The organism is Paraburkholderia solisilvae, from assembly GCF_902859875.1.
Classification (GTDB): domain Bacteria; phylum Pseudomonadota; class Gammaproteobacteria; order Burkholderiales; family Burkholderiaceae; genus Paraburkholderia; species Paraburkholderia solisilvae.
Window position 1 is genome coordinate 115,344 of record NZ_CADIKF010000008.1, and the last position, 47,071, is coordinate 162,414.

Below are 47,071 nucleotides of genomic sequence, written 5' to 3' on the forward strand. Positions count from 1 at the left end.
GTGTACTGCCACGTGAGCGTCGTCGTGAACTTGCGGTAGTCCCAGGTCAGGCTCGTATTGCCCTTCCAGCGCGGATTGCTCGCGCCGAACGGCTGCAGGAACGCGAAGTTGTTGCCGGCGAAGTCCTGGGTCGGCTGGCCCGGCGAATTCAGCTTGAAGTGCCACACGTACGCCCAATCGCCGGAGAGCGTGAAGGTGCCGAAGTTCGTGCCGACCGATTTGCGGAAGTTGAAGTCGAAACCATCGGTATCCAGCGAACCGAGATTCACATATTGCATGTTGATAAAGCGGATCGACCCGTCCGCATTGCGGACCACCACTGACGGATCGTTCGCCTGCAGCAGCGCGTTCGGATCCTGCGTGCCGATCACGCCGTCGATGTGAATCTTGTAGAACGCCGCACCGATATCGGTCGACCGGTCAGGCGACAGTTCGAAGCCGATGTTGTAGTTCTTCGTGTGCTCCGGCTGCAGATCCGGATTGCCGTTGGTCTTCTCGGTCGTAAAGTGCGTCGTCGGTGTGCCGCTCGGGTCGTTCGGATCGCTCAGGTTCTGGTGCCCCAGATAGGCCGCCTGCGAGTTCTCCACCAGCGTCGGCGCACGGAAACCGCGGCTATACGATGCATACGTGGTGATCGCCTGGACCGGCTGGAAGCGCAGCGCGAAGTTCGGCGAGAAGGCGCCGCCGAAGTCGCTGTAGTGGTCGTAGCGGCCCGACTGCGTAAACGTCAGGTTGTGCACGATCGGAATATCGACCTGGTAATAGACCGCCGCGACGTTGCGCGAACCGTCGACGGTCTGCACCTGCGCCGGCGTCACGATACCTTGCGACGACAGCGTGCGCGGGTTGATCACCGAGCTCTCGTGGCGGAACTCAGAGCCGAGGCCGAGGCCGACGTTGCCGCCCGGCAACGTGAACAGATTGCCCGTCGACATCTTCGCGGTGACGTCGTCGATCTTCGAGATCGCCTGCTGGTCGTCCTGCGAGAAGAGGCCCGCGGTGCCGTTCGGCGTCGACGCAGGGTTCGCGAAGTTGAACACGCCGTTCGCGAGAATGTTCTGCACACCCGCTACGTTCAGCTCATTCGCATAGCTCGTATCGACCGTGCTTTGCGAATGCCCATAGTCGACCTGCCAATCCCAGTCGCCGACCTTCGGCGTCGTAAACGAACCCTTTACGCCGGTCGACGCCTTCCAGAACGTCGAAACCGTATCGGCAACAATCGTATGCCCCGGGAACGTATAGTTGATCGCCGTCGGCACGCCGAACGGATTGAACGGATTGCTTGCCGACACGGTTCGATCGAGCGGCGACACCGAGCCGGTCGCCGGATCGAACACATTCGACAGACTGCTGAGCGCGGCAGGTCCCTGCAGCTGCACGGTCTCATCGCGGCTCAGCCACAAATCCGCATAGGCCTGCGTGTTGTCGTCCACCTTGTATGTGCCATGCACTTTCGCGTTCCAGCGCGTAGTCGCGGGAATCAGCGAAGTCTGCGACGCGGGGTTATGCACGCACACCTGACCGTTCGAGTTCGTGCTGGGCGGACACGGGTTGATCGGCGCGGTGCTGCCATCGGGAAGCTCCCAGTTCGACTGCTGGTTCGGACCGAGCGGCCCCGCATGGCCACCGGGGAACTGCGAGAAGTCCTGGTTCGCGGTCATCGAGCGATCGCCGAGCGTCGAACCGGAATCGCGATACCAGCTCGCGGCCGCGGTGATGTTGTAGCGATCCGTGTTCAGATCGCCAAAACCGCCGAGCACGCTGAACTGGCCCTGGCCGTCGCCCGGATGCTGCGTCTTGCCCGCCTGCCCGCTAATCTCCAGGCCCTGGAAATTCTTCTTCGTGATGATGTTGACCACACCCGCAATCGCGTCCGAGCCGTATTCCGACACCGCGCCGGTCTTCACCACTTCGATGTGGTCGACGATGTTAAGCGGAATCGAGTTGACGTCGAAGAACGTGTCGGTGAAGTTGACCGGCACCGCGTAGTTCGCGACACGCTGACCGTCGACCAGCACCAGCGTGTACTTCTCGCTCAGGCCGCGCAGTGCGATGCCGGCGCCGCCGGGCGCGGTGCTGTTCATCGTCGATTGCGACCAGCTGCTCGCGGAGTTCGCGGCCATGCCGCGCAGGAAGTCGGCCACTGTCGTGTAGCCGCTTTGCTCGATTTCCTTCGGGGTGATGGTTTGGACTTCGATGTTGCCGGTCTTATCCGACGTACGGATCAGCGAGCCGGTCACTTCCACCTTCTCCAGCTTGCTGACCGGCGCGGATGCGGCCGGGGCGCTGCTTGCCGCTGCTGCGGGGGCGGCCGTGCTGTCCGGCGTGCTTTGCGCATACGCGACTGGTATGCACGCGGCCGTCAACACGAGCTCGGCGCCTATGATTCTCGTCATGGCCGAGACCAATTTCTTCTTTTTCACTTGCTCTCCTGCTTGTTGTAGAGGCCACCTTCATTGAACGATCTGCGCGGCGCGCGAGTCGCGCGTGCACAGCCGTGCGAAGTCCGATGTGATCGGCGAGTTCGTCGCCGCCGGTACCTATCCCTGGTCTCGCACGTCCCGTCCAGAACGCCTTGCCGATCGTGTCGGGCGCGTACTGGTTCTAAAGCGACCGCAGCGGAAGCAGGACGCATGCCAAGTGAAAGTCGTTGCAAGCGCAACGACCTGGGCCAGCCTCTATTGGTATTGACGCAAGTGATTGATTAGCCTCACTTAGCGTATAGATTCACCGCCCCGCGCGATAGGCAAACGTGCTCTCTTCCGCGATTAACGCGTAACCGGCTAAAGGGTTATCGGTAAATAGGTATTAGCGGTTTTATTCCCGCCATGGTGCATGGTGCGCACCCACCGAAGGCGCGTCTTTCCGAACAAGTGCATGCGTTTTTCATCACGCAAATTGCATTGATTCACTGAAATCGGGCAGATATCGAATGAAAGAAATGTTTGTAATTTATTTGTTATGTCGCCTTGTTTAGCCCTGCCACAAAGGACTTTCGAATTTTGGTCCATTATTTTAGCGATCTTTCACAGTTAAATAATTGTAAGAAACTTGTCTATCGCGAGCAGCCGATTTGCACCATCGGACAGCGCTTTTTTAAATTAGCACCAAGCCAATACACGGGAAATGCTGAATCCCGCTTTGCAATCCACTAAAACTTCTTTGCGTTCGTTCGCGCTCGACGATTTAATCCACCATTCACACTTGGGAGGTCGCGCGTTTTGCGACGCTTATCGCAATTCGATCTCCCGGGAAAGCCAGTGTTTTCAGTGGTTTCGTGCGCCCGACAGGCCGCCGCGCATGGTTTGCGCAGCGTCTGTTCACGCATGTTCGCGCCCGCCTGGTACGCCACTTGCATTGCTCGCGGCGCCTTCAAGCCGGCCACCCACGAGGGAACCGACAACGAAAAACCCTGCCGTTATGCAACGGCCGTTTTGAGCTAACAGGAGTCCGCAGTGCTGAACACGCTTATCACCTACTCGATCCAGTCGATGGGTCTCATCCCGCTGCTTGCCTTTATCTTTTTGATCGGCATTGCGATCATCATCGAACGCTTCATGTTCTTTTCGCGAGCGGTGCGCGCAGGCCACACGCTCGAGCACGACCTGAAACTGGTCAATACCAGCAACCTCGACGACGCGGCGAAGGTTGCCGACCACTACAGTCAGACCGTGCAAGCCGAACTCGTCAGAACCGCCCTGAAGGCGAAGGGCAAGAGCGAGGCGGTGGTCGAACGGGAGATCGAAGAGACGATCATGTTCCAGCTGCCGCGCCTCGACCGCAACCTGTGGGTTCTTGACACGGCTGTCACGCTTGGACCGCTGCTCGGTCTGCTGGGCACGATCATCGGCATGGTCGAATCGTTCAATGTGCTCGGCACGAGCGGCACGGCCAATCCGAACGGTGTGACGGGCGGCATCGGGCATGCGCTCACCGCGACCGCGTGCGGCCTGACGATTGCCATTATTTGCGTGATCTTCCTCAACTACTTCAACAAGCGGATCCGCATGACGGTCAACCAGTTCGACCTGATCAAGTCGCTGCTCGTGTCGCGCTTCGCCGCATAACGCACGAGAGGAGGAAAGAATCATGCGCAACCATCGCAGTCACTATCTCGGCGGAGAAGAGAAAGCCCGCATCGAGATCATTCCGATGATCGACATCATGATGTTCCTGCTGGTGTTCTTCATGCTTGCCACGCTGAAGATGATCCAGGGCGCGGGCATCAAGCTCGATCTGCCGCAATCGAGCACCGCCGAGCAGTTGCAGCAGACGGTGAAGGTATCGATCGGCGTCACGAAATCCGACCAGCTCTATCTGGACGCGAAGGAAATCACGCCGGAAGCGCTCACCGCGCATCTGCAAGGGCTGGTGCACGACTCGAAGAAAGTCGACGTCGCGATCGCCGGCGATGAAGGCACGAGCTACAAAAATATCGTCAAGGTGATGGACCTGGTGCGTGCGGCGGGCATCAGTTCGGTTGCACTGGCAACGAATCCGACGACATGAACTCGCCCGCGATCGATATGAACGGCACGCAACGACCTTTGACCGGCGCACTCTGGGCATCGTCCACGCCGACGCGTCACGGCGGTCTTTCGATGAAGACCGCGGTCGGCGTCGCCTTGCTGGTTGAAGTGCTGCTGGTTGCGGGCCTGTCGCAGGTCAGGTTCGAGCCGCCCCCGCCGCCGCCGAAGGAGATGCGTGTTCAGCTTGCGCCACCGCCGCCGCCCGAGGTGAAGAAGCTGGAGCCGCCGCCCGCGCCACCTGAGCCACAGAAGCCTGTGCCGAAGACCGTGCAGCCCAAGCCATTGCCGACACCGAAGCCGCCGCCCGCGAAACCCGCGCCGGCGCCCAAGGAAGCGGTGATTCCCGCGGCGGCCAATCCCACGGCGAATGCACCGGCTCTCGCAACCGCGCCCGCGACATCAGCGCCATCGACGCCGACCGCCGCCGCCGCACCCACCACGCCGGCCCCGCCGCCGGCACTGCATGGTGTGGTCGACGGACGCGGACATTGCCAGTCAGTGCAACCGCAGATTCCGCAGCGCGCGCTTCAGGAGGGCATTTCCGCGAATGTGATCGCGCATCTGTCGATCGGCACGGACGGCAACGTGAGCGACGTGAAAATCGTGCGCGTGACGCCGCCGACTTCCGTATTCAACCAGGCGGTGATCGCCGCGGGACGCGCTTATAAGTGCGAGAAAAACGCGGAGCCCTATGTGGGCGAAGTGGAGTTTTCGTTCAAGACCACTGCATCCGACGACGAGTAGCGCGACCGTGCGATTCGTGGCGTGAGGGTGGGTACCCGCTGCTCTGCGCTGATTCGGATCTTCGCGCGCCGGTTATGAGCCGGCGCGCGAATTCCTAGCGGTGCGCCGCCCCGCCCAATTCAAAAATCGCCACCGCCGCATTCAACCGGTGCGCCTGTTCTTCAAGCGCCCCCGCTGCAGCCGCGGCTTCTTCCACCAGCGCCGCATTCTGCTGCGTGACCTGATCCATCTGCGCGATCGCGATATTGATCTGCCCGATGCCGGCGCTCTGCTCGGACGACGCCGTTTCGATCTCGTTCATGATCGCGCTCACACGCGTGATCGATTCGAGAATCTCGCGCATCGTGTCGCCCGAGCGCGTGACGAGCGCCGCGCCCGATTCGATGCGTCCAGTCGACTCGCCGATCAGATCCTTGATCTCTTTCGCCGCCGACGCACTGCGCTGCGCAAGCGAGCGCACTTCGCTCGCGACGACCGCAAAACCGCGGCCGTTCTCGCCCGCCCGCGCCGCTTCGACCGCCGCGTTGAGCGCCAGAATATTCGTCTGGAACGCGATGCCTTCGATCACCCCGACGATATCGCCAATCTTGTGCGAATCGGTCACGATGTGATCCATCGCGCCGACCACATTGCGCGTCAGCTCGCCGCCCTGGCTCGCCAGCGACGATGCGCCCGTCGCCAGCGAACTCGCGACCTTCGCATTGTCCGCCGTCTGCTTGAGCGTCGCGCCGAGCTGCTCGATGCTCGCGACAGTCTCTTCGAGCGACGCCGCCTGCTGTTCGGTGCGCTGCGACAGGTTCGAATTGCCCGCCGCGATCTCGCTGACGCCGGTGTGAATCGACTGTACGCCGCCGCGCACGTTGCCGACGGTCGCGATCAACGATTCCTGCATCCGCTTGAGCGCCGCCGTCAGCACGCCCATTTCGTTGCTGCTCTCCACCACGATATTGCCGCTGAGATCGCCCGCCGAAATGCGCTCGAAATGCGCGATCGCCGCATCGGCCGGTTTAACGATTGCGCGCAACAGCACGAAGCGCATCAGCCATGACAGCGCGAATGCCGCCGCGAGCCCGACCGCCACCAGCGTCATCACCAGACGGAACTCGTCCTGCGCCTTGCGGTAACGATCCTCGCCCTGGTCCATTTGCACCTTCTCGACCGCGAGCATCGCCTTCTCGAATGCGCTGTAGAGCTTCGGCAGTTTGTACGCCTGAATCTGCAGGAACGTGTCCCGGTCGCCCGCGCGCAATGCGGCAAGTCCGGGCTCGATGCCGTCCTTGAGCAGCGTGTCGCGCGCGGCCTGCATCAGTTGAATCTGATTGCGCGCTGCGTCGCTGTCGACCGCGGCGCCGAGATACTTCGCGAGCTTGTCGTTCGAAATCTCGAGATAAGTGTCCGAGCGCTTAAGTACCGCGTCCGCGCCCTTCGCATCGTGCAGGTCGCTCAGCGACGCGTAGGTTGCGAGGGCAAGGCGCAGCCGCAAGAGTTGCCCCGCGCTGTTCTCCAGATTCGCGACCGCTGGGGTATCGACGGTATAGGTTTGTTGCAGCGCCTGGTTTTCCGAGCGCAGCGCGATCAGGCCAATAGCTGCGCCCACAGCCAAAGTGATTGCAAATGCAACGACCATCAAGGTCAGGCAAGCTCGTATCGACAGATTTTTTTTCATAATTGTTCGGCGTGGTCAAACGGACGCCGCGATATTCTGGTCTCTTTCGCGGCCCTCGCTACGGTCATCGGCACGCGGCTTACAAAACTTTAGTTCTCCATGCGGATGGGAGTCCGATGGTGTATCAACGCCACTTGAATTCGGCAAAATGTCCAGCGCGCCCGCCGCGTCAGGCGCGCCGCACGGGGCTGCGTGCGGCGCGCGAGCGCTGGGGCGCCGGTATCAAACGAATTTGCGCGCTTCGGCCGAGGGTTCTTCTACACCGTCGGCGCCGAGCGCGCGGTCCGGCCGCATCGTGAACGAGAGCAGAATGCCGAGCGCCATCAGCACCATCGACACGGTGAACGGCAGATTCCAGTTGCCGGTCAGATCGATCAGCCAGCCGCCGACCACCGGGCTGATGATGGCGGCCAACGCCGACCCGGTGTTCATGATGCCGCTCGCGGTGCCCGCATGCTTCGGCGCAATATCCATCGGCACGGCCCACATCGGCCCGATCGTCATCTCGTTGAAGAAGAAGCCCCCGGACAGACACACCGCGGCGAGCGTGATCGAGATGTTCGACACGAACATGATCGGCGCGAGCGACAGCAGCGTCAGGAACATGCAGACGCCCACCATCACATTGCGCGCAAGACGCACGTTGCCGCGCGAACGCAAAATGCGGTCGGTCAACGAGCCGCCAAGCCAGTCGCCGAGCACGCCGGCAAAGAACACGCCGGAGGCGAACAGCGCCGACTTGCCGAGCTGCATGTGATAGTTGTGCAGGAAGTACTGCGGAATCCAGCCGAGGAACAGCCACAACACCCAGCCATAGCAGAAGTACACCGCGGTGACGGGCGCCATGCGGCCGAGCAATGCGCGCCACGGCACCGGCGTGCGCTGCTTCGCGCCGCTATACGACGACAGCGTCGCACATTCGGTCTCCGTAATACGCGGATGCTCGCGCGGGTTGTCGCGGAAGTACCAGATCCACATCAGCGCCCACAGGAAGCTCACGATGCCGGTGATGATGAACGCGCCGCGCCAGCTGGTCGACACCATCAGCCAGACGATCAGCGGCGGCGCGACCGCATTGCCGATCCGCGAGGCCGCGTGCGTGATGCCCTGCGCCATGCCGCGCTGGTCCGCGCGCATCCAGTTCGACATCGCGCGCGTCGCGGTCGGGAACGTCGCGCCTTCGCCGAGGCCGAGCAGCACGCGCGCAAAAATCATCGATGCGAAGCCGCCGGCAAGTCCGGTCAAGATGGTTGCGCCCGCCCAGATTACCGCGCAGATGCCGAGCGTGCGGCGCGGACCGAAACGGTCGCCGACCCAGCCGCCGATAATCTGGAAGATCAGGTACGGATACGCGAACGCGGAAAACACAAAACCGACTTGCGTATGATTCAGGCCCAGTTCCGCGCCGAACTGGCTGGCGGCGGTGCTGACGTTGACCCGGTCGATATACGTAATGAAATACATCGCGCAGAGCAGCAATAGAACGCGCGTCGTGGCTCGACGGAACATCATCCTCTCCTATAGTTGTGTGCGAGATCCTGCGGCGTGCTCGCGCACACTGAAGGCATCGCAATACAAACGTCGAAAGCGTGGTGGCAGCGGATGCCGGCCGTTACTGCGTTCGGCCCGGCATGCCGCCAGGATGGATATGGCGAGGTCGTGTCATGGCTTTGTCTCCAGGGTACTGATGCTGTATTGCCGCTCCGGGGTGTTCCCCGCTATTCGTTCGATTACTCCCCGTCCTTGCGTTTCGCTTGTTCGTTCAGTGATCCTCTACTCCAGCGCCGCCGCCAGCACGCGTGCGACATGCAGCGCCTCGGTCTGCGCTCCGTCCGCGATCTGATGGCGGCAACTCGTACCGTCCGCGACGATCAACGCGTCGCCGGCTTTTCTGACGGCAGGCAGGAGCGACAGCTCCGCCATCGCCTTCGATGCGTCGTAGTGCTCGGCTTCGTAGCCGAAACTGCCCGCCATCCCGCAGCACGACGACTCGATCGCCTCGACCTTCAACTCCGGAATCCAGCCGAGCACCGTCTGCACCGGCCGCACCGCATCGAATGCTTTCTGATGGCAATGGCCGTGCAGCAGCGCCTTGCCGGTATGCAGCCGCTTGAGCGGCAACTTCAGGCGCCCGGCGTCATGCTCCCGCACGAGAAATTCCTCGAACAGGAACGACGACTTCGCGAGACGCTCGGCCGCGTCGCCGTATCCGTAACCGAGAAACTCGTCGCGCAACGACAGCAGGCACGACGGCTCGAGTCCGACAATCGATACGCCGCGCTCCACATACGGCAACAACGCATCCAGCGCGCGGCGCGCTTCCGCCTTCGCCTCGTCGACGAGACCCGCGGACAGAAACGTTCTGCCGCAACACAGCGGCCGTTCGCCATCCTTCACGTTGAAATGCACGGTGTAGCCCGCCGCTTCGAGCACACGCTGCGCGGCCCGCGCGTTATCCGGCTCCATGTAGTTATTGAAGGTATCGACAAATAACAGCACTTCTTTAGCGCCTGCTTCAATCTTCACGCGCGGCTGCGTCGCCGGCAGGAAGGGCTTCGCAAACTGTGGGAAAGAGCGCTGTGCTGCGAGACCGAGCCGCGCCTTCATCCAGCGTGCGAACGGCATCCGTTCGAGCGAACCGGCGAGCGCGGGCATGCGGCTCGCGTATTGCGCATAGCGCGGCAGATACGCAATCAGCCGCTCGCGCAGCGTCGTGCCGTGACGCGCATGCCACGCGGCGCGTGCTTCGATCTTCAGCCGCGCCATATCGACACCGGTCGGACAGTCGCGCTTGCAGCCCTTGCACGACACGCATAGATCGAGCACTTCCTTGACATCGCTGCTAGCGAGACCCTCGTCGCCGAGTTGGCCTGAGATTGCGAGACGCAGCGTATTCGCGCGCCCGCGCGTGACGTGCTGTTCGTCCTTGGTGATCCGGTAGCTCGGGCACATCGTGCCCGCGTCGAACTTGCGGCAATGGCCGTTGTTGTTGCACATCTCGACCGCTTTCGCGAGTCCGTTCGCGCGATCGCCGCCGGAGCCGCGCGTGCCTTCGTCGCCGGTCAACGGGTCGCGCGTGACATTCCATGCGGACCAGTCGAGCACCGGCTTCCATTCGCGTTCGCGATACGACGGCGGAAAGCGGAAATTGCTGGCGTCGTCCATCTTCGGCGGATTGACGATGCGATCCGGGCTCAGCCGGTTCTCCGGATCGAACAGCGCCTTGATATCGCGGAATGCCTGGTTGATGCGCGGGCCATACTGCCACGCGACCCATTCGCCGCGGCACAGACCGTCGCCGTGCTCGCCCGAATACGCGCCCTTGTATTCGCGCACCATCGCGGCGGCTTCTTCAGCAATGGCGCGCATTTTCTGCGCGCCGTCGCGGCGCATATCGAGAATCGGCCGCACGTGCAGCGTACCGACGCTCGCATGCGCGTACCACGTGCCTTCGGTGCCGTGCTTGTGAAACACGTCGGTCAGGCGGCTCGTGTAGTTCGCGAGATGTTCGAGCGGCACCGCGCAGTCTTCGATAAACGATATAGGCTTGCCATCGCCCTTCATGCTCATCATGATGTTCAGGCCGGCCTTGCGCACGTCCCACAGCGCTTTCTGCGCGGCGGCGTCCGGCATTTCGACCACCGAGCCCGGCAGGCCGAGATCGCCCATCAGTTCGACGAGCTGGGCCAGCTTCGCGGTCTGCGTATCTTTGTCAGAACCGGCAAACTCGACCAGCAGCACGGCCTGCGGCTCGCCGACCAGCGCTTTTTCGACGACCGGGCGGAACGCCGGGTTCGACATCGCGAGATCGATCATCGTACGATCGACCAGCTCGACCGCGACCGGGCCGAGCTTCACGATGTGCTGCGTCATGTCCATCGCCGCATAGAACGTCGGGAAGTTCACGATGCCGAGCGTCTTGTGCGCAGGCAACGGCGAAAGCTTCAAGGTCAGCGTGCGGCTGAACGCGAGCGTGCCTTCGGAGCCGACCAGCAGATGCGCGAGGTTCGGTTCGCCATCCGCGGAAAACGCCAACGGGCTCTGGCATTCGAACAGATCGAGGTTGTACCCGGCCACCCGCCGCAGCACTTTCGGAATCTGTTCGCGCATCTCGTCGCGTTCACGCTGCGCGATCTTGCGTACGTCCTCGACCAGCGCGCGCGTGCGCCCATCGGCGGTCATCTTCGACAGCCGGGTAAAACATGCCTCGTGGCCGTCGGCGAGCACCGCGTCGATCGCCTCGACGTTGTGCACCATGATCCCGTATTCCATCGAGCGCGAGCCGCACGAGTTGTTGCCCGCCATGCCGCCGATCGTGCACTGCGCGCTAGTCGACACATCCACCGGGAACCACAGCCCGTGCGGCTTCAACCATGCATTCAGATGATCGAGCACGACGCCGGGTTCGACCGTGATGGTGCGTGCGTCAGGATCGAAGTGCACGATCTGGTTGAGCCACTTGCTGGTATCGATCACCAGCGCTTCGCCGATCGTCTGCCCGCACTGGCTGGTGCCCGCGCCGCGTGCGAGCACCGGCACCTTGCTGTCGCGCGCGATGTCGAGCGCGAGCGTAAGGTCCGCCTGGTCTTTCGGCACGACCACACCGAGCGGCATGATCTGGTAGATCGACGCATCGGTCGCATAGCGGCCGCGCGCCGCGCGCTCGAACAGCACGTCGCCTTTGAGTTCGGCCGCCAGACGCGCGGCGAGCGGCGTGAGCTTCGCACGCGCGGCGGCGGGCATCAGATGAATCGGTTGCACCAGGGCTTGAGGGCGGGAATTCAGCATCGGCATCGCAACGTGTTCAATAGGTGGGCGTTCGCTCGGGCTGCCGGAGCAGGTGACGTTCGTCAGCCCAGCGTGAATTGCACCGGCGGCAAGCCGTCGATCACACCGCGCGCGGCGCCCGGCTCTTCCGGAAACGCCATGCCGGTGTACGAGCCGGCGGTCAGCACCATACCCGGCTCGAACGTGAGCCCGTGCGACACGCCATGATTGATCAGCCAGCCCAGCAGCCGGCGCGGGTCGCCGCACGGGTTCGCGGGTGCGCCGTCGAACAGCGGCGCACCGTCGAAGGTGAAACGCGCGGCCGGCGTCACGAACGGGAAGCGGCTGTCGTACGGCACGCCTTCGCCGACAATCAACGCGCCGTGGTTCTGCAGATCGGCGAGTTGCCACAGTTTGTCGACGTTGGGCCAGCCCGCGTAACGGCTCGTCACCACCTCGATCGCCGCATGCATCGACTCGATCGCGCCGAGCACCTGCTCGTCCGTATAAGGACCGCCCGCCGGGTCGAAGCGGCGCCCGAGCCTGAACGCGACTTCGAGTTCGAGACCGGCCTGGTTGAATGCGCTGCGCGGCAGTTCGACGCCGCTGCGATGCACGCAGGCAGCCGGCAGCGGCGAGCCCTGAATCGGCCCGCCGGTCGGCGACTTCGCGCCGACCTTCCATCCGCCGATCGACTCGCGCATCGCGTCGAGCGTCGCGAACTGCACGGCGTAGGCATCGTCCGCGTTTGCCGGCTGCAGATCTTCCGCGAGCGTATCGAGCGGTTTGCGATGTTCGCGCGCGTCGACCAGCACGCGCGCGAGCGCCGTCACCGCATCAGCCGCGGCAGCGGCATGCATCTGCGGCTCGCGCGCCGTCATGCGGCCGCCTTCAGCGAAGGCTTTGCAACGTGGCTCGTCAAATAGTCCATCGCCGCCGCCACGCCGCCCGCCTTGAACGGCACGCCGGCGAGCTTGAGGCCCATTTCACAGCCGGAGAGCGTCGCCATCAACGTGAGGTCGTTGCATTCGCCGAGGTGGCCGATGCGGAACATGCGCCCCTTCACCTTGCCGAGGCCCGTGCCGAGCGACATGTCGAAGTGTTCGTAGATCAGCTTGCGCACCGCATCCGCGTCGACGCCTTCGGGCATGATCACGCCCGTGAGCACGGGCGAATACACTGCCGGATCCGCGCATTGAATCTCGAGACCCCAGGCGCTGACCGCCGCACGGCACGCAGCCGCGAGCCGCTGATGACGCGCAAACACATTGTCGAGCCCTTCGCCGAGAATCATCTCGAGCGCTTCGGAGAGCCCGTAAAGCAGGTTCGTGCTCGGCGTGTACGGCCAGTAGCCCTGCTTGTTCATCTCGACAATCTCGGCCCAGTCCCAGAACGCGCGCGGCAGCTTTGCGCTCGCATGCGCCTTCAGCGCCTTCGGCGATATCGCGTTGAAGCTGATGCCCGGCGGCAACATCAGGCCCTTCTGCGAGCCCGACACCGTGACGTCGACACCCCATTCGTCATGCCGGTAATCGGCCGACGCGAGTCCCGAAATCGTATCGACCATCAGCAGCGCCGGATGGCCCGCCGCATCGATCGCGCGGCGCACCGCGGCGATATCCGACGTGACGCCCGTCGAGGTCTCGTTGTGCACGACGCACACCGCCTTGATCACGTGATTCGCATCCGCGCGCAGACGCGTTTCGATCATGTCCGCCTGCACGCCGCGGCGCCAGCCTTCGACGCCCGGCAAGCCCAGAAACTCGGGCTTGAGGCCGAGGTTCTCGGCCATCTTCTTCCATAGCGTCGCGAAGTGGCCGGTCTCGTACATCAGCACCGTATCGCCCGGGCTCAGCGTATTGCACAACGCCGCTTCCCATGCACCCGTACCCGACGCCGGATAGATCACGACCGGCTGCGCCGTCTTGAAGATCTTCCTGATGCCGTCCAGCACCTTCAGCCCCAGCGCACCGAACTCCGGCCCGCGATGGTCGATGGTCGGATAGCTCATCGCCCGCAGGATGCGGTCGGGCACCGGGCTCGGCCCGGGAATCTGCAAGAAGTGACGACCGGCCGGATGAAAGTCGAGTTTCAGCATGTGCGCGTCCTTGTTTATTTGCTTGCAATTGAATTTTGCATGCAAAATACTCTAGCTCACGGATCCCGTCACGGGAAGCGAAATTCGCGTGAATCAGCCAGGTAGAAACCCGCAGTCAGTGTTGCCGCCGGACCTGGGATAAAATTGCCGGCAAGCCCAAATAATGAGGTCATTGCATGCAAAATGCTGACATGCCGGAGGCCATGCTGCCGCCGTCATTGCCGAAGGTCGAACGGCAGCGTCTGCACGACACCGTGGTCGACCATTTGCGCAACTTCATCGTCGAAGGGCTGCTCGCGCCCGGCGTGAAACTCAACGAGCGCAAGCTGTGCGAGACGCTCGGCATTTCACGCACGCCTTTGCGCGAAGCGTTGAAGGTGCTGGCCGCCGAAGGCCTGATCGATATTTCGCCGAACAAGGGTGCGACGGTTTCGCAGATGAGCGAAGCGGAAATTCGCGAGACATTCGAACTGATGAGCGGGCTCGAAGCATTTTCAGGCGAACTCGCCTGCGAGCGCATCACGGCGGTCGAACTCGCGGAAATCAAGGCGCTGCATTACGCGATGCTCGCGTGCCGCGCGCAGAACGACCTGTCCGGCTACTACAGCCGCAATCAGAAAATTCACGACAAGATCAACGAAGCGGCGCGCAACTCGGCGCTGCGGCAAACGTACCTCGCGATCAACCGCCGCTTGCAGGCGCTGCGGTTTCGCTCGAATTTCCAGACGCAGAAGTGGGACAGCGCGATTCGCGATCACGAGGGGATGATCGAAGCACTCGAATCGCGCGACGGCAAGAAGATGGGCGCCATTCTGCGCGCGCATCTTTTGTCCAAACGCGACGCGGTGCTCGCGGAGCGGACCATGTCGACCATCAAGCCCGCGCCGCGCGACGGCGCGACGGCGGATGACTGAGACAAACGGCCGCTAGTGCTCATCGGCGCCGGCATCCGGTGCGGGGTCCACGTCCGCGTTCCGGTTCGCTTCGGGGTCTGTGTCCGCGCCGGTTCCCGCTCGGGCATCAGGTTCGAGGTCCGTACGGTTGCCGCCGTGCACGTCGTGCGCTCCCGCCTCGGGCACGTCCGGCGAATCGGGCGCGTCGTCCTCTTCATCGACCCACGTGCATCGCAAACCCACGCCTTCTATATGCTCCCACCGCGCGTGCAGCCGCGGCCCATGCTTGTCCGCACACCTGTCGTCGCCTGATGAGCCAGGCCGGCCCTGCCCGCCCTTGCCTCGCGGATCGTTGGCGGCAATCCAGTCGGCCTCGGGGATACCCCGGATATCCTTGAACAACGTGCCCGTTTGCTGAGGCAAGCGAAGCGTGTTGCGATCGAAGGACTCCGGCACCTGATCCTTTTTTTCCGCATCCGATTCCTTTTTGACCGCCAGCATCATTTGAAGCGTGTCGTATGTATCGCTTATTCCATACATGCGGCTGTTTTGCATTTCTTTTCTCCGCGAGAAAAATTTTTCTGTCACCCCTGTGACTGAAATTACAGCGCGACTGCTGATTTCAGCGCGCTGCCACGTGGTCTTTTTCATTTTTCGTTTCACCAAAACAGGTGGTACAAAACGCTTATTCCATTGTGCAATCTGCCTGACACATCGCTAAGGCATCGGTTGGGGAAATGGCTAAAAAATACTGAAGAAGGGGAATACTGACGGATTGCCGAACGACAGCAACGCCGTGCAACGAATTGCATTCAGGCAAACAGTCATTTGCCTGATTCGCAGAACGAGTGGTGGCGACAGCCATGCCTGGAGTTTCATTAAAAAATGATGGCCGGGGGTCATTGACCTGCGGCAGCGAACGCCACGCCGCAGCACGATGCGCCGCGCCTGCTTACAGCATTGGGCACATGGCTTGCACTATTGAAAGCACAGGCGCGGCGCAGCGTCGGTATTTATTGGGAGGCGACTATGAAAAGGATCACCGCGGCACTGGGTGCGCTCGCGCTGCTGGGCAGCGTGCACGTACTGGCCCAGACGAATTCCGGCAGTGGCAACGTCACCGGAGCCGGTTCAGCGCAGAACGCGACGCCACGCTCCACACAAGGCGTCGACCCCGGCAAGGCGGCAGAAGGCATGAATCAGCTGGGCAGCCCGCAAAGCGGCGCGTCGTCGCCGCCGGGCACGCTGATGCAAAAGCGTGAACAGGGCATGTCGCAGCAAGGAGAAGGGACGAAGGGGACGAGCGGTTCAGTCAAGCAGTAGATTCAGCCGCGCGCACGCGCACAGATCACGCGTGCACCACTCGCGTGGCGATGTGCGCGCGGCATCGACGCTCGATAAATACGCCGCTCAGTGCGCGGCGGCAGGCTTCACGAAGCGCAGCGTCATCCGGTCGGATTCGCCGATCGCCGCATAACGCGCGCGGTCGTTATCGCCATCCGCGTAGGAAGGCGGCAGCGCCCACACACCCTTTGGGTAGTCCTTGGTATCGCGCGGATTGCTGTTTATCTCGCTGCGGCCAGCCAGTTCGAAGCCGGCCGCGCGTGCGTGTTCGATCACGAAGTCTTCCGTCACGTAGCCGGTCTCGATGGTCTGCTGCAGCGTCGTGCCGGGATTGGCCCGATGCTCCTCGACGCCGAGCACGCCGCCTGGCTTCAGCGCCGTATAGAACGCCTTCAGGTTGGCGTCCAGATCGCCGTCCTTGATCCAGTTATGGATGTTGCGGAAGGTCAGCACCATGTCCGCGCTGCCCGGCACACCCACCCCGTCGAAGCGGCCCGCATACAGCGCGCCGACCGTCACGCCGCCATAGTTCGCGGGATCCTGCGCGAGTTTCTGCCTGAAGCGGTCGATCATCGGCGCGAGCCGTGGAGCGAGCGCCTTGTCCGGCGTGATGTACGGCGCTTCATATAACTTGCCGTGGACGCGCAGATACGGCGCGAGAATCTCGGTGTACCAGCCCGCGCCCGGCGCGATTTCGATCACCGTCTGATGGTCGGTCAATCCGAAGAAGCGCAGCGTCTGTTCCGGATGACGGTAGACGTCGCGAGCGCGATCGGCATCGCTGCGCTGCGGGCCGGCAACCGCCGCTGCGAGCGATACCGGTTCTTGTGCGTAAGCCAACGGGAAAGCAGACGGCAGAACCGTCAGGGATGCGCTCGCCGCGAGGGCGAGCGCGATACGTCGAACGGCAAAACGTCGGGAATGAACGGTCATGGGTGAACGCAATGAGATGTGGGTGATCTGCATTATCGCCGCAGACTTCGATGGCGGCTCTGCACATCGCATCCAGCGACCGCTGCGCAGCAGCCCCCCACAACGAACGTTCAACCGCCGTACATTATTCCCTTTGCGCAAGCGCCACCCATCGGGGCTTACTTCATTTCCCCGCCGAACACGGTCTGCGTGATGATCGGCAGTTGCTGGTCGAGATTGTCTTTCGACACGACCACGACCGGCACGACGATGCTCTTCGGCGGCTCCTTGCCCGCGAGATGATCGAGCATTGCGCCCGCCGCCTTCTGACCCATCAGATACGGCTGCTGCATGCCCGATGCGGTCAGCGTGCCATCCTTGATCATGTCGACAAACTGCGGAATACCATCGAACGCAACGAGCGCGATATCCCCCTGCTTATGCGCGACCTGAATCGCGCGCGCGGCGCCGAGCGTCGGAGCGTCCGTCTGCACGAACACGCCATGCATGTCGGGATGCGCGGTCATCATGTCCTGCACGAAGCGAAAGGTCTCGTCCGCGGTATAGCGCTGCATCTGGTTCAACGCGACTTCGGGAATGCCCGCCTCCTTCATCGCACGGCGGAAGCCTTCCGTGCGCAGCTTGCCGTTCTGGCGCGCCAGCGAAATCGACGAAATGCCGTAACCGCCCTTGTCCCAACCCTTCTGCTTCATCACCTCCGCGAGCTTCTTGCCGGTCTCATACGCACCTTTCTCGTTCTCCGAACTGATGAACGACACATAGTCGCCCGAGTTCGTGCCGATATCGGCGATGACCACCGGCACCTTCGCGCGCGCGGCAATCTGCAGCACGCTGGGCGCGGTCGACGAATCGGTCGGTGAAATCACGATGCCGGCCACGCCCTGCGCGACCGCGTCCTGTGCGTTCTTCAGTTGCGTGGCCGCGTCGTTGTGCGAGTCGTAGATCGTCACCGTGCCGCCCTGCGCCTTGACGGTATCGGTCACGCCCTTGCCGACGATGCGCCAGAACGGCAGGTCGAGACCCGGCGTCAGATACGCAAAGCGCTTGCCGGCCGCGCCCTGCTGCGCGTAGGCGCCGCTCGCGAACGACGCGCTCAACGCGGCGCCGAGCACCAGAGCGCCGAGCGTTTTCGCTGTGCGCGAGAGAAACGCCCGCTTGTGCATGGGGTTCATACCGATGTCTCCTTTGATGAATTGTTGGACTACGATACGTACGTCATTGACCGCGCCGGCTGATGCGCGTGGTCACGATGCGTTCGGCGAGCACGGCGATGATGATGATCGCGCCGATCGCACTGCCCTGCCAGTAAGGTCCGACGTTGAGCAGGTTCAGACCGTTGCGGATCAGCCCCATGATCAGCACGCCAAAGAACGTGCCGATCATCGAACCGCGTCCGCCGAAGAGACTCGCGCCGCCGATCACCACGGCCGCGATCGAATCGAGTTCGAGCCCGTTGCCGGCAATCGGATCGATCGACAGCAGCCGCGAGGCGAGCATCACGGCGGCGAGCGCCGACAGCGCGCCGGACAGCACATACGCGAGCGTCGTGTAGTACGTCACCTTGAGGCCCGACGCGCGTGCGGCCTCGATGTTCGAACCGATCGCATAGATCGTGCGCCCGCCTTTCGTGAAGGTCAGGTAGTACCACGCGAGCGCGAATAGCAGCACGACGAACAGGAAGTTCGCGGGTATGCCGAACACGTCGGCCGAGCCGATATAAGAGAGCCCCTGCGGCAGCGACGAGATCGAATTGCCGTCGCTGATCACATAGGCAAGCGAGCGTGCGACCGACATCATGCCGAGCGTGACGATAAACGGCGCGATACGCCCGAACGTGACGAGCACCCCGTTGACGAGCCCCATCAGGCCGCCGAACACGATCGCCGCGGCAATCGCGACAGGCACCGGCAAACCCGCCGAGGTCAGCGCGAGGCCGAGCACGATGCCGGCCACGCCCGTCAATGCGCCGACCGACAGATCGATGCCGGCCACGAGAATCACGAAGGTCTGCCCGATCGCCGCAATGCCGGTGACGACCGACTGATCCATCAGGTTGAACAGATTGCCGAGCGAGAAGAAGTGCGAGGAGATGGTCGACAGCGCGATCGACAACACGATCAGCACGATCAGCATGCGGATCTCGAGCTGGAACCGGTGCAGGAACCCCGCGTGACGGCGACGCGCGGCGGGCGCCGATGCGCCGCCGTTGGCGCCGCCGCCGCTGCGGTCGCTCTCCGTATTGCCTGCCGCCTTCACGTGGTCACTGCTCATACCGCCGTCTCCTCGCCTTGTGCCGCGACGACAAGCTGCCCCACGCCGTGACGGGTCATGTTTTGGGTCATCTGGTTGCGCACCGTTTGCGGATCGAGCGCCGCCGTCGACGGCACGCTCACGCCGACATAACCGAACGAATGGCCGCTCTGGTTCAGCAGCCGGAACAGCACCGAGCGCAACGCGCCGTCTTCGATCACGGCGCCGGCCTGTTGCGCAGCCAGCGCGGCCGGAATGGCCGTTTCGCCGACCAGCGGAAAACGCTCCGCGGCGATGCCGACCGGCGCATTCGCATGCGGCACGACATCGAAACAGAACACGCGGCCGCGCTCGACCTGCAGCCAATAGCTGGTCGCACCGAACTGCGTGGACAGGTCGGCGAGCGCGTCATGCACGCCTTGCGCGGACGAGCGCGGCGCCGCATAGGTCGCGAGAATTTCCGCATCGAGCAGATCGCTCGTTGCCTGCGCAACCGACACGCCGTCGCTGAGCACGACGACGCGGTCCGATAATCCGAGCACTTCGTCGAAATCCGACGATACGACCACGACGCCGATGCCGCGCGCCGCGATCTTGCGGATGATCTGATAGATCGTGTTGCGCGTGCCGATATCGACACCGCGCGTCGGTTCGTCGAGCAGCAGCACCGACGGGTTCAGCAGCAGCCAGCGGGCGAAAATCACTTTTTGCTGCTGACCGCCGCTCAGGCCGAGCATCGGCGCCGTCAGGATATGCTCCGGCATATCGAGCTCGGTCATCAGCCGGTCGATCTCGGCGAAGTGCCGGTCGTAGTTGCGATGGATGCGCGGGTCGCGGCCAAGATGCGCGAGCAACAGGTTTTCGGTGACGGAGAAATCCGGCACGATGCCCTGCCGGCGGCGATCCTCGCCAATCAGGCCGATGCCGCGCGCAATCGCGTCGCGCGGCGACGCGGCAACAAACGGCGCGCCGTTCAGCCGCACCGTGCCGGCGTCACGCTTGCGCAAGCCGAAGATCGTTTCGATCGTCTCCGAGCGACCTGCGCCGACAAGACCCGCGAGCCCCAGAATCTCGCCGGCGTGCAGCGTGAACGACACGTCGCGCACCATCGAGCCCGACGCGAGACGGCTGACTTCGAGCAACGGCGCATCGGCCACCCGCGCCTGCGCGGGCGGGGCGCTGCCGCGCTCATACAGATTCTCGATCGTGCGGCCGACCATCAGCTGGATCAGCGCCGCGGGCGTCAGTTCGCGCGTCGCGAGATCGGCGGCGACGGTGCGGCCGTCGCGCATCACGGTCACGCAATCGGTAATCTCGAAGATCTCTTCGAGCCGGTGCGACACGAACGCAAGCGCCTTGCCGCGCGCGCGCAGCAAACGCATCACCTCGAACAGGCTCGCCACTTCGGTCGGCGAAAACGACGCAGTCGGCTCGTCGAAGATGATGAGGTCCGAGTCCTGCTGCAACGCGCGGCCGATTTCGATGATCTGCCGCTGCGCCATCGAGAGGTCTCCGGCGCGCTTATGCAGCGGCAGGTGCTCGGCCTGGTGCAGTTCTTCGAGCACTGCTTCCGCCTTGCGCCTGAGCGCTTTCCAGTCCAGCCGCTCGCGCCGGCCGAAGTGGGTCAGACACAGGTTCTCCATCACGGAGAGATCCGGCGCGATGCTGGTCTCCTGCAGCACGAGTGAAATACCCGCGCGCATCGCATCGCGCGGCATCGTGAAATCGACATCCTGCCCTTTGTAGCGCAGCACTCCTTCCGAGCGGCGCAAATGACCGCTGACGATCCGCGACAACGTCGACTTGCCCGCTCCGTTGACGCCGACGAGCGCGTGCACCTCGCCGGCGCGCAGCGTGAGCGAGCCGTCCTTCAGCGCGCGCACCGGGCCGAACAGTTTGGTCACGTGTTCCGCGCGCAGAATCTCGTGAGGCGCCGCGCCGGCCGGTACGCCGGCTGCTGCGGTTTCGGTGTTCATCGTGAAGGCGCTGATGCGTTCAGGCGAATCACAGCCGTTTCATACGGGCCGAGGGACAGCACGCCGGACGGCAAGGGCGCCGGCGCCGGCGCATGCGTGAAGTCGGCGCCAGGCAGCCAGCGCGCGAGGCTCGCATGCGCGCCGTCCGTCGCGCCGAAGTCCAGTTCGATGCGATTCTGTTGCGCGGAAAGATTGGCAACCCATAACGTCGTCGACGCCGGCTGCTTTGCCGCGAAAGCGGCGAACGGCACGCGGCCCCGCTCGATCGTCAGGTGCGCCGTTTGCGCGTCCCGCGCGGCCGCAAGCGAAGCGAGCAATTGATACAGCGGCGTCGGCGTCGGCTTCGTCTCGTCGAAGAGTCCGCGCGGGCCGGTGAGTTCGGCAAGCGCGATATGCGTGGCGCCGCCCGCGGCAAACGCCGCGAAATAGCCGAGATTCCACGCGGCGCCGTATAGCGCGCGCTGGCGAGGGTCGTTATCGGTCAGGCAGATCCGCCTGGCGCGGCGACCCGGCTCGTTCGGGAGCGTCGCCGCGCCGTATGGATTGTCGCGCGAGGCTATCGTGCTCGGCCCGACCCGGTACGGTGTGGCGCCCGCCAGCGCGGTGACGCTGCCCGCGATAAACGGCAGCGTCGCGAGTGTTTCCATCACGGAACGGTCGTCGGCCGCGTGCACGATCGGACAGGTTGTGAATGTCGCGTAGTCGAGCTTGGCAAACGGCGGCCGCTTGCGGTTCAACTCGGTGAAGTACGCGAATGTGCCGCCGCCCAAAGGGGTATCCGGAAATGCCGCGCGGGCGGCAGCGTAGACGTCGTCGAACGATGGACAGGGCGGCCACGGGCTGCCCGGCAGCACAGCTTTCAGGTCCGGCGCGGGCGACACCTGCAGCGCGAGCGGCGCGCTGTGCCCGCGCACCGCGGCGGCGACGCGGCGCATTTCATCCGCCGGATCGCCGTCGCCGGTCAGCACGACTTCAAGTACGTAGGGCACGCGCGCCGTATCGCTCAATTGCGCAAAGCGCTGCAGCGCGGAGTTCGGGTCGTCGTGCCGCAGGTCCAGGTGCGCGACGAAATAAGCGGGATTCAATGCATGCAGCGAGCCGGCGCGCGGCAACGCGGTATCGAGATTTTCCGCGCGTACGCCGATACCGAGTTGCGGCACCGTGCGCGCAGCATCGGCATCGCCATCGATGCGAATGCGCGCGGGCGCGGACGCCGACGCATCATCGGGCGCCATGGCATCGGCGGCAGCCGTCTGCACCGCGTGGACCGTCACCTTGACCGACTGCGCAAACGCCGAACCGCGAGCGAGCGTATAGGGCCATGGCAACGCAAGCGGCCGCACATACGTCTTGAACGACGCGTCCGACCAGTTGCGCTGATCTTCCATCTCGAACGTATCGCCTTCCATCCGCACCTCGACGCTCAACGCGTCGCTATGCTGCGTCGTCAGCGCGCGGATATCGCGAAACGGCTGAAACGGATCGATCTGTTCCGGAAAACGCATCGCATTGCGCTGTCCGTCAACCGTTTCCACGACGACCGGTTTACCGGACACCTCGAGCGGGTGGAGCACGACAAAGCCCGTTCGATTGGTCAGCATGTCGCCGGCGAGCGTGGCGTGCGCGTTGAATTCGAGCTGGCCGTCCGCATGGCCGACGATCGACGCGGCCAGTTGCAATTCCTTGCCGCTCGGCCCGCATGTGCCGCGAAACAGCACTTCGAACGCGTCGGCCCGCTGCTCGATCTGCACATCGTCGAGCTTCAGCGGGTGCGTTCCCCAGTTCTCGTCGCGCGCGAGGAACGCAATCGCGCGGATCACCTCCTCGCCCTCGTAGCAAAGATAACGCAGGCCGCCGCCGTCGAATTCGACGCACAGCGGCCCGGCTTCCAGACGTACCGGCTCGGCTTCGCTTTGCGTCGTACCCGTGAGTGCAACTGCCCGTGCTTCGACTGTCTGCATTGCGGCCTCCTCGGCGCCGGACGTCTAGCGATTGACCACCTTGGCCGGCACGATGAACGTCAACAGTGTGCCGACGAAGAGCGCCCCTGCCATCGCGTACAAACCCAGGTTCGCGCTATGCGTGGTGTCCTTGATAAATCCGATCAGATACGGGCTCACGAAGCCCGCCAGATTGCCGCACGAATTGATCAGCGCAATGCCCGCGGCCGCCGCCGAACCGCCGAGAAACGCGGTCGGCAGGCTCCAGAACATCGGCAGCGTGGAGAGACCGCCCATTGCCGCGAGCGTGAGGCCGATCATCGCGAGTACCGGCTGCGAGCCGAACGCCGCCGACATGATCAAACCGATGCCGCCGAGCACCGCGGTGAATGCGAGGTGCCAGCGCCGCTCGCGGCGCCGGTCGGCGCTGCGCGACACGAGCATCATCGTCACCGCGGCCGCGCCGTAGGGAATGGCCGTCAGCAGGCCGATTTGCAACGGGTCTTTCACGCCGGTCGATGAAATCAGCGTGGGCAGCCAGAAGCCGACCGTATAGAAGCCGCAGATCAGGCAGAAATAAATAGCGGTGAGCAGCCACACACGGCCGTTCGCGAACACCTCGAGCACCGAGTGCTGCGCTTTGTGCGCGGAATCTTCGCGAATGTTCATGTCGAGCAGCGTGCGCTCTTCGGCCGTGAGCCACTTCGCTTTCATGATGCCGTCGGTCAGCACGAAGATCGCCGCGATGCCGGCCACGATGGACGGCAGCCCTTCGACAAAGAACAGCCACTGCCAGCCCGCAAGGTTCATCACGCCGGTCAGCGCGTGCAGCAGATAGCCGGACAGCGGCCCGCCGATCAGGCCGGACAGCGGCACGGCCGCGGCAAATGCCGCGAACATCTTGCCGCGCCGATGCGACGGGTACCAGTACGACAGGTAGAGAATCACGCCCGGATAGAAACCCGCTTCCGCGAGGCCGAGCAGGAAGCGCATCACATAGAACGCGGTCGGCGTGGTGACGAACGCCATGCCCGACGAAATCACACCCCACGTGATCATGATGCGCGCCATCCACAGACGCGCGCCGACCCGATGCAGGATGATGTTGCTCGGAATTTCGACGAGAAAGTACGCGATAAAGAAGATGCCGGCGCCGAGGCCGTAGACCGTGTCCGAGAAATGCAGATCGGACGACATTTGCAGCTTCGCAAAACCGACGTTCACGCGATCCAGGTAGGCCACCAGGTAGCAGAACATCAGGAACGGCACGATGCGCCACGTGACTTTTGCGTACGTGCGCGCTTCGAACGTCTGCGCGTTGACGTGTGAAACGACTTCTACCGATTCGGTTTGCACCGGTTTGTCTCCTGTCCGGGCCATGCGAGAGGCCGCTCTGTTATGTGACCAACTTGTATGATAACCATACGTGTTACATATGCGTTTCCGATCATAGGTAGAAAGTGGTACCGTGTCAACGCATCGTCTATAACGACCTGTAACGACACCCAACGCCTCGCGTCCTCGATAACGATATGGCCACCTCCACCACCACGCCCCGTTCTTCCTCGACGTTCGACGCGCCCGTCATCACCCATGTCGGCACACTCGCCGATCGCGTCACGGCGGTGCTGCTCGAAAAGATCAAAGGCGGCGAATTCCCGACCGGCACGCGCTTGCCGACCGAGCAGGTCATCTCGGAGCGCTTCGGCGTGAGCCGCACCGTCGTGCGCGAAGCCATCTCGCGGCTGAAGTCCGACGGTCTCGTCGAAGTGCGCCAGGGCAGCGGCACCGTGGTGCGCGAGGCGAACCGCACCACCGCATTCCGGCTCGATATCGATCCGAAAAGTTCGGTCGACGCGGTGCTGCGGGTGACCGAGCTGCGCCGCGGCGTCGAAGCGGAAGCGGCCGCGCTCGCCGCGCAGCGCCGCACGCGCACACAGCTTGCCGAAATCAGACGCGCCCTCGCCGCAATCGATGCGGCCGCGAAACAAAACCGCGACGGCGTCGACGAAGACCTCGCGTTCCATATGGCCATTTCGCGCGCGACCGGCAATCCGCTTTACCCGTCGCTGCTCGAATTCATCAGTCAGTTCATCCTTGCGGCGATTCGCGTCACGCGCACCAATGAAGCGCGCCGCGACGATTTTTCGACGCAGGTGCGCAACGAGCACCGCGCGCTGTTCGACGCGATTTCCGCGCAAGATCCGGACGCCGCGCGCCAGGCGGCGATTACCCACATCGATAACGCGGGGGCGCGCATTCAGGAGGCCGATTCGTCGTTCTGGGAAGACGTCGGCCGCGCCGCCGCGCGGCCGCTGATCAACGAAGAAAAGAAAGCGGCTAAACGTGGTTCGGGTGGTTCGGGTGGCTCGGGTGGTTCGCGCAGCTGAAAACCGCGCGCCAACGCACCGCTTGGCAAGACACCCGATATGCCGCGCAGTTCGCCACGCCAGTTTGCCACGCCCGCCGACCTAAGATAACATCATCATACAACTTTGGCGGCGACTGCTCGCCGTGCGCAATATCGCGCATCCTGTGTGGAGATGGAGACACCTATGAAAGTGCTGGTAACGGGTGCGGCGGGTTTTCTCGGCCGTCGTCTGATTCGCGCGCTGCTCGCGCGCGGTGAACTGACCGGCCCTGCCGGCAAGCCGGTCGCGATCGAACGGATCGATGCGTTCGACGTGGTGCCGCTCGAAGGCATGAACGACTCACGCGTGCGCCCGGTGACCGGCGACATCGCGGACCCCGCGCAAATCGAAAAACTGATCGACGCCGATACGCTTGCGGTGTTCCACCTCGCCGCCATCGTCTCCGGCCAGGCGGAACAGGAATTCGAACTCGGCATGCGGATCAACTTCGACGCGACGCGCATGCTGTTCGAACGCATCCGCGCGCTCGGCACGCAGGCGCGCTTCGTCATGACGAGCTCGGTGGCGGTGTTCGGCGGCGCGATGCCCGCCACCGTGCCGGACACGCAGGTCTGGTCGCCGCAAAGCTCGTACGGCACGCAAAAAGCGCTCTCGGACCTGATGCTCGCCGACTACAGCCGGCGCGGCTATATCGACGGCCGCAGCCTGCGCATGCCGACCGTGGTCGTGCGCCCGGGCAAGCCGAACCGCGCGGCATCGAGCTTCGCGAGCGGCATCATCCGCGAGCCGATCAACGGCGTCGACGCGGTGTGCCCGGTCGCGCCGGACACGATTCTCTGGTTGATGTCGCCGGACCGTGCCATCGACAACCTGCTGCACGGCTTCGAGTTGCCGAAGGAAAAGCTGACGCAAGGGCGCGTGATCAATATGCCGGGCCTGTCGGTATCCGTGCAGGACATGCTGGCGTCGCTGCGCCGCATCGCCGGTGATGAAGTGGCGAGGCGCGTGAAGATGGAACGCGATCCGGCAATCGAGCGCATCGTGAACTCGTGGCCCGGCAACTTCTCGGCCGACTACGCGCGCTCGCTCGGTTTCGTTTTCGACGCCGACTTCGACAGCGTGGTGCACGCGTTTATCCGGGACAACGCCGCACCGGCCGCTTAAGCCCTTCAAGCGGCTTGAGCGGCTGAAGCGGTTTGCTCACAGACTCAGGGGCTCGCTCGCAACGCACCGGCCTGTACGCGGCGGCAGCCTCGCCCCGACCTTGGAACGCCAACATGACCTCATCGCCTGCCCTGCTCGGCTGCATCGCCGACGACTTCACGGGCGCAACCGACCTCGCGAACATGCTGGTGCGCGGCGGCATGCGCACCGTTCAAACGATCGGCGTGCCGACCGGCCCGCTCGATACGCCTGCCGAAGCGATCGTGGTCGCGCTGAAATCGCGCACCGCGCCGCGTGAACAGGCGGTTGCCGAATCGCTCGCCGCGCTCGAATGGCTGCGGAAGCTCGGCTGCAAGCAGTTCTACTTCAAGTACTGCTCGACCTTCGATTCGACCGATGCCGGCAATATCGGCCCGGTCGCCGACGCGCTGATGAAAGCGCTGAACGCGCCGTTCGCGATCGCGTGCCCGGCGTTCCCGGAAAACGGCCGCACCGTGTATCGCGGCAATCTGTTTGTCGGCGATCTGCTGCTGAACGAATCGGGCATGCAGAACCATCCGCTGACGCCGATGACCGATGCGAACCTCGTGCGCGTGCTGCAGCGTCAAACGCCGACCCAGGTCGGGCTGCTGCGCTACGACACGGTGCAGCGCGGCGCCGCGGCGCTGGGCGAGGCACGCGCCGCGTTGCAGCGCGACGGCGTCGGCCTCGCGATCGCCGACGCGATTTCCGATGACGACCTGTACACGCTCGGCGAAGCCTGCGCGAACGACCTGCTGCTGACCGGCGGATCCGGCCTCGCGCTCGGCCTGCCGCGCAATTTCGAACGTCAGGGCTTGCTGCCCGCGGCGCAAAACAGCGAACAGGTGCCCGCGGTGCAAGGCCTGTCCGCGGTGCTGTCGGGCAGTTGCTCGCGCGCGACGCAGGCGCAGGTCGCCCACTGGCGCGACAGCCGACGACCCGCGTTCCGCGTCGATCCGCTCGCGCTCGCGCGCGGCGACAAGGTGGTCGATGAGGCGATGGCATTCGCCGGGCCGCTGCTCGCCAAAGGCCCGGTGCTTGTGTACGCAACCAGTTCGCCGGAAGAAGTGGGCGCGGTGCAAAAACAGCTCGGCACGACCGCGTCGGGCGAGCTCGTCGAGCAGGCGCTCGCCGCGATCGCGCGCCGCATGCATGATGCGGGCGTGCGCCGTTTCGTCGTGGCAGGCGGCGAAACGTCCGGCGCGGTCGTCAACGCACTCGACGTGAAGGCATTGCAAATCGGGCCGCAAATCGATCCGGGTGTGCCGGCCACGGTGTCGATCGGTGCGACGCCGCTCGCGCTTGCGCTGAAGTCCGGCAACTTCGGCACCGTCGACTTCTTCAGCAAGACGCTCGGCCTGTTCGATCAACTGGGTGGGGCGCAACCATGAGCGCGACGATCACGTCCGCCGCGGCGGCCGAAAGCCGCGCGCGCGAAGAAATCGCGCGAATCGGCGCCGATCTGTACGCGCGCCGCTATACGGTCGGCTCCGCCGGCAACATCAGCGCGCGACTCGAAGACGGCTGGCTGATCACGCCGACCGACGCGTGCCTCGGCCATCTCGATCCCGCGAAGATCGCGAAGGTGGGCCGCGACGGCCAATGGCTGAGCGGTGACAAACCGTCGAAGACGCTCGCGCTGCACCGTAACGTGTATGACACGAACCCCGGCATGCACGGCGTCGTGCACACGCATTCGACGCATCTGGTCGCGCTGACGCTCGCCGGCGTCTGGAAACCGGACGACGTGCTGCCGCCGATCACGCCGTACTACGTGATGAAAGTCGGCCATATCCCGCTCATTCCGTATTGCCGCCCGGGCGACCCGAGCGTGGCCGAACGCGTGCGCGCGCTCGCCAGCGAGGTGCGCGGCGTGCTGCTCGAGCGGCTCGGACCGGTCGTGTGGGGCGCGAGCGTCTCGCAGGCCGCATGGGCGCTCGAAGAACTCGAAGAGACCGCGCAGTTGTGGCTGATGACCGAGCCGCGCCCGGCGCCGCTCAGCGACGCGCAGATCGACGAGCTGCGCACGACGTTCGGCGCGCGCTGGTAGTCGGCGCGGCGCCGCTGTTTCCCGCAACGGATCTGAATCTGAACGAACCTGGAGCACGACGATGCCACGCTTTGCCGCCAACCTGACGATGATGTACCGCGAGCACGACTTCCTCGAGCGCTTCGGCGCCGCCGCGGCCGACGGCTTCAAGGCCGTCGAATATCTGTTCCCGTATGACTACCCTGCTGACCAGCTTGCGCAGCTGCTCAGGCAGCACGGCCTCGAGCAGGCGCTCTTCAATGCGCCGCCGGGCGACTGGGCCAAAGGCGAGCGCGGCATCGCCGCCCTGCCGGGCCGCGAAGACGAGTTCAAGCGCAGCGTCGACACCGCGCTGCAATACGCGCAGGCGCTCGGCAATCGCAAGCTGCACTTCATGGCGGGCCTCGTCGGCAAGGATGCCGACCGCGCACGGCATCGCGACGTATACGTGCGCAACCTCGCGTATGGCGCAGCGCAAGCGGCGCAGCACGGTTTGACCGTGGTCATCGAGCCGATCAATACGCGCGACATGCCGGGCTATTTCCTGAATCTGCAAGGCGACGCGCAACAGGTTTGCCGCGACGTCGGCGCGCCGAACCTGAAAGTGCAATTCGACCTGTATCACTGCCAGATCATGGAAGGCGATCTCGCGGTCAAGCTGAAGCAGATGATGAAAAACGATATCGGCCATCTGCAGATTGCGGGCGTGCCGGACCGCCACGAGCCGGACCTCGGCGAAGTGAACTACCCGTATTTGTTCGAGCTGATCGACGAGCTCGGCTACGACGGCTGGATTGGCTGCGAGTACGTGCCGAAGGGCGCAACGTCGGCCGGCCTCGGATGGGCGAAGCGGTGGCTCGGTTAGACACGTAAACGCATCGGCGTCTCACCGTGCGTTGCCGTGCCGAATTCGGCGCGACCCGCAACCCGCAACCGGCAACCGGCAACCCAGCTACCGGCCGAAGTTGCTGACCAGATCGCGCGCGAGCTTGCCGCCGCTGCCTGCCCAGAAGTCGCGGTCCGCGAGCCGCACGCGCTCGGCGACGCACAGCATGTGAGCGCCCGCCGCCGCGCGCGCCTCGTCCGGATCGCCCGCCGCGATCGCCGCGACGATCTTCTCGTGCTCATCGCGCACCTGATTCACAAAGTCCATCCGGCGCGCTTCGTTCGCGCGCGTCACCTTCACCGCGAGCCGGATCTGCTGCGTGAACATCTCGACAAAACGCACCCAATACGGATTGCCGGTCGCCTCGGCAATCCGCAAATGAAACTGCACGTCCTCGTCGACGCCGTCGCCGCCCACGCGCATCGCATCTTCGACGCGCCGCAGCGCATGCTCGATCTCCGCGAGTTGTCCCGGCGTGCGTCGCACCGCGGCGAGCGCCGCAATCTCCGCTTCGAGGCCGCGCCGCACTTCGGTCAGATTCAGCAGTGACTGCACCGACTGCTCGGTGAGCGGATCGCCCATCGCCGCGGACGGAAGCGCGGTCTGGCACACGAACGCACCACTGCCCTTGCGGGTGGTCAGCATGCCGTCCGCCTTCAGCAGCGCAATCGCCTCGCGCATCACCGTGCGGCTCACGCCGAAGTGCTGCGCCATCGCATGCTCGGAAGGCAGCCGCGTACCGGGCGCCAGATCGTCGCTGCGGATTTTCGACAACAGCTTTTCGGCCACGCGTTCGCCGAGCGTGCCGGCATCGAACGCGCCGCCGCTTTCCTCTGTCTCGGCCACCACGCGGGGGCTCGCCGGGCTCATCGATTCGATCCTTCAAAAAGTTTGACTATCTGCGGATTGTACGCAATTCCGATTTCTGTTGACAGCCTTAGAACAGCTTTATACCATCCACATACAGATTTTATACATGTAGTCGGTTAACTCCGCCATTGGGGAGACAGAGGCTTCGCGGCCCGCATCGGGCCGCGGCGTCAACGGACCGGAGCAAGGCGCTCGAGCGCCCGCTCCGGTCGACTCGTTGCACAGGTCCCGGTAAGCGCCGAAGCGCCAACCCGCACTCACGCAGCGAGGGAACGGAGGAGAAAGAAGCGATGAGCTTCGTGGTCAACAACGTCCAGGTGCTGTTCGCCGGGCTCGCGCTGGGTTCGATCTATGCACTGGTCGCACTCGGCTTCGTGCTGATCGTCCGAGCCACCAACGTCGTCAATTTCGCGCAAGGCGACTTTGCGATGGCCGGCGGCTTCGCGATGGTCGCGTTTCTGAGCAGCGGCCTGCCCTACTGGCTCGCGTTGGTGCTGGCGCTCGTCGTGCTCGGCATCCTCGGCGTGATCTTCGCGCTCGGCGTCTACTATCCGCTGCGGCACCGGTCGTATCTGCCGGTCATCATCAGCACGCTCGGCGCGTCGATCTTCATGCAGAACGCGGCGCTCTACATTTTCGGTCCGCAGCCGCGCGCGATGAAGCGGCTGTTCGACACGCCGGGCATCGACGTCGGCGGCGTGTTCATGGACACGCAATACCTCGCCATTCTCGGTTTCACCGCCATTGCCGTGACATTCCAGTACGTGCTGTTCGAACGCACGATGCTCGGCAAGAAACTGCAGGCAACCTCGCAGGACAAGGACATGGCGCGCCTCGTCGGCATTCCGGTCGCCGCGATGATCGCGTTCACGTTCTTCTATAGCGCGGTGCTCGGCGGCCTCGCCGGCGCGCTCGTGTCGCCCATTCTGTTCGTATCCATCGGCATGGGCTCGATCATCGCGCTGAAGGCGTTCGCGGCCGCGATTATCGGCGGCTTCGGCGACATTACCGGCGCGATCATCGGCGGTCTGCTGCTCGGCGTCGTCGAGAGCTTCGGCGCGCAGTACATCTCGGTGGCCTATAAGGACGCGTTCGCGTTCCTGCTGCTGTTCCTGTTCCTGATGCTGCGTCCGCAAGGCATCTTCGGCGAAAAAATCTCGGAGAAGGCTTGATGAATCACGCTCCCGCCTCCACCGGAGCAGCGCCGGGCGCGCGCGCCGCACGGTTTTCGTTCGGCGCCATCGCGGCGCTCGTCGTGGCGATTGCGGTTGCCTTGGTGCCGTTCGTCTTTCCGCTCACGCCGTATGTGCTGAACATCTTCATGCAGGCCGCGACCTACGCGATCGCGGTGCTCGGCATGACGGTCGTGCTCGGCTACACCGGTCAGATCAATCTCGCGCAGGCCACCTTCTTCGGGCTCGGCGCGTATGCGGTCGGGCTCGGCACCGTCGTGCTCGGGCTGAACTTCTGGCTCGCGCTGCTGATCGGCATCGGCCTCGCAACGTTTGCCGGCTTCGTGCTCGGCCTCACCACGCTGCGTCTGGGCGGCCACTACCTCGCAATGATCACGATCAGCTTCCAGCAGATCTTCGATCTCGTGATGGTGAACTGGGCAAGCGTCACGCAAGGGCCGGACGGCGTTGCCGGCATCCAGCGGCCATCGCTGTTCGGTTTCCTGTTCGCCGACGATCGCGCCTACGTCGTGCTGTGCCTCGTGTTCCTCTACGCAGCGGTCGCGTTCGTCTGGTGGCTGCCGCGCACGCGCATCGGCCGCGCAATGCGCGCAGTGCGCGAAAACGAGCTCGCGGCTGAAGTAACCGGCGTCGACACGCTGCGCGTGAAGGTCACCGCGTTCACGATGAGCGCGGCGCTGGCCGGCATCGGCGGCGCGTTCTACGCGGCCGGCTTCGCGTATATCAGCCCGGACAACTTCAACTTCGCGCGCTCGATCGAGTTCCTGACAATGACGCTGCTGGGCGGCGCCGACTCGGCATTCGGCGGCGTGTTCGGTACGGGCCTGCTGATCGTGCTGCCCGAATGGCTGCGTTTTCTGAAGGACATCTATCTCGCGGTGTACGGCCTCGCGGTGATCCTGATCATGGTGTTTCTGCCGGCCGGTATCTGGGGCCTCGTGCGCGGTCGCTTCAACCGCTTGCAGAAGACGCCGGGCGTCGACCTCGAACGCATCGCGCCGCTCGAACTCCACGTGTCGATCGCGAACCCGGCGCCGATCCTGCGGCTCGAGAACATCGCGAAGCACTTCGGCGGCGTGAAGGCGGTCGACGGCATTTCGATCGAAGTGGCGCGCGGCACCGTGCATACGCTGATCGGCCCGAACGGCTCCGGCAAAACGACTACGCTCAACGTGCTGAACGGCATCTACAAGGCGACCAGCGGCCGCATCCTGTTCGACGACATCGACATCACCGCGCGCTCGCCGCACCAGCGCGCGGGCCTCGGCATCGGCCGCACGTTCCAGAACATCCGTCTGTTCGCCTCGATGTCGGTGCTCGAAAACGTGATGATCGGCGCGCAGCGCGACAACAATCCGGTCGGCACGAGCCGCGCCGCGCTGGTCGAGCGCGCGATGTCCGCGCTGAAATTCGTCGGCATGGCCGAGCAGATGCATATGACCGTGAAGAACCTGCCGTACGGGCATCAGCGTCTGGTCGAAATCGCACGGGCGCTCGCCGGTCATCCACGCTTCCTGCTGCTCGACGAACCCGCGGCCGGCCTGAACCTGACCGAAAAGAAGAACCTCGGCGAACTGCTGAAGCGTCTGAAGGGCCACGGCATGACGATCTTCCTGATCGAACACGACATCAGCCTCATCGAGCAGGTGTCCGACACGATCACCGTGCTGAACTTCGGCAAGAAGATCGCGGAAGGCGAACCGGCTTACGTGATGCGCCATCCGGACGTGGTCGCAGCCTATCTCGGGGAGAACGCGCATGCCGCTGCTTGAACTGACGAACATCGAAAGTCACTACGGCCACGTGCAGGCGCTGAACGACGTGTCGCTGCATGTCGAACAGGGCGAGATCGTCACGCTGCTCGGCGCGAACGGCGCGGGCAAAAGCACGACACTGCGCAATATCTCGGGCCTCGTGCCGGCCACGCGCGGCCAGATCCGCTTCAACGGCGAATCGATCGAGCGCGCGTCGCCCGAGAAAATCGTGCGCATGGGCATCGCTCACGTACCCGAAGGACGCCGCATCTTTCCCGGGCTGACCGTCAAGGAAAACATCATGATCGGCTCGACGCCGCGCGGCCATGTCGGCCGGCGCGCGCTCGACACGGAAGTCGACGAGATGTACGCGATTTTCCCGGACCTGAAGCGGCTGTCGAACGCGCTCGGCTGGAGCCTGTCCGGCGGTCAGCAGCAGATGCTCGCGGTCGCGCGCGGCCTGATGTCGAAGCCGAAGCTGATCCTGCTCGACGAGCCGTCGCTCGGTCTCGCGCCGATCATCGTGCAGCAACTGTTCGCGACGATCCGCATGATTCGCGAGCGCGGCACCACCGTGCTGCTCGTCGAACAGAACGCGAACATGGCGCTATCGGTCGCCGATCGCGGTTACGTGCTGTCGACCGGACGCGTGATCGTCTCGGGCACACCCGCCGAATTGCTCGACAACGAAGAAGTGCGCGCCGCGTATCTGGGCGGCGGCAAAGCACAGGTGGCAACCGGCTGAGCCGGGCCGGCCCGCGACGCGCGACGCTTGACGGACAGCATCGTTTCGTTCCAACGCTTATTCGTTCCCGGTTGCGGAACACACAGGAGAGTCAAAGATGGAAAAAATCGCAATCATCGGCGCCGGTTTGATCGGCTGTGCGTGGGCGTCGGTGTTCGCGCGCGCCGGTCACACGGTCACGTTGTACGACATCGACCCGAACGCGGTCGCGAGCGCGCGCGATACGGTCAAGGCGGGTCTCGTCAAGCAGCGTGCGGTCGGGTTGATCAGCGAAGAACCGGATGTCGTGATCGCGCGCGTGAGTGCGACGGCGTCGCTCGAAGACGCCGTGCGCGGCGCGGACCTCGTGCAGGAAAACGTGCGTGAAACCGTCGACGCGAAGAAGGAAATCTACGCGAAGCTCGACAAGCTGGTCGGCCCGAACACGCTACTCGCAAGCTCGACATCGGGCATTCCGGCGTCGGCGTTCACCGAAGCGCTCGCGTGCCGGCAACGCTGCTTCGTCGGCCACCCGATCAACCCGCCGTCGGTCGTGCCGCTTGTCGAACTGGTGCCGGCGCCGTGGACCGAGCCGTCGGTTATCGAGCGCGCACGCACAATTTACGCCCGCGCAGGCCAGGTGCCGATCGTCGTGAACCGCGAAATCCAGGGCTTTATCGTGAACCGCCTGCAAGGCGCGCTGCTCGCCGAAGCGTTCCGCCTCGTCGAGGACGGCTATGTGAACGGCAGCGACATCGACAAGGCTGTCAAGGATGGACTCGGCCTGCGCTGGTCGTTTATGGGACCGATGGAAACCATCGACCTGAACGCGCCAGGCGGCCTGCGCGACTACTGCGGCCGCTACGGCCCGCTGTACTACGACATCGCCACGCAAGCGGCGCCGCGCCAGTGGACCGACGCGCTGATCGGCCGCCTCGAGCAGGAACGTCTCGCCGAACTGCCGGCGGACCAGCGCCCGGCGCGTCAGGCGTGGCGCGACCAGCGGCTGATGGATCTGGTCGCGCACAAGCGCGCCGCGCCGGAAAAATAAGCACGTAAGCGAATACAGCCCGAAGCTGGAGATGTTGTGCCGTTGAACGCTTGACCATTACACCCGGCCATCCGGCCTGGAACGTCTGGAGACACGTAAATGAAAAGAACATCGTCATGGCTGGCCGGCCTGGCGGCCACCACGGCCACCACGGCCACTGCCGCCGCTCTCGCGCTCGCGTCGCCGTACACCTTCGCCGCCGATCCGATCACGTTCGGCATGATGACCGAGAGCACCGGGCCGAGCTCCGAAGCCGGGATTTATCAGGCTAACGGCGCAAAGCTCGCACTCGACGAAATCAACAAGGCGGGCGGCGTGCTCGGTCATCAGATCGAGGTGCGCAATGAAGACAACCAGAGCACCAACCCCGGTTCGGTGCTGGCCATTTCGAAGCTCACGAGCGCGGGCAATCTGTCCGCGCTGATCGCAACGGTGCGCAGCACGCAAATCCAGGCGATCTCGCCGACCGTGTTGCGCGCGCGCCTGCCGATCATGGTCGGCGGCACCGACGTCGGCCTCACGCACGCGAACAATCCGTGGATTTTCCGCGCGCGTCCGAACGACGGCTATTCGGCGAAGGTGATTGCCGACTACGGCGTCAACACGCTGAAACTGAAGAAGTGGGCGATCGTGCATTCCACCGACGCGTTCGGCAACGGCGGCAAGAACAACCTGACCGAAGCGCTGAAGGCAGCGGGCATCACGCCGGTGGTCGTGCAAGGCTTCACGAGCAACTCGCAGGACTTCACGCCGATCGTGCTGGCTGTGAAGAACTCCGGGGCAGATATTGTCGCGACGTATATCGCGAACTCGACCGACGTCGCGATTTTCGGCAAGCAATTACGCCAGCTCGGCGTGAAGGCGGCGTGGATCGGCTCGCCGTCGGTATCCACCGCGACCGCGATGCAGTTGGCCGGCGACGCGCTGTACGGATCGTATTCGATTGCGGACTTCGCTCCGGATGCGAGCCCGGAGGCGAAAGCGTATGCGCAGAAGTATCGCGCCGTATACAAGGTCGAACCGGATTTCTATTCGGCCTGGGCGTATGACTCGGTCAATCTGCTCGCGCTTGCGATCAAGAATGCGAACAGCACGAAGCCGGACGATATCGCGAAGGCGCTGCGCGCGATCAAGAGCTATAAGGGCGTGGAAGGCACGTATACGTTCGATGCGAACGGCGACGGCCTGCATGGCTACAACGTTGTCAAGAATGACAACGGCAAGATCGTGTTCGTGAAGCACATCGATTTCGCGCAGTAACGGCGGGGGGTTGCTGGTTGCTGCACTAGTTGTACCGCTTCATGGCTTCATGGCTTCATGCTTCACCGTCGTAACGCTTTACCGCTTTACCCTGTCAAAGCCGCCGCGGCCAATTGCCGCAGCGGCTTCTTTTTTTGCCGGCCGCTCGCGAAACCAACCGATGGACCACCGCCGGCCGCGCTCAAAGCTTCATCAGATACTCGCCAAAATCCAATTCGAGTTCGCCGCGCGTGCCGAGTCCTTGCTGCATCGCCGCCGCTCCGATGCGCTGCGTGCCCGGCCACTGGAACGCGCCGCGAAACGCGAGCGACGACTCGGTCTGATGCTCCGCCGACACCAGCGTCGTGCGATTGATCAATGCCTTGCATGTGCGCAGCGCATGGCGCTCGAAGCGCGCGATGCGTTGCGCGAAGGCTTCGACAAACGCTTCGAATTGCGCATCGGGCACCGCGCGATTGATCCAGCCATAGCGTTCCGCGAGCGCGGCATCGAAGTCGTCGGCGCCGAGCACGATCTCGAGCGCGCGCTTGCGCCCGACCAGTTGCGGCAGACGTTCGAGCGCACCCCCGCCGGGAATCAGCCCCACACCGGCCTCCGGCTGACCGAACACCGCCTTCTCGAGGCTCGCAAAGCACAGGTCGCAGGCCAGCGCGAACTCGCTGCCGACGCCGCGCGCGCGGCCGCGCACCGCCGCGACGCTCAGCACCGGCACACGGCCGAGCCGGTGCGTGACATCGATCCACGGCGCGTAGCCGCTCGGGCCGGGTTCCCGCGACGCGTCTCTCGCACGCGACACGTCGTAGTGCGCGATAAAGAAGTCCGGGTCGGCGCTATCGAATACCACGACTTTCAGCGCGTCGTCGGTTTCCATCTGCACGAGCAGGTCCTGCAGTTCGCGAATCGTATCGGGGTTGAGCAGGTTGATCGGCGGATTGCTGAACGTCACCCTCCAGTAAGCTTCGCTGCGCTTATCGATCGAAAACTGCCTGTTTGCGGGTGTCGAAGGCGTCGTAGGTGTCATGAGGCGGCACTCCTGTCGAAAATGGGACACGGGGCCTCATTCGGCCGATCGCTCGTCCCGGCGTCAAGCCTTATGCGCGAAGCGGCGTCGCGCAGGCCGATGCTGGCGTGCGAACTCGCGCGTCTTGCGCGACCATGCAAGTTCCGCGCAGCAACGCGCCGAATCGTCTATAACACTACTGATTTGCACACAGAGGAGACATCCAGCACGCTGCCACAGCCAATCTATAAGCCGTTCCAGCACGCAGTTGCAGTTGCCAGAAGACGAAGCAAATTCCAAGGAGACACTTCGATGAACGCAACGCTCAAGCTTCTGCCGTTCGCCGTCGCGACGCTCTTCGCGACACAGTTCGCCGCCCTGCCCGCCCATGCTGCAGACAACGTCAACACGCTGTCCAACTTCCAGCAAACGGGCAACAAGACGCCGCCCGAAACGGTGCCGCAAACCGGCCAGCGCGCGGACGCGCTGCGCGAGAACCTGAAACAGATCAAGCTGCCCCCCGGCTTCAAGATCGAGCTCTACGCGGTCGTGCCCGACGCGCGTCATATGGCCATCGAGCCGTCCACCGGCGTCGTGTTCGTCGGTACGCGCAAAGCGCGTGTCTGGCAGGTGACCGATCGCACGAAACGCCGCGTCGCCGACGACGTGGTCTCGTTTGCCAGCTCTGTCACGTTCAAGGTGCCCAACGGCGTGTGCTTCTCGCCGGACGGCGTGCTCTATGTGGTCGAACAGAACCGCGTGCTCGCGTTCCCGGCCGCGCAGTTCTTCGGCGAAGGCGGCCCGGATGTCGCAGCGGCCGTCGTCGTGCCGCAAGGCAAGCTGATTCCCACGCAGTTCGAGAGCTTCAATCACGGCGCGCGCGTGTGCCGGGTCGGACCGGACAAGAAGCTTTATATCGCGCTCGGCCAGCCGTGGAACGTGCCGCCCAAAGACAAGCTCGCGGAGCTGGACAAGAACGGGCTGGCGGGCATTATCCGGATGGACCAGAACGGCAAGGACCGTGAGGTCTATGCGCATGGCGTGCGCAATTCGGTCGGCCTGGACTTCAACCCGAAAGACAAGACCTTGTGGTTCACGGACAACCAGGTCGATGGCATGGGCGACGACATCCCGCCAGGCGAACTGAACCACGCGACGAAGGCCGGCGAGAATTTCGGGTTCCCGTGGTACGGCGGCGGCAAGGTCCGCACCGAAGAGTACAAGGACAGCACGCCGCCCGCGGGCGTCGTCTTCCCGCAAGTCGAGTTCGCCGCGCACGCCGCCGATCTCGGCATGACCTTCTACACCGGCAAGATGTTCCCGGCGAAATACCAGGGCGGCATCTTCGATGCGGAGCATGGCTCATGGAACCGCACGAAGCCGATCGGCGCGCGCATCATGTTCACGCCCGTCAAGGATGACGGCACAGCCGGCGCCGCTGAAGTGTTCGCCGAGGGATGGCTCACGCCGGACGGCGAGTATATGGGCCGCCCGGTCGACGTGCAGCAGTTGCAGGACGGATCGCTGCTGGTCTCGGACGACTACGCGGGTGCGATCTACCGCATCTCGTATGCGGGGGCTAAATGACGCGGGCGGCAATAGCGGTTGCGTGGCTCGCGCTACCGGTATGGGCCGTCAGTGCCGCATCCGCGGCGCTGGCGGCGGACGTCTCCGCGGGGCGCGCGAAAGCGGTGCAGTGTCAGGCATGTCATGGACTCGACGGCATCTCGAAGCTGCCTGAAGCGCCGAATCTGGCCGGTCAGAACGAAGACTATCTGGTGAAGGCGCTCAACGACTTCAAAACCGGCGCGCGCAAGAACGAGATGATGTCGACGGTCGTCAAGCCGCTGTCCGATGCCGATATCGCGAATCTCGCGGCGTACTATCACAGCCTGCATCCGTAGCGGAACGCATCACGTCCAGACGACTGCATGCGGGAAAAACAGGGGCGCGCGGTGTCGATACCGCGCGCCCCTGTTATTGGATGCAGCCGATGCGTTCGCGCCGTTCGTGCATCAAGCCCACAGTTTGCGGCCGAGAAACGTCAGCGTGCGGTCCCACGATTGTTGCGCCCACACCGGATCGTATTGCGTGCCCGCGATGCGGGTCGGGCCGACAGCCGTCTCGTTGGTGAACGCATGGTGCGCGAGATAGCGATGGAACGTCGCATCGACCTTCGCGTCGCGCAACTTCGCCTCGAGCGCATCGACGCCCGACTCCGCGAAGAACGCATCCTGCTTCGCCCAATGCGCAAGCACCGGCACCTTGATCTTCGATGCGTCGATGTATTCGAGCGGCGGATAGCCATACCAGATCACGCCGGCCGACAGTTCCGGAGTCTGACAAAGCGAAAGCCATGCGAGCGCGCCGCCCATGCAATAGCCGATCACCGCGACCCGCTGCGTTTGCTGCTTCAGATACTGCACCGCGCCGCGAATGTCTTGCGATGCGGCATCGCCGAAGTCGAGCGCGGTCATCAGGTGATGCGCCTCTTCTTCTTCGACCGTCGATTTGCCGCGGTAAAGATCCGGCACCAGCGCCAGATAGCCGGCCTGCGCGAGCCGGTCCGCGACGCCGCGAATCTGATCGTTCACGCCCCACCACTCCTGCAATACGACGACCGCGGGCGCGCCCTGCGGGTTTTCCGGCTTCGCCAGATAGCCGTTGACATCTTTGCCGTCGGGTCGGCGAAAGCCGACCATCGATCCCAGACTCGGTTTCATGAAAGATCCTTGGTGACTGAAAAACGGGAAGAAGCAGTAGCATAGCGCCGCCCGCGTCCCGTTGCACCTTCTGGTGCAGTGCAGCTAAGGGAGCCTTAAGGCGTCGTCCGCCACTATCGCGCTTGTTCGCCCGCAAGCTGAACCGGGCATGCGGCGAGTTCTTTATGGAGGACGCAACGTGACGCGATCGACATCGATGGGCGATGATCGGGATGATTTGATCAGCAAGGTACCGCAAGCCACGGCAATATTCTGGATCGTCAAGATTCTTGCGACGACGGTCGGTGAAACAGGGGGCGACGCGCTGTCGATGACGCTCGACCTCGGTTACGCGGTCGCGACGCTGATCTTTCTCGCATTCTTTGTCATCACACTGACACTTCAGGTGCGCAGCGACCGCTATCACCCGGCCGCCTATTGGGCCGTGGTCGTCGCGACCACCACGGTCGGCACGACGCTTTCCGATTTTCTCGACCGCACAGTCGGTCTCGGCTACGTCGTTTCGTCCGCGCTGCTGCTTTGCGCGGTGCTGCTGATTCTCGCGAGCTGGCGCGCAGTCGCGGGACGCATCGAATATCAGCACATCGTACGCTCGCGCGATGAAGTGTTTTACTGGCTCACGATTCTCGTATCCAACACGCTCGGCACCGCGCTCGGCGATTTCACCGCGACCAGTCTCGGCCTCGGTTTCGAACGGGGCTCGCTGGTGTTCGCGGGTCTGCTCGTCGCGGTCGCCATTGCGTGGCGGGTCACGAAACGCGTTCCGGTCAGCCTGCTGTTCTGGGCGGCATATATCCTGACCCGGCCGCTCGGCGCGACGCTCGGCGACACACTGACCAAGCCGCATGCGGACGGCGGCCTCGCGCTCGAGCGCATTACCGCATCGCTCGCCATACTCGGCGCGCTGGTCGCGGTGGTCGCGCTGCAGCATCGGCTCGGGCGCAGCTCGGGCCGCGTCGCGGCAGGATCCGCTCAATAGAACTAAGCTTGTCGATGAGTGTGCATTCGCATGCCGCTCTTATTCAAGGAGAAGCCCATGAAAGCCCTGTTGGCCGTTATCGCTTCGGCATCTTTATTGCTCATCCCCGTGGCTTCGTTCGCGCAGAATACGAACGGCATGGGCAGCGGCGCCACCACCAACGGTTACGGTTCGGGTGCGACGAGCACCGAACAGCAAAGCTGGCGTCAACCGGGCGCAGCGTCTCAAAGCGCGCCGCCTGACGACACGATCGACTACGGTATGCCGGCAAACAGCACCTATCAGTACGGCCGATCGACATCGAGCCGGTCGGCTGAACCGATCTTCGGTCATCATTGACCGAAGATCGGCGGAAACCGGGTCATCGTTACCGCCGCCTGCACGTAACCGGTGCACCGCGCCGTCGCGGTAACATCGACCCCAGTCTGATACGGAGTTCCGGATGCGCCTGTTGTTGATCGAAGACGATGAAATGATCGGCGAGACCGTGCTCGAATCGATGCGGCGTGCGGGCCACGCGATCGACTGGGCGCGCGACGGCCGCACTGCCGCGCTATCGCTTGGCAACGATGTTTACGATCTGGTGCTGCTCGACCTGAGCCTGCCCAAGGGCAACGGCATCGATCTGCTGAAGAGCTGGCGCACGGCGGGCGGCGATGCGCCGGTAATCATCCTGACCGCGCGCGACGCGATCGAAGACCGCGTGCGCGGCCTCGATGCCGGCGCCGACGACTATCTCGTCAAGCCGTTCGACCTCGATGAACTGGCCGCGCGTGCCCGTGCGCTGCTGCGTCGCCGTGCGGGCCGCACCCAGCCGGTGTTCTCGCACGGCGGGCTCAGTCTCGACCCGGCCGCGCATGAAGTCTCTAAGAACGGCGAACCCGTTGCGCTGATTCCGCGTGAATTTGCGCTGCTGCATGCGCTGATCGAAGTGCCGACGCGCGTCTTTACGCGTGCCGAGCTCGAAGAGAAACTCTACGGCTGGGGCGAGGAAGTCGGCAGCAATACGATCGAAGTCCACGTGCACAGCCTGCGCCGCAAGCTCGGCGCCGACCAGATCGTCACGGTGCGCGGCGTCGGCTATCGCCTCAAGAGAATCGAATGACATCCATCCGGCGCCGGCTGCTCGGATGGTTGATCTTCGGTTTCGGCGCGGCATCGGCCGCGGCGGCGGCCGGCATTTTCCACACCGCGCGCATCGAAGCCGGTGAACTGTTCGATTACGAGTTACGTACCGTCGCGCTCTCGCTGCCGTCGAACCTGCAGGCGACGATGAGTGCGCAGCAATCGGACAGCATGCTCGGCGACATCGCCGACGACCGTATCGTCATCGAGATCTGGAACGCGTCCGGCGAGATCGTCTATCGCTCGCAGCACACACAAACGCTCGAGCGCTACGCGGCCGGCCTGCGCACCGTCGAAAACGACGAGGTTCGCTGGCGCGTATTCGGCGTGCAGCAACCCACCCGCTACGTACAGGTCGCGCAGCCGCTTTCGGTACGCAACGATCTCGCATTGACGCTCGCGTGGCATACGCTCTGGCCGCTTGCGCTGATGGTGCCCGTTGCGATCGTGCTGGTGCTGTTCGTCGTGACGCGCGGGCTCGCGCCGATTCGCGGGCTGTCGCATTCGCTCGCCAGCCGCTCGCTCGACGCGCTCGAACCGCTGCCGATCGATGCGCGCACACCGGTCGAAGTGCGGCCGCTCGTCGTCGCATTGAACGATCTGCTCAAGCGTCTGCATGTCGCCTCGCAGGCGCAGCGCATGTTTGTCTCCGATGCCGCACATGAGTTGCGCTCGCCGTTGGCCGCGCTGCAACTGCAATTGCAGGCGGCCACACGCGACGGCACGTTAGCCGGCTCGGACGCGACGCTCGATCGCATTCAAGGGCGCCTGAAGCGGCTCATTCATCTCGTGCAGCAACTGCTGACGCTTGCGCGCGAAGATGCCGCCGCCGCGACACCGATGGCGCCGGTCAGCCTGCGGCGCGTCGGCGAGCAGGTGGTCGGCGAATTCTCGCTGCTCGCCGAAGAGAAACGCATCGACCTCGGGCTCGAGACGAGCGCGGCGCACGGCGACGCCGATCCATACGTCGCGCGCACCGATACCCATGCGCTCTTTCTGCTGCTCTCGACGCTGATCGACAACGCGATCCGCTATACGCGCGAAGGCGGTACGGTCGATCTGCTGCTCGCGCGCGCGGATGGCCGCATCGGCATCGAGGTGCGCGACACCGGGCCCGGTATTCCGGACGACGAACTCGAACGGGTATTCGACCGCTTCTATCGCGGCTCGGACACGCAAGTGCAAGGCAGCGGTCTCGGCCTCGCCATCGCCGTGCGAATCGCGAGGCGGCTCGGCATTGTGTTGACCTTGCGTAATCGCCGGGACGCAAGCGGCTTGTCGGCGCGCATCGACGGCTTCATGCCGGTTGACGAACCACGGGTGACGACGGGGAGCTGAGCGGTGCGGCGAGTCTAGCCACAGCGCGGTGCATCGGCGGCGCGACGGCTTGATCGAAGGCTTTGCGGCTTTGCACCTTCGCGCGTTCGCGCCATCATGACCTCGCCGCTTCGCTTCTCAAGGCCCGGTCTTATCCCTATCCTTCTCCAACTGCAGATACAGATGCTCAACGTTCTGCGGTTGCGCAACGCGATACAGCCTGTCACGCCGGAATGCAGGCACCTGCACCTCATGCATCGCTTCAGTCAGCCCGACGCCGGCCGCGAACGCGCGCCGCACCGCCGCGTCCAGTTCGCGCAGGTACACGGCGAGCCGGTCGAGGTCGGCGGGCCTCGCGAGCTTTCCGAATGCCGGCACGATCGCTTTCGCGTCGAGTGCTTTCAACTTGTCGAGCGCGTCGAGCCAACCCGGAATGCGTTCGTTACGCAGTTCGGGAATGCGCGCCACGCTAACCAGACCACCCGCAAACAGCACACCGGTCGACGGATCGAGCACCGCGAGATCCCCCGGCGTGCTGGCCGGACCGAAATACAGCAGACGAAGCTTGCGCCCGCCGCTATCGATCTCCGTGGCGCCGTCGACGGTACGATCCGGCACCGTCACGCGCGAACCCGCCATTTCATCTTCGCCAAGCGTGCGAATCAGATTCTTCAGGCAAATCGCGCAGCGTTCGCGAATCAGTTCCGCCGTGCGGCGCTGCGCAAGAATCGGCACGCCCCGGTCGCGAAACGCCGACGCGCCGAAGACGAATTCCGGCCCCTGATGCGTAATCACGACGAGTTCGACCGGCAAGCGCGTCACGTTGTGGATCGCGTCGAGCATCGCGCGGCCATAGCGATACGACGAACCGGTGTCGATCACCGTCACGCCGCTCGGGCCGACGATAAAGCCGTTATTGGCGACGATGCCATGGTTCGCGGGCGTCACCGCGTCGCCGCTGCCGAACATCACGTAGACACCGGGCGCGATTTCGACCGGCACCGGCGCACGAAACGGCGTATCGGCCGACTGCGCATCGCGTCCTTCCGTATTGCGCGCAGCCTTGCCTGCCGCAGTCGCGCCCGCGGCAACGCCGCCGACATCCCGCGGCGAACCGGCCGCAACGGCAAACGCAGCCGACGCGAAAACGGCAGGCGGTGCACCCAGCGCCACGCTCGCGACGGCCATGACGCTTGCGAACGTGGCTGCCCACACGGCCCATCGCGTCGCGCCGCGCCGATGCGCACCGTCCCGCACCGCTCGCATCACAGCTTCGACGACGCGTTCTGCTGCGCGCCCGGTTGCGGGCTGACTGCCACGGCGGCATCGAATTGCCTGTTCTTCGTATCCTCGACATGCGCCTTCAGTTCGCCGTCACCGCGCGGCACGAACCAGAAGCGGAAATTCGGGTTCTCGCTGATCGAAAAATTGACGTCAGCGATCATCACCGGCTTGTCGCCATAGCTAACCGTCACCTTGCGCACGAAGTAGGCGGTCGCGTAGTTGCGCGTCACCTGGTTCATCGCCATGCCGGTGCGATTCGGATGCCTGATCATCAGCTGCGCGAGTTGCGGTTTGCCGGGTGTCGTCTGGCCCTGCACCGTGAGGCGCACGAGACCGGCGTTCGCTTCCGCCGCGGCGTCGTCCTTGCCCGCCGGCGCCGAGCAGCCGCCCGACGCCTTCACGAAGCGCACCGAGCTATACAGCTTGCCGTCGTTGGTTTCGGCAATCGCGCGCATGAACGTATAGTCTTCGACCCGCACCCGCGTTTCGATCGTCGCAAAACCTGAATCCGGCGTGAACGAGAACGAGCCCGCATAGGGCTCCGGATTCTCGTCGATAAACAGGTAGACCTTCTTGATGTAATGCGCGGGCGTCTGTGGAAACTGCGCGGCAATCGCGATCGGCACCACCGCACCGTCCGCCGCGCGCGCCGGCGCGTCGAGCTTGATCACGGCGTCCGCATGCGTGTCGATGGCGCGATCCTTGAACGTGCCTTCCTTGAAATCGACCCAGCGCGGCGGCGTATCCGGGTTGTCTTCCGCATGCTCGTCCGCATACGCGGCGCCGGTGGCAAGCGTCGCGGCCATCAAGAGCGAGCCGGCCCATACGGCTTGGGTGATCCTGTTCATGTCCCGTCCCTCCATACTTCAGCGCGTAAGCAAGATGCGCGCGTGCGCCGGCCTGTCACCACCGGCGCTGCGAACCATCGCGTCCGCCTTACTGCTCCCACTCCAGCTCCGCATACGCGGCCGTTACATTGCGGCGATGATAGATATCGAACAAGCGCCACTTGCCGCGCTCGTCGATGCCGATCGTATCGACCGCCTGCTGCATCGTCTGCCCCTGTCTGATCGCCGCACGCACCTCGCGCACGATGCGCGCGAGATACTGTTCCTCCGCGCCGAGCGCGTCGCGCCACGGCACGTCGAGCGGGCCGTGGCCGGGTACGATGCGCCGCGGGTTCATCGCACGAATCCCGGCGATATCGTCCAACCAGCCGAGCACGCTGCCGTCTATCACCGGAATGCACTGAACGAACAGCAGGTCGCCCGCCATCAGCGTGCCGCTAGCTTCATCGTAGACGGTCAGATCGTTGTTCGTATGGGCAGTTTTCCAGGTCTGCAAGCGCAGCACGCGGTTGCCCAGATCGAGCGTCGTGCTGCCGGTCACCGTCAGCGTCGGCGGCACGATCTCGCTGCCGTCCGCGAGCGCGCCCAGCTCGCGCCTGAGCACGCGCATATAGCTTTCTTCATGCGACGCCTCCGCTTCGGCCAGCGTCGCGCTGCCGACGAATTGCGGATGGTCGGCGGTAAACGCGACGTTGCCGAAAATATGATCCGGGTGCATATGCGTATTGATCACATAGCAGACCGGCAACGGCGTCACCGCGCGAATCGCCGCGCGCAGCGCGCGTCCCTCGGCCGCGGTGCCGCCGGTATCGATCACCGCGACGCAGCGCGAGCCGACAATAAAACCGATGTTCGCGATATCGCCGCCGTTCTCGCGCGTGGCGACATTATCCTGACCGCGATGCACGTAGAGCCCGGGTTCAAGCTGTGTCACTTGCAGCGCGGGCGCGCCATGTTGCACTGCATCCTGCGCGGCCGCCGGAGTGCATAGCGGCAACGCACAACACGCGAACCATACGGCCCGCATCGCACAGCGCAGCCAGCGTGCCCACGTTGCACCTGTGCGCAGTTGCGTCTTCCAGATGCCGTGCGTTGCCGCGTCATGCGTCTTGGCGCGTGAACCGCGCATTACCTCGTCGCGCCTCTGCGCACGGATACCGTGCATTTCCGCGTGACGCTCCCGCGCACCGATTGCGCGCGTTAAGTCGTCGCGCCGCCGCGCACGACTACCGCGCATCATCGCGCCACACCCACCCGCATGCATACCGCGCATTACGTCACCGCCGCCCGACCCGGCGAGCCGCCGTCGCCACCGCCCTTCGTGGCCG

At 64.1% G+C, this 47,071-nt stretch carries 40 protein-coding genes (1 of these 40 running past the window's edge); 21 read left to right on the forward strand and 19 right to left on the reverse strand.

Translation table 11 applies throughout. From position 1 onward, the window contains the following. A protein-coding gene (locus HV675_RS07465) for a TonB-dependent receptor plug domain-containing protein (protein ID WP_377700743.1) crosses the window boundary here: on the reverse strand, positions 1 to 2,399 show its 5' portion. Its footprint begins 262 nt before the window's first position; the window shows 2,399 of its 2,661 coding nt (coding positions 1-2,399); its start codon is at positions 2,397 to 2,399; its stop codon lies beyond the left edge, outside the window. A 1,059-nt stretch (positions 2,400 to 3,458) separates the two neighbouring features. On the opposite strand from HV675_RS07465, the gene HV675_RS07470 reads away from it, so the two are divergent. Genes HV675_RS07470 through HV675_RS32740 form a run of 3 tightly spaced genes read left to right on the forward strand, consistent with a single transcriptional unit; the run spans position 3,459 to position 5,276 of the window. After that, on the forward strand, positions 3,459 to 4,070 hold the full coding sequence (locus tag HV675_RS07470) for a MotA/TolQ/ExbB proton channel family protein (RefSeq protein WP_175110233.1): 612 nt from the start codon (positions 3,459 to 3,461) through the stop codon (positions 4,068 to 4,070). 22 nt (positions 4,071 to 4,092) lie between these two features. After that, positions 4,093 to 4,512, forward strand: coding sequence for an ExbD/TolR family protein (locus HV675_RS07475; RefSeq protein WP_175110234.1), 420 nt, complete (start codon positions 4,093 to 4,095; stop codon positions 4,510 to 4,512). Next, complete coding sequence (locus HV675_RS32740) at positions 4,509 to 5,276, forward strand: energy transducer TonB (RefSeq protein ID WP_175110235.1); 768 nt, start codon at positions 4,509 to 4,511, stop codon at positions 5,274 to 5,276. The genes HV675_RS07475 and HV675_RS32740 overlap by 4 nt, the downstream gene beginning before the upstream one ends. 94 nt (positions 5,277 to 5,370) lie before the next feature. On the opposite strand, the gene HV675_RS07485 is transcribed toward HV675_RS32740, so the two are convergent. The 5 genes from HV675_RS07485 to HV675_RS07505 form a co-directional block, all read right to left on the reverse strand. After that, on the reverse strand, positions 5,371 to 6,942 hold the full coding sequence (locus tag HV675_RS07485) for a methyl-accepting chemotaxis protein (RefSeq protein ID WP_175110236.1): 1,572 nt from the start codon (positions 6,940 to 6,942) through the stop codon (positions 5,371 to 5,373). A gap of 222 nt (positions 6,943 to 7,164) precedes the next feature. Further along, the gene (locus HV675_RS07490) at positions 7,165 to 8,454 is read right to left on the reverse strand and encodes an MFS transporter (protein WP_175110237.1); all 1,290 of its coding nucleotides are present in this window, start codon (positions 8,452 to 8,454) and stop codon (positions 7,165 to 7,167) included. A 261-nt stretch (positions 8,455 to 8,715) separates the two neighbouring features. Further along, the gene (locus HV675_RS07495; RefSeq protein WP_175110238.1) at positions 8,716 to 11,730 is read right to left on the reverse strand and encodes an FAD-binding and (Fe-S)-binding domain-containing protein; all 3,015 of its coding nucleotides are present in this window, start codon (positions 11,728 to 11,730) and stop codon (positions 8,716 to 8,718) included. Positions 11,731 to 11,792: 62 nt separating this feature from the next. Then, positions 11,793 to 12,590 carry a 2-keto-4-pentenoate hydratase gene (locus HV675_RS07500; protein WP_377700742.1) on the reverse strand — a complete coding sequence of 266 codons (798 nt, stop codon included), beginning with the start codon at positions 12,588 to 12,590 and terminating at the stop codon, positions 11,793 to 11,795. Next, on the reverse strand, positions 12,587 to 13,807 hold the full coding sequence (locus HV675_RS07505; protein ID WP_175110239.1) for a pyridoxal-phosphate-dependent aminotransferase family protein: 1,221 nt from the start codon (positions 13,805 to 13,807) through the stop codon (positions 12,587 to 12,589). The genes HV675_RS07500 and HV675_RS07505 overlap by 4 nt, the downstream gene beginning before the upstream one ends. Positions 13,808 to 13,983: 176 nt before the next feature. On the opposite strand from HV675_RS07505, the gene HV675_RS07510 reads away from it, so the two are divergent. Beyond that, positions 13,984 to 14,721, forward strand: a complete 738-nt coding sequence (locus HV675_RS07510) for a GntR family transcriptional regulator (RefSeq protein WP_175110240.1) — start codon at positions 13,984 to 13,986, stop codon at positions 14,719 to 14,721. A gap of 12 nt (positions 14,722 to 14,733) precedes the next feature. Here the strand turns inward: HV675_RS07510 and HV675_RS07515 are convergent, their stop codons facing one another. Beyond that, positions 14,734 to 15,351, reverse strand: coding sequence for a hypothetical protein (locus tag HV675_RS07515; protein WP_175110241.1), 618 nt, complete (start codon positions 15,349 to 15,351; stop codon positions 14,734 to 14,736). A gap of 378 nt (positions 15,352 to 15,729) precedes the next feature. On the opposite strand from HV675_RS07515, the gene HV675_RS07520 reads away from it, so the two are divergent. Beyond that, complete coding sequence (locus HV675_RS07520) at positions 15,730 to 16,023, forward strand: hypothetical protein (protein WP_175110242.1); 294 nt, start codon at positions 15,730 to 15,732, stop codon at positions 16,021 to 16,023. A gap of 87 nt (positions 16,024 to 16,110) precedes the next feature. Here HV675_RS07520 and HV675_RS07525 read toward each other — a convergent pair whose 3' ends face one another. The 6 genes from HV675_RS07525 to HV675_RS07550 form a co-directional block, all read right to left on the reverse strand. After that, a complete protein-coding gene (locus HV675_RS07525) occupies positions 16,111 to 16,977 on the reverse strand; it encodes a class I SAM-dependent methyltransferase (protein WP_175110243.1) in 867 nt (288 codons plus the stop codon). A 158-nt stretch (positions 16,978 to 17,135) separates the two neighbouring features. Next, entirely contained in the window at positions 17,136 to 18,149 is a 1,014-nt protein-coding gene (locus HV675_RS07530; protein WP_175110244.1) for a substrate-binding domain-containing protein, read from the reverse strand. A 43-nt stretch (positions 18,150 to 18,192) separates the two neighbouring features. Continuing rightward, positions 18,193 to 19,248, reverse strand: coding sequence for an ABC transporter permease (locus HV675_RS07535; protein ID WP_175110245.1), 1,056 nt, complete (start codon positions 19,246 to 19,248; stop codon positions 18,193 to 18,195). Beyond that, the gene (locus HV675_RS07540; RefSeq protein WP_175110246.1) at positions 19,245 to 21,203 is read right to left on the reverse strand and encodes a sugar ABC transporter ATP-binding protein; all 1,959 of its coding nucleotides are present in this window, start codon (positions 21,201 to 21,203) and stop codon (positions 19,245 to 19,247) included. Before HV675_RS07540 ends, HV675_RS07535 begins: the two co-directional genes overlap by 4 nt. Next, positions 21,200 to 23,164, reverse strand: a complete 1,965-nt coding sequence (locus HV675_RS07545; RefSeq protein ID WP_175110247.1) for a D-apionate lactonase family protein — start codon at positions 23,162 to 23,164, stop codon at positions 21,200 to 21,202. Before HV675_RS07545 ends, HV675_RS07540 begins: the two co-directional genes overlap by 4 nt. A gap of 24 nt (positions 23,165 to 23,188) precedes the next feature. Next, the gene (locus HV675_RS07550; protein WP_175110248.1) at positions 23,189 to 24,523 is read right to left on the reverse strand and encodes an MFS transporter; all 1,335 of its coding nucleotides are present in this window, start codon (positions 24,521 to 24,523) and stop codon (positions 23,189 to 23,191) included. A 152-nt stretch (positions 24,524 to 24,675) separates the two neighbouring features. On the opposite strand from HV675_RS07550, the gene HV675_RS07555 reads away from it, so the two are divergent. From HV675_RS07555 to otnI, 5 genes are all read left to right on the forward strand, one after another. Next, the gene (locus tag HV675_RS07555; protein ID WP_175110249.1) at positions 24,676 to 25,533 is read left to right on the forward strand and encodes a FadR/GntR family transcriptional regulator; all 858 of its coding nucleotides are present in this window, start codon (positions 24,676 to 24,678) and stop codon (positions 25,531 to 25,533) included. 165 nt (positions 25,534 to 25,698) lie between these two features. Next, positions 25,699 to 26,679 (forward strand): D-erythronate dehydrogenase, encoded by a 981-nt coding sequence (gene denD, locus HV675_RS07560; RefSeq protein ID WP_175110250.1) that lies wholly within the window; start codon positions 25,699 to 25,701, stop codon positions 26,677 to 26,679. A 113-nt stretch (positions 26,680 to 26,792) separates the two neighbouring features. Further along, positions 26,793 to 28,091 carry a 3-oxo-tetronate kinase gene (otnK, locus tag HV675_RS07565; RefSeq protein WP_175110251.1) on the forward strand — a complete coding sequence of 433 codons (1,299 nt, stop codon included), beginning with the start codon at positions 26,793 to 26,795 and terminating at the stop codon, positions 28,089 to 28,091. Further along, complete coding sequence (gene otnC / locus HV675_RS07570; protein ID WP_175110252.1) at positions 28,088 to 28,750, forward strand: 3-oxo-tetronate 4-phosphate decarboxylase; 663 nt, start codon at positions 28,088 to 28,090, stop codon at positions 28,748 to 28,750. Before otnK ends, otnC begins: the two co-directional genes overlap by 4 nt. Before the next feature lie 61 nt (positions 28,751 to 28,811). Then, the gene (gene otnI / locus HV675_RS07575) at positions 28,812 to 29,594 is read left to right on the forward strand and encodes a 2-oxo-tetronate isomerase (protein ID WP_175110253.1); all 783 of its coding nucleotides are present in this window, start codon (positions 28,812 to 28,814) and stop codon (positions 29,592 to 29,594) included. An 87-nt stretch (positions 29,595 to 29,681) separates the two neighbouring features. On the opposite strand, the gene HV675_RS07580 is transcribed toward otnI, so the two are convergent. Next, a complete protein-coding gene (locus HV675_RS07580; RefSeq protein ID WP_175110254.1) occupies positions 29,682 to 30,485 on the reverse strand; it encodes a FadR/GntR family transcriptional regulator in 804 nt (267 codons plus the stop codon). 290 nt (positions 30,486 to 30,775) lie between these two features. Between HV675_RS07580 and HV675_RS07585 the strand changes: the two genes are divergently transcribed. The 5 genes from HV675_RS07585 to HV675_RS07605 all read left to right on the forward strand — a co-directional run bounded on the left by HV675_RS07585 (position 30,776) and on the right by HV675_RS07605 (position 36,467). Further along, on the forward strand, positions 30,776 to 31,657 hold the full coding sequence (locus HV675_RS07585) for a branched-chain amino acid ABC transporter permease (protein ID WP_175110255.1): 882 nt from the start codon (positions 30,776 to 30,778) through the stop codon (positions 31,655 to 31,657). Further along, positions 31,657 to 33,450 carry a branched-chain amino acid ABC transporter ATP-binding protein/permease gene (locus tag HV675_RS07590; RefSeq protein WP_175110256.1) on the forward strand — a complete coding sequence of 598 codons (1,794 nt, stop codon included), beginning with the start codon at positions 31,657 to 31,659 and terminating at the stop codon, positions 33,448 to 33,450. The genes HV675_RS07585 and HV675_RS07590 overlap by 1 nt, the downstream gene beginning before the upstream one ends. Then, complete coding sequence (locus tag HV675_RS07595) at positions 33,443 to 34,177, forward strand: ABC transporter ATP-binding protein (RefSeq protein ID WP_217478055.1); 735 nt, start codon at positions 33,443 to 33,445, stop codon at positions 34,175 to 34,177. The genes HV675_RS07590 and HV675_RS07595 overlap by 8 nt, the downstream gene beginning before the upstream one ends. Before the next feature lie 97 nt (positions 34,178 to 34,274). Further along, positions 34,275 to 35,207: a 3-hydroxyacyl-CoA dehydrogenase gene (locus HV675_RS07600; protein ID WP_175110258.1), complete on the forward strand. Its 933-nt coding sequence runs from the start codon at positions 34,275 to 34,277 to the stop codon at positions 35,205 to 35,207. Between the two features lie 99 nt (positions 35,208 to 35,306). Next, positions 35,307 to 36,467: an ABC transporter substrate-binding protein gene (locus HV675_RS07605; protein ID WP_175110259.1), complete on the forward strand. Its 1,161-nt coding sequence runs from the start codon at positions 35,307 to 35,309 to the stop codon at positions 36,465 to 36,467. Between the two features lie 181 nt (positions 36,468 to 36,648). Here the strand turns inward: HV675_RS07605 and HV675_RS07610 are convergent, their stop codons facing one another. Beyond that, positions 36,649 to 37,488: an enoyl-CoA hydratase/isomerase family protein gene (locus HV675_RS07610; RefSeq protein ID WP_175110260.1), complete on the reverse strand. Its 840-nt coding sequence runs from the start codon at positions 37,486 to 37,488 to the stop codon at positions 36,649 to 36,651. Positions 37,489 to 37,779: 291 nt separating this feature from the next. Here HV675_RS07610 and HV675_RS07615 point away from each other — a divergent pair, with 291 nt between their 5' ends. Then, entirely contained in the window at positions 37,780 to 39,054 is a 1,275-nt protein-coding gene (locus HV675_RS07615) for a PQQ-dependent sugar dehydrogenase (RefSeq protein ID WP_175110261.1), read from the forward strand. Next, complete coding sequence (locus HV675_RS07620; RefSeq protein ID WP_175110262.1) at positions 39,051 to 39,371, forward strand: c-type cytochrome; 321 nt, start codon at positions 39,051 to 39,053, stop codon at positions 39,369 to 39,371. Before HV675_RS07615 ends, HV675_RS07620 begins: the two co-directional genes overlap by 4 nt. Before the next feature lie 111 nt (positions 39,372 to 39,482). On the opposite strand, the gene HV675_RS07625 is transcribed toward HV675_RS07620, so the two are convergent. Continuing rightward, positions 39,483 to 40,190: a dienelactone hydrolase family protein gene (locus HV675_RS07625; RefSeq protein WP_175110263.1), complete on the reverse strand. Its 708-nt coding sequence runs from the start codon at positions 40,188 to 40,190 to the stop codon at positions 39,483 to 39,485. A 178-nt stretch (positions 40,191 to 40,368) separates the two neighbouring features. On the opposite strand from HV675_RS07625, the gene HV675_RS07630 reads away from it, so the two are divergent. From HV675_RS07630 to HV675_RS07645, 4 genes are all read left to right on the forward strand, one after another. Beyond that, a complete protein-coding gene (locus HV675_RS07630) occupies positions 40,369 to 41,169 on the forward strand; it encodes a COG4705 family protein (RefSeq protein WP_246270137.1) in 801 nt (266 codons plus the stop codon). Between the two features lie 57 nt (positions 41,170 to 41,226). Further along, positions 41,227 to 41,508 (forward strand): hypothetical protein, encoded by a 282-nt coding sequence (locus HV675_RS07635; RefSeq protein ID WP_175110264.1) that lies wholly within the window; start codon positions 41,227 to 41,229, stop codon positions 41,506 to 41,508. Between the two features lie 103 nt (positions 41,509 to 41,611). Further along, entirely contained in the window at positions 41,612 to 42,274 is a 663-nt protein-coding gene (locus tag HV675_RS07640) for a response regulator (protein WP_175110265.1), read from the forward strand. Further along, positions 42,271 to 43,632: an ATP-binding protein gene (locus HV675_RS07645; RefSeq protein WP_175110266.1), complete on the forward strand. Its 1,362-nt coding sequence runs from the start codon at positions 42,271 to 42,273 to the stop codon at positions 43,630 to 43,632. Before HV675_RS07640 ends, HV675_RS07645 begins: the two co-directional genes overlap by 4 nt. Positions 43,633 to 43,749: 117 nt before the next feature. On the opposite strand, the gene HV675_RS07650 is transcribed toward HV675_RS07645, so the two are convergent. From HV675_RS07650 to HV675_RS07660, 3 genes are all read right to left on the reverse strand, one after another. Next, positions 43,750 to 44,799: an MBL fold metallo-hydrolase gene (locus HV675_RS07650; RefSeq protein ID WP_175110267.1), complete on the reverse strand. Its 1,050-nt coding sequence runs from the start codon at positions 44,797 to 44,799 to the stop codon at positions 43,750 to 43,752. 77 nt (positions 44,800 to 44,876) lie between these two features. After that, positions 44,877 to 45,743: a quinoprotein dehydrogenase-associated SoxYZ-like carrier gene (locus tag HV675_RS07655; protein WP_175110268.1), complete on the reverse strand. Its 867-nt coding sequence runs from the start codon at positions 45,741 to 45,743 to the stop codon at positions 44,877 to 44,879. An 88-nt stretch (positions 45,744 to 45,831) separates the two neighbouring features. Further along, on the reverse strand, positions 45,832 to 46,872 hold the full coding sequence (locus HV675_RS07660; RefSeq protein WP_246270138.1) for a quinoprotein relay system zinc metallohydrolase 2: 1,041 nt from the start codon (positions 46,870 to 46,872) through the stop codon (positions 45,832 to 45,834). Positions 46,873 to 47,071: the final 199 nt, after the last annotated feature.

Bases quoted from the DNA above. Each gene is read 5' to 3' on its own strand.
- HV675_RS07580 (WP_175110254.1), bottom strand. From the start codon at position 30,485: ATGAGCCCGGCGAGCCCCCGCGTGGTGGCCGAGACAGAGGAAAGCGGC.
- HV675_RS07535 (WP_175110245.1), bottom strand. From the start codon at position 19,248: ATGAGCAGTGACCACGTGAAGGCGGCAGGCAATACGGAGAGCGACCGC.
- HV675_RS07495 (WP_175110238.1), bottom strand. From the start codon at position 11,730: ATGCTGAATTCCCGCCCTCAAGCCCTGGTGCAACCGATTCATCTGATG.
- HV675_RS07515 (WP_175110241.1), bottom strand. From the start codon at position 15,351: ATGAAAAAGACCACGTGGCAGCGCGCTGAAATCAGCAGTCGCGCTGTA.
- HV675_RS07590 (WP_175110256.1), top strand. From the start codon at position 31,657: ATGAATCACGCTCCCGCCTCCACCGGAGCAGCGCCGGGCGCGCGCGCC.
- HV675_RS07615 (WP_175110261.1), top strand. From the start codon at position 37,780: ATGAACGCAACGCTCAAGCTTCTGCCGTTCGCCGTCGCGACGCTCTTC.
- denD (WP_175110250.1), top strand. From the start codon at position 25,699: ATGAAAGTGCTGGTAACGGGTGCGGCGGGTTTTCTCGGCCGTCGTCTG.
- HV675_RS07655 (WP_175110268.1), bottom strand. From the start codon at position 45,743: ATGAACAGGATCACCCAAGCCGTATGGGCCGGCTCGCTCTTGATGGCC.
- HV675_RS07550 (WP_175110248.1), bottom strand. From the start codon at position 24,523: ATGGCCCGGACAGGAGACAAACCGGTGCAAACCGAATCGGTAGAAGTC.
- otnI (WP_175110253.1), top strand. From the start codon at position 28,812: ATGCCACGCTTTGCCGCCAACCTGACGATGATGTACCGCGAGCACGAC.
- HV675_RS07475 (WP_175110234.1), top strand. From the start codon at position 4,093: ATGCGCAACCATCGCAGTCACTATCTCGGCGGAGAAGAGAAAGCCCGC.
- HV675_RS07500 (WP_377700742.1), bottom strand. From the start codon at position 12,590: ATGACGGCGCGCGAGCCGCAGATGCATGCCGCTGCCGCGGCTGATGCG.
- HV675_RS07650 (WP_175110267.1), bottom strand. From the start codon at position 44,799: ATGGCCGTCGCGAGCGTGGCGCTGGGTGCACCGCCTGCCGTTTTCGCG.
- HV675_RS07625 (WP_175110263.1), bottom strand. From the start codon at position 40,190: ATGAAACCGAGTCTGGGATCGATGGTCGGCTTTCGCCGACCCGACGGC.
- HV675_RS07555 (WP_175110249.1), top strand. From the start codon at position 24,676: ATGGCCACCTCCACCACCACGCCCCGTTCTTCCTCGACGTTCGACGCG.
- otnK (WP_175110251.1), top strand. From the start codon at position 26,793: ATGACCTCATCGCCTGCCCTGCTCGGCTGCATCGCCGACGACTTCACG.
- HV675_RS07605 (WP_175110259.1), top strand. From the start codon at position 35,307: ATGAAAAGAACATCGTCATGGCTGGCCGGCCTGGCGGCCACCACGGCC.
- otnC (WP_175110252.1), top strand. From the start codon at position 28,088: ATGAGCGCGACGATCACGTCCGCCGCGGCGGCCGAAAGCCGCGCGCGC.
- HV675_RS07600 (WP_175110258.1), top strand. From the start codon at position 34,275: ATGGAAAAAATCGCAATCATCGGCGCCGGTTTGATCGGCTGTGCGTGG.
- HV675_RS07485 (WP_175110236.1), bottom strand. From the start codon at position 6,942: ATGAAAAAAAATCTGTCGATACGAGCTTGCCTGACCTTGATGGTCGTT.
- HV675_RS32740 (WP_175110235.1), top strand. From the start codon at position 4,509: ATGAACTCGCCCGCGATCGATATGAACGGCACGCAACGACCTTTGACC.
- HV675_RS07645 (WP_175110266.1), top strand. From the start codon at position 42,271: ATGACATCCATCCGGCGCCGGCTGCTCGGATGGTTGATCTTCGGTTTC.
- HV675_RS07610 (WP_175110260.1), bottom strand. From the start codon at position 37,488: ATGACACCTACGACGCCTTCGACACCCGCAAACAGGCAGTTTTCGATC.
- HV675_RS07510 (WP_175110240.1), top strand. From the start codon at position 13,984: ATGCAAAATGCTGACATGCCGGAGGCCATGCTGCCGCCGTCATTGCCG.
- HV675_RS07530 (WP_175110244.1), bottom strand. From the start codon at position 18,149: ATGAACCCCATGCACAAGCGGGCGTTTCTCTCGCGCACAGCGAAAACG.
- HV675_RS07660 (WP_246270138.1), bottom strand. From the start codon at position 46,872: ATGCGCGGTTCACGCGCCAAGACGCATGACGCGGCAACGCACGGCATC.
- HV675_RS07635 (WP_175110264.1), top strand. From the start codon at position 41,227: ATGAAAGCCCTGTTGGCCGTTATCGCTTCGGCATCTTTATTGCTCATC.
- HV675_RS07505 (WP_175110239.1), bottom strand. From the start codon at position 13,807: ATGCTGAAACTCGACTTTCATCCGGCCGGTCGTCACTTCTTGCAGATT.
- HV675_RS07540 (WP_175110246.1), bottom strand. From the start codon at position 21,203: ATGAACACCGAAACCGCAGCAGCCGGCGTACCGGCCGGCGCGGCGCCT.
- HV675_RS07520 (WP_175110242.1), top strand. From the start codon at position 15,730: ATGAAAAGGATCACCGCGGCACTGGGTGCGCTCGCGCTGCTGGGCAGC.
- HV675_RS07620 (WP_175110262.1), top strand. From the start codon at position 39,051: ATGACGCGGGCGGCAATAGCGGTTGCGTGGCTCGCGCTACCGGTATGG.
- HV675_RS07545 (WP_175110247.1), bottom strand. From the start codon at position 23,164: ATGCAGACAGTCGAAGCACGGGCAGTTGCACTCACGGGTACGACGCAA.
- HV675_RS07640 (WP_175110265.1), top strand. From the start codon at position 41,612: ATGCGCCTGTTGTTGATCGAAGACGATGAAATGATCGGCGAGACCGTG.
- HV675_RS07490 (WP_175110237.1), bottom strand. From the start codon at position 8,454: ATGATGTTCCGTCGAGCCACGACGCGCGTTCTATTGCTGCTCTGCGCG.
- HV675_RS07525 (WP_175110243.1), bottom strand. From the start codon at position 16,977: ATGACCGTTCATTCCCGACGTTTTGCCGTTCGACGTATCGCGCTCGCC.
- HV675_RS07585 (WP_175110255.1), top strand. From the start codon at position 30,776: ATGAGCTTCGTGGTCAACAACGTCCAGGTGCTGTTCGCCGGGCTCGCG.